Annotated in this window: 47 protein-coding genes and 1 pseudogene (1 of these 48 running past the window's edge); 29 read left to right on the forward strand and 19 right to left on the reverse strand. The window is 52.7% G+C overall.

The window, feature by feature from the left end:
- The 6 genes and pseudogenes from LKH74_RS06960 to LKH74_RS06985 all read left to right on the forward strand — a co-directional run.
- Window positions 1–928, forward strand: a pseudogene (locus LKH74_RS06960) (hypothetical protein); the annotation flags it as partial.
- A gap of 11 nt (window positions 929–939) precedes the next feature.
- Window positions 940–2,154, forward strand: a complete 1,215-nt coding sequence (locus LKH74_RS06965) for a hypothetical protein (RefSeq protein ID WP_287708066.1) — start codon at window positions 940–942, stop codon at window positions 2,152–2,154.
- A gap of 105 nt (window positions 2,155–2,259) precedes the next feature.
- Window positions 2,260–3,474, forward strand: a complete 1,215-nt coding sequence (locus LKH74_RS06970; protein ID WP_287788850.1) for a hypothetical protein — start codon at window positions 2,260–2,262, stop codon at window positions 3,472–3,474.
- A gap of 56 nt (window positions 3,475–3,530) precedes the next feature.
- Complete coding sequence (locus LKH74_RS06975; protein ID WP_287708068.1) at window positions 3,531–4,763, forward strand: hypothetical protein; 1,233 nt, start codon at window positions 3,531–3,533, stop codon at window positions 4,761–4,763.
- A gap of 388 nt (window positions 4,764–5,151) precedes the next feature.
- Window positions 5,152–5,610, forward strand: coding sequence for a universal stress protein (locus tag LKH74_RS06980; RefSeq protein WP_135366875.1), 459 nt, complete (start codon window positions 5,152–5,154; stop codon window positions 5,608–5,610).
- A gap of 321 nt (window positions 5,611–5,931) precedes the next feature.
- Entirely contained in the window at window positions 5,932–6,609 is a 678-nt protein-coding gene (locus LKH74_RS06985) for an HAD-IA family hydrolase (RefSeq protein WP_287708069.1), read from the forward strand.
- Here the strand turns inward: LKH74_RS06985 and LKH74_RS06990 are convergent.
- Complete coding sequence (locus LKH74_RS06990) at window positions 6,563–6,955, reverse strand: DUF488 domain-containing protein (RefSeq protein ID WP_287708070.1); 393 nt, start codon at window positions 6,953–6,955, stop codon at window positions 6,563–6,565. The genes LKH74_RS06985 and LKH74_RS06990 overlap by 47 nt on opposite strands.
- A gap of 57 nt (window positions 6,956–7,012) precedes the next feature.
- Between LKH74_RS06990 and LKH74_RS06995 the strand changes: the two genes are divergently transcribed.
- Together LKH74_RS06995 and LKH74_RS07000 are read left to right on the forward strand one after the other, a co-directional pair.
- Complete coding sequence (locus LKH74_RS06995) at window positions 7,013–7,642, forward strand: DNA-3-methyladenine glycosylase (protein ID WP_287708071.1); 630 nt, start codon at window positions 7,013–7,015, stop codon at window positions 7,640–7,642.
- Between the two features lie 167 nt (window positions 7,643–7,809).
- Window positions 7,810–8,661: a helix-turn-helix domain-containing protein gene (locus LKH74_RS07000; protein WP_287708072.1), complete on the forward strand. Its 852-nt coding sequence runs from the start codon at window positions 7,810–7,812 to the stop codon at window positions 8,659–8,661.
- A gap of 888 nt (window positions 8,662–9,549) precedes the next feature.
- Here LKH74_RS07000 and LKH74_RS07005 read toward each other — a convergent pair.
- The 3 genes from LKH74_RS07005 to LKH74_RS07015 all read right to left on the reverse strand — a co-directional run bounded on the left by LKH74_RS07005 (window position 9,550) and on the right by LKH74_RS07015 (window position 11,614).
- Window positions 9,550–10,266, reverse strand: a complete 717-nt coding sequence (locus tag LKH74_RS07005) for a demethylmenaquinone methyltransferase (RefSeq protein WP_287708073.1) — start codon at window positions 10,264–10,266, stop codon at window positions 9,550–9,552.
- Window positions 10,267–10,504: 238 nt separating this feature from the next.
- Complete coding sequence (map, locus tag LKH74_RS07010; RefSeq protein ID WP_135366869.1) at window positions 10,505–11,299, reverse strand: type I methionyl aminopeptidase; 795 nt, start codon at window positions 11,297–11,299, stop codon at window positions 10,505–10,507.
- A 141-nt stretch (window positions 11,300–11,440) separates the two neighbouring features.
- Window positions 11,441–11,614 (reverse strand): hypothetical protein, encoded by a 174-nt coding sequence (locus tag LKH74_RS07015; RefSeq protein WP_164505563.1) that lies wholly within the window; start codon window positions 11,612–11,614, stop codon window positions 11,441–11,443.
- A 189-nt stretch (window positions 11,615–11,803) separates the two neighbouring features.
- Here LKH74_RS07015 and LKH74_RS07020 point away from each other — a divergent pair, with 189 nt between their 5' ends.
- Window positions 11,804–13,216, forward strand: coding sequence for an MFS transporter (locus tag LKH74_RS07020; RefSeq protein WP_135366868.1), 1,413 nt, complete (start codon window positions 11,804–11,806; stop codon window positions 13,214–13,216).
- 61 nt (window positions 13,217–13,277) lie between these two features.
- On the opposite strand, the gene LKH74_RS07025 is transcribed toward LKH74_RS07020, so the two are convergent.
- The 4 genes from LKH74_RS07025 to LKH74_RS07040 form a co-directional block, all read right to left on the reverse strand.
- Entirely contained in the window at window positions 13,278–13,712 is a 435-nt protein-coding gene (locus LKH74_RS07025) for an ASCH domain-containing protein (protein ID WP_287708074.1), read from the reverse strand.
- A gap of 348 nt (window positions 13,713–14,060) precedes the next feature.
- Window positions 14,061–14,879, reverse strand: a complete 819-nt coding sequence (locus tag LKH74_RS07030) for an SDR family NAD(P)-dependent oxidoreductase (RefSeq protein ID WP_287708075.1) — start codon at window positions 14,877–14,879, stop codon at window positions 14,061–14,063.
- A gap of 14 nt (window positions 14,880–14,893) precedes the next feature.
- Window positions 14,894–15,745, reverse strand: coding sequence for a quinate/shikimate dehydrogenase (locus LKH74_RS07035; protein WP_287708076.1), 852 nt, complete (start codon window positions 15,743–15,745; stop codon window positions 14,894–14,896).
- Between the two features lie 51 nt (window positions 15,746–15,796).
- The gene (locus LKH74_RS07040; RefSeq protein ID WP_287708077.1) at window positions 15,797–17,029 is read right to left on the reverse strand and encodes an MFS transporter; all 1,233 of its coding nucleotides are present in this window, start codon (window positions 17,027–17,029) and stop codon (window positions 15,797–15,799) included.
- A 166-nt stretch (window positions 17,030–17,195) separates the two neighbouring features.
- On the opposite strand from LKH74_RS07040, the gene LKH74_RS07045 reads away from it, so the two are divergent.
- The 3 genes from LKH74_RS07045 to LKH74_RS07055 all read left to right on the forward strand — a co-directional run bounded on the left by LKH74_RS07045 (window position 17,196) and on the right by LKH74_RS07055 (window position 21,192).
- Window positions 17,196–18,083: a LysR family transcriptional regulator gene (locus tag LKH74_RS07045; protein WP_287708078.1), complete on the forward strand. Its 888-nt coding sequence runs from the start codon at window positions 17,196–17,198 to the stop codon at window positions 18,081–18,083.
- 315 nt (window positions 18,084–18,398) lie between these two features.
- Complete coding sequence (locus tag LKH74_RS07050) at window positions 18,399–20,117, forward strand: phosphoenolpyruvate carboxykinase (ATP) (protein ID WP_135366862.1); 1,719 nt, start codon at window positions 18,399–18,401, stop codon at window positions 20,115–20,117.
- A gap of 745 nt (window positions 20,118–20,862) precedes the next feature.
- Window positions 20,863–21,192 (forward strand): hypothetical protein, encoded by a 330-nt coding sequence (locus tag LKH74_RS07055; protein WP_287708079.1) that lies wholly within the window; start codon window positions 20,863–20,865, stop codon window positions 21,190–21,192.
- 384 nt (window positions 21,193–21,576) lie between these two features.
- Here the strand turns inward: LKH74_RS07055 and LKH74_RS07060 are convergent, their stop codons facing one another.
- Genes LKH74_RS07060 through LKH74_RS07070 form a run of 3 tightly spaced genes read right to left on the reverse strand, consistent with a single transcriptional unit; the run spans window position 21,577 to window position 24,479 of the window.
- Window positions 21,577–22,542, reverse strand: coding sequence for an electron transfer flavoprotein subunit alpha/FixB family protein (locus LKH74_RS07060; RefSeq protein WP_287708080.1), 966 nt, complete (start codon window positions 22,540–22,542; stop codon window positions 21,577–21,579).
- 13 nt (window positions 22,543–22,555) lie between these two features.
- The gene (locus LKH74_RS07065; RefSeq protein ID WP_135366859.1) at window positions 22,556–23,347 is read right to left on the reverse strand and encodes an electron transfer flavoprotein subunit beta/FixA family protein; all 792 of its coding nucleotides are present in this window, start codon (window positions 23,345–23,347) and stop codon (window positions 22,556–22,558) included.
- A 10-nt stretch (window positions 23,348–23,357) separates the two neighbouring features.
- On the reverse strand, window positions 23,358–24,479 hold the full coding sequence (locus LKH74_RS07070; protein WP_287708081.1) for an acyl-CoA dehydrogenase family protein: 1,122 nt from the start codon (window positions 24,477–24,479) through the stop codon (window positions 23,358–23,360).
- Window positions 24,480–24,731: 252 nt separating this feature from the next.
- Here LKH74_RS07070 and LKH74_RS07075 point away from each other — a divergent pair, with 252 nt between their 5' ends.
- From LKH74_RS07075 to LKH74_RS07120, 10 genes are all read left to right on the forward strand, one after another.
- The gene (locus LKH74_RS07075) at window positions 24,732–25,754 is read left to right on the forward strand and encodes an aldose epimerase family protein (protein WP_287708082.1); all 1,023 of its coding nucleotides are present in this window, start codon (window positions 24,732–24,734) and stop codon (window positions 25,752–25,754) included.
- Between the two features lie 786 nt (window positions 25,755–26,540).
- Window positions 26,541–28,274, forward strand: coding sequence for a phospho-sugar mutase (locus LKH74_RS07080; RefSeq protein ID WP_287708083.1), 1,734 nt, complete (start codon window positions 26,541–26,543; stop codon window positions 28,272–28,274).
- 349 nt (window positions 28,275–28,623) lie between these two features.
- The gene (locus LKH74_RS07085; RefSeq protein ID WP_125574986.1) at window positions 28,624–28,866 is read left to right on the forward strand and encodes a hypothetical protein; all 243 of its coding nucleotides are present in this window, start codon (window positions 28,624–28,626) and stop codon (window positions 28,864–28,866) included.
- 60 nt (window positions 28,867–28,926) lie between these two features.
- The gene (locus tag LKH74_RS07090; protein ID WP_135366855.1) at window positions 28,927–30,366 is read left to right on the forward strand and encodes a glycoside-pentoside-hexuronide (GPH):cation symporter; all 1,440 of its coding nucleotides are present in this window, start codon (window positions 28,927–28,929) and stop codon (window positions 30,364–30,366) included.
- Between the two features lie 172 nt (window positions 30,367–30,538).
- Window positions 30,539–31,708 (forward strand): galactokinase, encoded by a 1,170-nt coding sequence (locus tag LKH74_RS07095; RefSeq protein ID WP_135366854.1) that lies wholly within the window; start codon window positions 30,539–30,541, stop codon window positions 31,706–31,708.
- Between the two features lie 391 nt (window positions 31,709–32,099).
- Window positions 32,100–33,101 (forward strand): UDP-glucose 4-epimerase GalE, encoded by a 1,002-nt coding sequence (gene galE / locus LKH74_RS07100; protein WP_135366853.1) that lies wholly within the window; start codon window positions 32,100–32,102, stop codon window positions 33,099–33,101.
- Between the two features lie 2 nt (window positions 33,102–33,103).
- Window positions 33,104–34,567, forward strand: a complete 1,464-nt coding sequence (locus LKH74_RS07105) for a UDP-glucose--hexose-1-phosphate uridylyltransferase (protein WP_287708085.1) — start codon at window positions 33,104–33,106, stop codon at window positions 34,565–34,567.
- A 113-nt stretch (window positions 34,568–34,680) separates the two neighbouring features.
- Window positions 34,681–35,694 carry a LacI family DNA-binding transcriptional regulator gene (locus LKH74_RS07110; RefSeq protein ID WP_287708086.1) on the forward strand — a complete coding sequence of 338 codons (1,014 nt, stop codon included), beginning with the start codon at window positions 34,681–34,683 and terminating at the stop codon, window positions 35,692–35,694.
- An 810-nt stretch (window positions 35,695–36,504) separates the two neighbouring features.
- Entirely contained in the window at window positions 36,505–38,754 is a 2,250-nt protein-coding gene (nrdJ, locus tag LKH74_RS07115; protein ID WP_135367055.1) for a ribonucleoside-triphosphate reductase, adenosylcobalamin-dependent, read from the forward strand.
- A gap of 102 nt (window positions 38,755–38,856) precedes the next feature.
- Window positions 38,857–39,453 (forward strand): cob(I)yrinic acid a,c-diamide adenosyltransferase, encoded by a 597-nt coding sequence (locus LKH74_RS07120; RefSeq protein WP_287708087.1) that lies wholly within the window; start codon window positions 38,857–38,859, stop codon window positions 39,451–39,453.
- A gap of 757 nt (window positions 39,454–40,210) precedes the next feature.
- Here LKH74_RS07120 and LKH74_RS07125 read toward each other — a convergent pair.
- From LKH74_RS07125 to LKH74_RS07135, 3 genes are all read right to left on the reverse strand, one after another.
- Window positions 40,211–42,127, reverse strand: a complete 1,917-nt coding sequence (locus LKH74_RS07125) for a M13 family metallopeptidase (protein ID WP_287708289.1) — start codon at window positions 42,125–42,127, stop codon at window positions 40,211–40,213.
- A 484-nt stretch (window positions 42,128–42,611) separates the two neighbouring features.
- Complete coding sequence (locus tag LKH74_RS07130) at window positions 42,612–43,115, reverse strand: MarR family transcriptional regulator (RefSeq protein ID WP_135366848.1); 504 nt, start codon at window positions 43,113–43,115, stop codon at window positions 42,612–42,614.
- A 445-nt stretch (window positions 43,116–43,560) separates the two neighbouring features.
- Entirely contained in the window at window positions 43,561–44,445 is an 885-nt protein-coding gene (locus LKH74_RS07135) for a hypothetical protein (protein ID WP_287708088.1), read from the reverse strand.
- A gap of 253 nt (window positions 44,446–44,698) precedes the next feature.
- On the opposite strand from LKH74_RS07135, the gene LKH74_RS07140 reads away from it, so the two are divergent.
- The 3 genes from LKH74_RS07140 (at window position 44,699) to LKH74_RS07150 (ending at window position 47,602) form a co-directional block, all read left to right on the forward strand.
- A complete protein-coding gene (locus tag LKH74_RS07140) occupies window positions 44,699–45,124 on the forward strand; it encodes a universal stress protein (protein ID WP_135366846.1) in 426 nt (141 codons plus the stop codon).
- 580 nt (window positions 45,125–45,704) lie between these two features.
- The gene (locus tag LKH74_RS07145; protein WP_287708089.1) at window positions 45,705–46,820 is read left to right on the forward strand and encodes a YibE/F family protein; all 1,116 of its coding nucleotides are present in this window, start codon (window positions 45,705–45,707) and stop codon (window positions 46,818–46,820) included.
- Window positions 46,817–47,602: a YibE/F family protein gene (locus tag LKH74_RS07150; protein ID WP_287708090.1), complete on the forward strand. Its 786-nt coding sequence runs from the start codon at window positions 46,817–46,819 to the stop codon at window positions 47,600–47,602. The genes LKH74_RS07145 and LKH74_RS07150 overlap by 4 nt, the downstream gene beginning before the upstream one ends.
- Window positions 47,603–48,069: 467 nt before the next feature.
- Here LKH74_RS07150 and LKH74_RS07155 read toward each other — a convergent pair whose 3' ends face one another.
- Window positions 48,070–49,152: a peptidoglycan recognition protein family protein gene (locus tag LKH74_RS07155; RefSeq protein ID WP_287708091.1), complete on the reverse strand. Its 1,083-nt coding sequence runs from the start codon at window positions 49,150–49,152 to the stop codon at window positions 48,070–48,072.
- Between the two features lie 598 nt (window positions 49,153–49,750).
- Entirely contained in the window at window positions 49,751–50,251 is a 501-nt protein-coding gene (locus LKH74_RS07160) for a Fur family transcriptional regulator (protein ID WP_135366842.1), read from the reverse strand.
- Between the two features lie 415 nt (window positions 50,252–50,666).
- On the opposite strand from LKH74_RS07160, the gene LKH74_RS07165 reads away from it, so the two are divergent.
- From LKH74_RS07165 to LKH74_RS07175, 3 genes are all read left to right on the forward strand, one after another.
- On the forward strand, window positions 50,667–51,353 hold the full coding sequence (locus LKH74_RS07165; RefSeq protein ID WP_434737632.1) for a VIT1/CCC1 transporter family protein: 687 nt from the start codon (window positions 50,667–50,669) through the stop codon (window positions 51,351–51,353).
- Between the two features lie 14 nt (window positions 51,354–51,367).
- The gene (locus LKH74_RS07170; RefSeq protein ID WP_135366840.1) at window positions 51,368–52,078 is read left to right on the forward strand and encodes a VIT1/CCC1 transporter family protein; all 711 of its coding nucleotides are present in this window, start codon (window positions 51,368–51,370) and stop codon (window positions 52,076–52,078) included.
- A gap of 267 nt (window positions 52,079–52,345) precedes the next feature.
- Window positions 52,346–53,935, forward strand: a complete 1,590-nt coding sequence (locus LKH74_RS07175; RefSeq protein WP_135366839.1) for an APC family permease — start codon at window positions 52,346–52,348, stop codon at window positions 53,933–53,935.
- A 415-nt stretch (window positions 53,936–54,350) separates the two neighbouring features.
- Here the strand turns inward: LKH74_RS07175 and LKH74_RS07180 are convergent, their stop codons facing one another.
- Entirely contained in the window at window positions 54,351–54,794 is a 444-nt protein-coding gene (locus LKH74_RS07180; RefSeq protein WP_287708093.1) for an N-acetyltransferase, read from the reverse strand.
- A gap of 139 nt (window positions 54,795–54,933) precedes the next feature.
- On the opposite strand from LKH74_RS07180, the gene LKH74_RS07185 reads away from it, so the two are divergent.
- A complete protein-coding gene (locus LKH74_RS07185) occupies window positions 54,934–55,974 on the forward strand; it encodes a lactonase family protein (protein WP_287708094.1) in 1,041 nt (346 codons plus the stop codon).
- A 584-nt stretch (window positions 55,975–56,558) separates the two neighbouring features.
- On the opposite strand, the gene LKH74_RS07190 is transcribed toward LKH74_RS07185, so the two are convergent.
- Complete coding sequence (locus tag LKH74_RS07190; RefSeq protein WP_287708095.1) at window positions 56,559–57,476, reverse strand: sce7725 family protein; 918 nt, start codon at window positions 57,474–57,476, stop codon at window positions 56,559–56,561.
- Window positions 57,473–57,671: the 3' end of a hypothetical protein gene (locus LKH74_RS07195; protein WP_287708096.1), read on the reverse strand. The gene runs 494 nt beyond the window's last position; 199 of the gene's 693 nt are visible here — the last part of the coding sequence; the start codon falls outside the window, past its right edge; the stop codon is at window positions 57,473–57,475. Before LKH74_RS07195 ends, LKH74_RS07190 begins: the two co-directional genes overlap by 4 nt.

Here is a 57,671-nt window from a genome sequence, read left to right on the forward strand (position 1 = left end):
ACGGATTGTGCGGTACGACCTTGGAGTATTAAATAAGTATGTCAATAAGAAAGGTAAGCACAATAAGGTTGTTAAGGCGTTACAGAAATCCAAGAAATATCTGGCACCTTTGTCGAGTAAGAAAAAAGGAAAGAAAAGATGGGCATCCAAGAGAAGAAAAGCTAAGAAGCATTTGAGTAAGACCAATTACAAAATATTTTCTGCAGTTGTAATTGGGAAAAAATTCAGGATGGGTCATGGGCAGAGCTTCTCATATAACCCCAAAGATGGCCGGTTATACAATGCGGCGCTCACAACCAAGCATGATAGTGGAAATTATCGTGAGTTTAATTTTCAAAAGATCAGTATGCACACCTTAGCACCGTCCAAGACGTGGCGCATGTTGGTCCGAGTGACCCATACTGTGAAATCTGTAGGACTTAAGTCTCGTCGAGTGAAAACGTATTTGCAGTTACACGATTTAACCTTTGATAAGGGAGGGCATTTCTACTTCACGGAGACGACAAAACGAATGCAGACCATGAAGAACAGAATATCGAAGTATAAGAAAGGTGGTTTTGAGCCGGGGAAGAGACATTATGGAAAGTACCGTAAGTCTCTGGGGGGACTAGTGACGATTTATCGTGGGACTATGGGTTCTTCGCCCAAGAAAGTTAAAATGGTAGTAAGAATATCTAATAGTATTGGTACCATGGGGCAAGGATTGGCATACAGTAAGGGACGTCTATTTTTGATTTATGATAATGCTTTTATGACCATGCCAGTAAAACATTTGAGTAAATTGACATTGAAGAAGATTAATTTTACGGTACTTAAAGCTGTTCATTATCGTGAATCCGAAGGAATGGGGATTACTAGTTCGGGTAAAGGGTATCTGATTATGAACAGACTGGCCGAAGCGGCGCGTTCAGAAAAGACAGTCAAGTAAGGAGCAGAAGGATGAGAAGTAAACGTGACTTTATTTTTATATTGATAGCGACTTTATTCGTTGCCGGCTGTTCGAGCGAAAGCAAGCCAGCCGTAGCGAACAGCTCCAGTGAAAAGTCAGTTCAGTCAGCTAAGACTAGTAGCGTGAAGAAAGCATTGCCAGTTGGAGAAATTATTTCTACCAAAACCAGTAATCCTAACATTGCTTATAAGATGGCAAGCAAACAGGTTAAGTTTTATCGCAGTCTAAGGGAGTTTGGGACTAAAGGTGGGGTGTACTCTGATTATACTAATGAAAAAGGTGACATCATTGGTGTTAATCGTGTTGTTACGACTACTAAGGGTGTGTATTATCATGTCATCAGGTATTCTGTCAGCGAAACTGGTGGTTTTGAGGGGAAAGGTAAACCGGATTCGTTAGGATATGTTGGTGGCCAATCTCTTCGGCCGTTCAAGACGATTAAGTCCGAATGGACATACGCTCATAAGCAGCCATACTACGTCGCCGATCCAAATAGTCATCGAATTTGGAACCGGCCGGCGTATACGGAAGCGTATACTTACATCACTCACGTCTTCGATCGGTTGACCACTCAACAGTTGTATGCGACCAAGGAACTGATTACGCATAAAGATTTGCATTATGTGTACTTAGAAACTGCGAAGGGACGAAAGTTAGGCTGGGTCTATAAGGCTCGGCATACACTTATTGCGGGAAAGTACCGTGATCCAGGGGAACAACTATTAGAGTTGAAGAAACACGAACATCTTGTCACCAAGGTTCAAAGCAAGAGGTCAACTGGAAATCGGGTTGGTGCGAATGATAGTTTGTCGTTACGACAACGCGTCTATTTAGTTAAAAATAAACGGCACCATATCGTTAGAGCTCTGGTTATCAGTATGGATAATCGGCCTACCAAGATTTACTTCCACAACGGACGAGCAGTTAAGATAAAGACATACAAATATCGGCGCACACTCTGGAAGTCGACAACCAATAAGAAAAAGTTACGGAGTAAGTATTTGGCCCAGCATGTGGGTTCTTACTTAAGTGTTGCCGCAATTAGTACTCACTTTTATGCTAGCAAGAGCAAGAAACTGGCCAAAGTCTTGACGTTAGGAGCAGATGGCTATGCTTATGTTTTGATTTACCGTAACGGTCAAGTGAAATTTGTGACTGGTGGTCAGAAAGATAATATTACGTATCCATATCATGAGTACGATTAGTTAACGAAATCAGACGGGACTGGTTATCGGCTCGAATTAGTTTTCCGAGTTCGTTGTAGTCTCGTTTACATAAGGTTATAGGATTCTAAGTTGAGGGGAAGAAAAATGAAGTATAAGGGTAATTATATTTTGGCATTGACAATGGCTTTATTCGTTGCCGGCTGTTCGAGCGAAAGCAAGCCAACCGTAGCGAGTAGCTCCAGTGATAAGCCGGTTCAGTCAGTTAAGACTAGTAGCGTGAAGAAAGCATTGCCAGTAGGAGAGATTATTTCCAGTAAGCCGAATGATCCCAATATTGCTTATAAGATGGCAAACAAACGGGTTAAGGTGTATCGCAGCTTAAGGGAGTTTGGAACCAAGGGGGGTGTATATGCTGATTACTTCAGTGTAGAGGGAGGAACTTTGGGAGTTGATCGGGTTGTTACAACTACTAAAGGGGTCTACTATCACGTTGTTCAATATACTGTAAGTGAAGCTCACGGCTTTGAAGGTAAGAAAAAGCCGGATTCTTTGGGGTACGTCGGCGGCCAGGCTCTTCGGCCGTTTAAAACAATTAAATCTGAATGGACGTACGCGCATAAGCAGCCATACTACGTCGCCGACCCAAATAGTCATCGAATTTGGAACCGGCCGGCGTATACGGAAGCGTATACTTACATCACTCACGTTTTCGATCGGTTGACCACCCAGCAGTTGTATGCGACCAAGGAACTGATTACGCATAAAAATTTGCATTATGTGTACTTAGAAACCGCAAAGGGACGAAAGCTAGGCTGGGTCTATAAGGCTCGGCATACACTTATTGCGGGAAAATACCGTGATCCGGGGAAACAACTATTGAAGTTGAGAAAACACGAACATCTTGTCACCAAGGTTCAAAGTAAGAAGTCAACGAAAAATCGGGTTGGTGTTAATGATAGCTTATCGTTACAGCAACGCGCTTATCTGGTTAAGAATCGGAAGAATCAGATTGTTAGAGTGCTGATTATCAGTATGGACAATCGCCCCACCAAGATTTACTTCCGTAACAGACGATCGGTTAAGGTAAAAACATACAAGTATCGGCGAACGCCCTGGAAATCGACAACCAACAAGAAAAAGTTGCGAACAAAGTATCTTGTGCAGCATGAATATGATTACGCAAGCGTTGATGGGACTCAAAACCGCTTTTACTCAATTAAGAATAAGAGATTAGTTAGATTGGAGACACTAGGCTTTGATGGCGGTGGGTACGTTGATGTTTATCGGAATGGTCATGTGAAGTTCTTTACGGATGTTGACGAGGAAAGTATTACTTACTCGATTAATGATTATAAGTAGATGAATTTATTGTCGATTGACAGTTGATTTTTTAACTGGGACGAGGGAATGGTAGGATGCAGAAGAAGACAATCGTGGCTTTGGTAGCGTTAGGCATCATTGTTGGTGGCTGTGCCAATAGTGCGTCACAGGGGCAAGGGGTGTCTGCTAGTAGCTCAAAAAGTACGCCAAGTAAGCAGCGCTCAGTAACTAAGACTTCGGCTAAGGCATCGCCAGTTGGTAAGGTCATTTCGACAGAGAAAATGAATCCCGACATTGGGTATAAGGTTGCCAATAAAAAGACAGTGTTTTACTACAATTTGAAGGATTACGGATCCAAAGATGGAATTATTTCTGATAATATTACTGCTCGAGGAAATATTTTTGGAGCAACAAAGAAGTATGTCACAACAACGGGAACGTACTATCGTGTATTCAGCTATGCAGCCAATGGATTTGAGAATGCTAGTAGTCCAGAAGGTTCTGCAGATTATGTCAGTGAGAATAACTTTGGTGTCGTTAAAGCTGATGGACTTAAAGAATTTACCACAATCACTTCGGAGTGGAACTACCAGGAAAAACAACCATACTACGTGGGCAATCCCTATGAGCACCGTATCTGGTCGGCGCCGGCCAATACTAAACATTACACCTACGTGTCGCACGTATTCGACCGTTTGGCAAGAACGCAGCTGTATGCAACCAAAGAATTGGTTAAATACAATGGCAGTCACTACGTTTACTTAAGTACGGCTAAGCGGCCATTAGGCTGGGTATACAAGTCACCCAAGACGCTGATTGCCGGCTATTATCGTGATCCTGGTCAGCAGCTCCTTAAACCCAAGGCTCATGAAAAAATGGTGGTGAAAAAGCAAAGCCGTGAGTCGGCGGGGACACGGGTGGACGTGAGCGATAGTACGGCGCTGCCACAACGGGTTTATCAGATCCGGAATAAGCGAAAGCATACTTTGCGAGTACTGACGATGGGAATGGACAATCGGCCAATCCGTATCGATTTCAAGCGTGGTAAGGCGGTCAAGGTACGGACCTTTGAGTATTGGCGCAAGCCTTGGAAGACCATCACCAATAAGAAAAAATTACGGACCCATTTTACCGTTTCCCATGACTTTGTCGAATCCTCATGGTCAACCGTGCACTTTTACAAGCATCAGAGCAAGAAGCTGGTTCGTGTGCGGACTTATGGAACTGACAGTCACGCAACCATTTGGATTTATCGGAATGGTAAGGTTGGGTTTAAGACCGTTATGCCAAAAGATATAGAGAGTTATCCACTGGCAAACTTTAAGTAGTCAGCTTATGACGTATCGTTGATGGGGCAAACTCAAAAATAAAGAATTTTGTTAACGAAAAGTACGCGCCACTCCGGTAGCGTACTTTTTCATTACCATCGAGATGCCAGTGGTCAGCAAGTCGATAGTACAGCCAGCACAGCTTTAAGCTGATCAAGAAGGCAACGGTCAAGATCGGCCATCATCAGTGGATTTTAAGAGTAACGTTTACGGTGGGCCAAAGGAAACGTACACGTATCCGCTGGCGGACTTTAAGTAAGCCCTGTCCAACCAGCCAATTCCTAATGCCGGTAATCCTCGGTAAAACCCAAAAGATTCTTCCCCAGTTTTTCCCGCAAATATGATACAATGAGGGCCGAATCATCCATTGGAGGGAATTAAATTAATTATGGCAGATGAAAGTAATGATCCGCTGTTTTTCCGACGTATTTTGATTACGATCGATGAGGATGACCGTCCATCGACCACCCGGGCCTTTCGGTTTGCGATGACCCTGGCGAAGGACTACGGCGCTCACCTGGGAATCGCTTCCGTCTTGGAAAGCAATGACATCAGCATTTATGAGTCACTGATGCCGGATAAGCTCAATGAAAAACGAGACCACTTGCGTCAGGTCGTTCGAGACTACGCCAAGCGTGCCGAGGCCTTTGGCGTTGAACAAGTGCGGCCCATCGTCGCGGAGGGCGGAGATGTGGACGACGTGATCTTGCAAAAGATCGTGCCCGACTTCCAACCCGACCTGATCGTATGTGGGGCCGATGTCGACTTTGCCAGCCACGGTAAGCCCGGAGCCATTGGCTTGCGGTTAGGCAAGAAGGCGGACGTGTCGGTCATCGTGATTCGCTAGGCGCAGCCGTAAATTTGTCGAAGCGAGAGACCATACAATTGTCGTTAGGCCGCGCGCTTCGGCTAGCTGAATTTGTGATACAAGAAGCGGGGCCAGGCGGTCAGCTGGTTTAAACGGAACCAGGTGCCTGGGGGCCCACGTTTCAGCCATTTAAAGGTGGCACACAGAGAGTTTGGGCGGCTTTGTCTGTCCCAAACTTTTTTGTTACCGTCGATTTGCGCAACCAAAAAGCGCCCAGGCAGGTTACGCCCAGGCGCCAGTCACCACGGTACGCGTGGTATAATTAAGACATTCATTTAACCATTAGAGGGGGAAACGCGCATGCCCACGTCTAAGATTCAAGGATTCTTGTTCGACCTACATGGGGTCATTGCCGACTCCTGGCAGTATCATTTAGCCTCCTGGCGAGCCATCGCTGCGGAATTGCACATTCCGTGGACCACGGCTTTGGCGGAGGTGTTGCCGGGGATGAGCCGGTTGGGGTCGCTACAAACGATTCTGGCCTCGGCCAATCGCCAAGGGGCGTTCGATGCGGCGCAGATGAAAGCCATCACCGATCACGAAAACGACCTGTACCGCCAATACGTCGCGGCCATGACGCCGGCCAATCGCTTGCCGGGTGTCACTGCCTTTTTGGACGAATTGGTGGCCGCGGGCTACCCCATGGCCTTGGCGTCGGCTTCGACCAATGCGCCAGCCGAGATTGCGCGTCTCCAGTTGACCGACTACTTTCCCCATATCGTGGCGGCCGGTAGCTTAAAGGCCAGCAAGCCGGCTCCCGACGTGTATTTGGCGGCCGCACGGTTGTTGCGGTTGGCCCCGACGCATTGCGTGGCCTTGGAAGACACCGTGACCGGCGTGCAAGCCGCTAAGACGGCCGGGTGCCTGACCGTGGCCATCAACGTTGACCCGCTACCGGGGGCCGACGCACAGTTGGCCAGTACGCGGGACCTCAGTCTGCCAGCCGTGCTGCGGGCACTCGGTCAGCCAGACGCTTGAGGACCAGGTCCTTTAAGACGACGGCCTGATTGTGGGTCTCATCTTTGGCGCCATAGAGGAAAATGACGTCTTGCTTAGCCAGCTGTGTCGCCACCAGGTTTAAGAAATCCGGTAAGGCTGGGTTGGCTGCGAGTTCCGCCAGGTATTTTTCTTGAAAGGCGGGGAACTTTTCGGGGTCGTGATTGAACCATTTCCGCAGCTCCGTCGACGGGCCCATTTCCTTTTCCCAGGACGCCAGTTGCGCGTTGACCTTAGAAATACCGCGGGGCCACAAGCGGTCGACCAACACGCGATAACCGGCTAGATCCGCGGGCTTTGTGTAAATACGTTCGAGTTTAATTGCCATAGTTGACCATCTCCATGAGTCAATTCTACCATAGTGAAAGGGAAGCGAGAAAAAACAATGACTACCACCTTAGCTGACTTCTTTACCGGCCGCCCGACGGCCCAGATTGCCCAGGACTTGTTGGGCCACGAATTGATCTACCAAACGTCCGCGGGGACCATGAGTGGTTGGATCGTTGAGGCCGAGGCTTATTTGGGTGAACAGGATACGGCAGCCCACGCCTTCAACGGCCGCTATACCGCAGCCAATGCGGCCTTGTACGATGCGCCGGGGACCATTTACATTTATATTCTCCGCGGGTACTACATGCTAGATGTGGCGACCCAGGCGGCCGGGACCCCTCAAGGAATCCTGATTCGGGGCATCGAACCCCATCAGGGACTGGCCCTCATGCAGCAGCATCGCGCCAAGCCCGTCCCGGATATCACCAATGGGCCGGGCAAATTAACGGCGGCGTTGGGTCTGCAATCGAAGGACTTGAACCGCACCATGCTGGGCGCCAACAATCTGACGATCACGGAACAGGCCACGCGTCACCCTAGAGTAGTGGCGGCCACGTCGCGCGTCGGCGTCAGCGCTGGTAGTTGGCAAGAGCGGCCCCTGCGCTACATCGTGGCCGGCAATCCGTTCGTTTCCGGCAGCCGCAAACGCGATTGGGACCGAGAACACCATGGGTGGCGGGCATAGCGCGGGTGATCGTGGGCCTGGACTAGTTGTTTTTTAGAGCAAACGGTCATCGGGCGGGTTACGCGTCTGTTTTTGGTAGAAGACTTCAGTTCGGCAGAAATCAGCTAGGCTTGCGCATCATTAATTGCTATAATTGACCTAGAATATTTTAAGGGATGGCACAATTCATGAACATTGATATCTTTATTGAAACGCGAAAACGACTTCATCTGTCCCAAGACCAATTGGCGCAAGGAATCTGTACCCAAGCGACATTGAGTAAATTTGAACGAAACGGGAAGGTCCCGTCACTCAAGATTCTCTTACAACTGTGTGACCGGCTTGAATTGACACTAAATGACCTCTTCCCCCTGAACCATGATGAGGACTCGGTGCGCTCCCAAGCCCTGGAACAGGCGGAATTCCAGCTGCTGGTGGGCGAGTATGACGCTGCTCAGGCCAGCCTCGACAAGCTGGGCGATCCCGCCAACGGTACGCTTAACTTTCAGATGCGCTACTACTTCATCCGCGGCTACGTCACGGCGTTGAATGGCGGCGCGATTGCCGATGCGCTCTACGACTTCTCGCAAATCTTGAACCGCTTCGATGAAGGTCATCACTCCATGTACTCCCTGTTGGCCTACACGGGGATGGGCGTGGCGTACAACCAGGACGGCGACCACATTCGGGCGGAATTTTACTTCAACAAGGTGGCTGGTGAGATCCACAACCTGACCTTCAAAAACAACCACAGCATTTGGCGGTCCCTGAACATCATTTACTACACTGGTCAGTTTTACGGGCAAACGGGCGACTTGCAGGCCAGCGATAAGCTGTTGAACTACGGCGTGGACGTGTGTGCCCGCTACCACGTGACCTATTATCTGGCGAAGATTCTGTACCAGCGGGCCCGCAACGCCCAGCAACAGGCGGGCGACCCGGCCAAAATCAAGCAAGACTTGCAGGATGCCGCGGCCTTTGCGCGGTTGAACAGCAACGAAAAATTGTTAAAACAGATTGCGGCGTTTCCGCAAGACTAAACGCGTGTGCGCCAAGGGGCGGTTACCCCTTGGCGCACGTTGCGGTCGTTTTCTGAAGGTTGAAAAACGAAAATCAGCGGGAACTATTGTTGTCATGCAATTCATGGCGTCAAAAATAGTCGTTTCCAGCTTCATAATGTGAACTGGCCGCCTACCGTTCGCCAAATATGGGTTGGAACGCTGGGGCGGACGGGCCGAGCCAAAGAGCGGTCTCGACGCCTCGCTTTGAGCCGAAGGTCGCGTCTCAAAGACGCCAGTTGCCTAAGCGGCATGAACCGCGCCGCTAAGGCAACTCCCACGGCTGAACCCATATTTGGCGAACTCTCGGCTAAGGTGGTACTTGCCAGTAGCAATCGTCTTAAACTAGATAGTAGTAGCTGCATTGACGACTGTCTTTCGTTAACACAGTGTTACTGATGACTGTCAACCTTGCCGGAGGCAGCCAGGGTGGAACCAGCTGTGTCGGCGGTGTTGGCTGAGGTTTTGTCTCAGCCTACAGCGCGGGACGACTTGAGAGACTGGCGAGTTTTGCCAGACTTTCAAGCGAACCGGAAGACCGCCCCTCAGGCTGGAGGTGTTCCCCAGAGCAGGTGGAACCCTGGCTGACGCAGGCGCCTGGTTTCACCAATTTTAGATGTCAGAACACCGTCATTACGGCAATTAGAGTTTCAGCCTTCAGTCATTTTAAAGTTGACGCATAAGGGCCTGGGAAATTTTCCCAGACCCTTTTTTCACGCTGATTTTTTTAAAGAAAGGGTTAAGAACCGAATAATGGGGGTCACAAAAAGCGATTTCATTTCGTTAGTAACTGTATGGGGACCTAACGAACGGTGCCGTCTACCGCGTGTCTATGTCGCGAACGCCAGGCAATCAGCCCAGTGGACGTGGTTAGTACGGTTTAACGCCGAAGTGTACGGCCGCAGCGCCCAGGTTGAATTGTTGGTAGTGGACTTGGGACAACCCTGCCGCTGCGAACATGTCCGCCAGTTCACGCACGGACACGAAACGGTGCGTGGACTGTTGGAGGTAGTTGTAGGCCTGATAGTGATGGGCCAAGCGTCCCATCAGAGGGACCACGTGGCCGAAGTACACTTGCCAGCCGACGTGAATCACGGGATTGGTCGGCTGTGACGTTTCCAAGCACACAACCTGACCGCCAGGCTTGACCACCCGGGCCATTTCACGTAAAACCTGGTTGGCGTCCGGCACGTTGCGCAGGCCAAAGCCAATCGTGACGACGTTGAAGTGATTATCCGGGTAGGGCAGGTGCATGGCGTCACCTTGACGGAGGGTGATGCGGTTGGCCAGGTCAGCGGCGCGGACTTTGCGGTCGGCCTCGCGCAACATGACGTGACTAAAGTCCAACCCCACCACATGACCGCGGGGACCGACTGCCTTCGCCAAGGCCAGGGTCCAATCGCCAGTGCCACAGCACAGGTCCAAGGCAAAGTCGCCGGCGTGAAGCGTCATGGCGCGCATAACCTGTTGGCGCCAGAGCCGGTGGGTCCCCAGGCTGATGACGCTATTCATTTGGTCGTATTGTGGTGCGATGTGGTTAAAAATATCTTGCACCGTGTCTTCCGGTGTGTGATTGGTTAAAGTCATGGTGATGCCCCCTAGGTAAGTTAGGTTTAGTGTGCAGCTAAAGGTTGAGAATCAAAAAAAGCGGCTAGAATTAGTGGTTGTCAGCTGGCTTTCGACCAATACAGTGTTACTGATAAACGTCAACTTGCCGGAGGCAGCCAAGGTGACCCTGCTTTCTAGCTGATTTTTGTCTACTAACCTTCAGTGTAAAACAAAAGCGCCAGGAAATGAACCAAATCCTGACGCCAATGGTTAAGTTTTACAGCAGGTACTTCTTGTCGATCTCGTCGCCTTGGGAGGTCAAGATCTTGGGACCGTCATCCGTGATGACCAGCGTGTGTTCGTATTGTGCGGACAGTGAGCCATCAGCCGTGACGTAGTATTCCCAGGATTTGTCGGCCGTTTCCCGAGAAGCGATTTCCCAGGTTCCCAGGTTGATCATGGGTTCGATGGTGATGGTCATACCGGCGCGTAACCGCAGCCCCTTACCAGCTTCCCCGTAGTTCGGGACGTTAGGTTGTTCGTGCATGGTCGGTTGAATGCCGTGACCAATCAATTCGCGAACGTCACCCATGTGTTCTTGGCCTTCGGTGTAGGCTTGGATGGCGTGGCCAATGTCACCGATACGGTTGCCGACAACGGCTTGGTCGATGCCCAGGTACAAGGACTTCTTGGTGACGTCCATCAGGTGTTGGGCTTCCGGACTGATCTTGCCTACCGCGTAGGTCCAGCAAGAGTCGCTTTCAAAGCCATCCAGGTTGACCGTCATATCCACGGCCACGATGTCGCCTTCCTTTAACAACAGTTCCTTGCGGGGGATGGCGTGGGCGACTTCATCGTTCACGCTGACGCAAGTGGCGTATTTGTAGCCTTCGAAGCCCTTTTCGGAAGGCGTAGCGCCATGTTCTGCAATATATTTATTGGCGAAACGTTCGATTTCCCAGCTGGAGATACCAGGTTTGATGATGTCCCGTAAGCCCTTGTGGACACCAGCTAAAACGGCACCGGACTCCGCCATTTTTTTAATTTCACGGTCTGATTTAATTGTAATCAATGTGTGACCTCCTAAAATTTTTAACTACTTCTAATGTACACCTATTTTCCCCGTTCGGCGAATGACTGGGTCAAAACTTTTCGTCGCGAGGCAATCTCCCAGCAAAAAAGCCCAGCACACCCTGGCGCTCGGCTTAAAAAACTAGGCCTTCAGGCTGGTAATCTTACCGGCGTTGACCTGGTCTAAGATGCGTTTGGCTTCCGTGATCCGGGCATCGCACAAAAAATTCATGGCGTTGTCTTTTTCCTGCTTGGCCCGGTCCATTTGTTCCGTGAGAAACTCGATTTCATCGGTTAAATATGCTACTAAGTCCATGGTTTTGCCCTCAATTCTTTCCGGAGTTCGCAACGAGTGCTGCGGTGATTAACCCTATTGTAACAAAGATTGCCCAATAAGTAACTTCGTTCAACAGGTGGCGTGCGTTTGGTTTACAGCGACGCGGAAAAGGACTAGGATAGAAGTCAGTTAATAATGTTTCTAAAGTGGGAATGAGGAGTGAGTTACATGGCAGAACAGCCAATCGATTTACAGGGGCGGCCTTACAGCCACCTGGCCTTTATCTGGACGTTGCTAGCGGGGACGTTCACCATGTCCATCAGTCAATCATCGCTATCGACCGCGTACCCGACGTTAATGAAGTACTTTAACGTGCCGGCGTCGACGGTCCAGTGGCTGACTACCGGCTTCATGCTGGTGATGGTGGTCATGATGCCAGTCAGTCCCTGGTTGTTAAATAACATCCGCTTTCCAGTCTTGTTTGTGAGCGTCCTGGCGTTGTTTGACGTCGGCACGTTCATCATTTACCTGGCGACCAGCTTTCCGCTGATGATGCTGGGACGGGTGATGGAGGCCATGGCGGTCGGCATCATGTTTCCGTCCTACCAAACGGTCATGTTGCGAATCACGCCGGAAGCACAGCGGGGCAGTGTCATGGGCTTCGCTGGCCTGGTCATGGGCTCGGCGTTAGCGGTCGGTCCCATCATCTCGGGAATCGTCTTGCGTTACACGACTTGGCAAGGGCTGTTCGTGGTCTTCATGGTCATCATCACCGTGGTCTTCGTGATTGCGTTAAAGACGGTCAAAGACGTGATGCCGCAGCACAAGGCGCACTTGGATTACTGGTCCGTCCTCAGTAGTGTCGGCTTCATCGGGATTCTCTACGTGGTCAACCAAATCGGCAAGACGGCCGTGAACTGGGGGGCCATGGGGGCGTTACTGGCCGTTAGTCTCTTGGCCGTGGCCTACTTCGTTTACCGGCAATTTCACGTGGCGACGCCGTTACTGGATCTACGGGTCTTGAAGACGTTTAACTTCGATCTGGCCGTCCTGTTGACGGGGGCATCTTACATTGCCCTGATCGTCGTTACCATCATCTTCCCGTTGTACTATCAGGGAGTCTTAGGCATTTCGCCATTTGCTTCCGGGATGGCACTGGTTCCCGGGGCGGTCGTCTTGAGTCTGTTGAATCCGTTGACTGGGAAATTGGCCGACAAGATTGGCTTTAAGGCTACCATGTTGACGGGGATGACCATGATCGTCTTGGGCTGGCTGTGGCTGACCCTGGTCACCAGTCAACAGTCCTTAGTGGCGATGATTCTTACGGCCGCTTTGATTGAGGGTGGCAATGCCTTCGTCATGATGCCAGCGGTCACGTTGGGCGCCAATTCCTTGCCCGACCAACTGATCTCCCACGGGACGGCGGTCATTACGACCGTTCGGCAGATCTTAGGGTCGACCGGGGTCGCCGTCGCCACGTTGATTCTTGCGATGGTCACGGCTGATCACCTCAAGGTCGCGGGTCACGCCGCCGCTAATTTGGCCGGCTACCACGCCGTCTTCGTCACCTTCTTGGCCGTCGCCGTGGTCGGCTGGATCTTCGCGGCCATGTTGCGCGATGGGCGGAAACAACAAGCCTAAAATGGTAACCATTAAAAAGGAACGAACCTCCACACAAGAGATCCGCTCCTTTTTGCTTCCGCTAATCCACGCGTTCAAAGACCTCGCAAAAACAGGGGATTTGTTCGTTAAACGTCCGGCCCACGGCTTGATATTCCGCGGTGAAAAAGTCACGGTGGCCTTGCCGCCAGCTGGTCAAAGTCCGGTCGTTCTCACCTTCGTGATAGGCATGTTCTTGGGTGACCTGATCAAACGCAACGACCTCGGTCACCTTGGTTTGGGTGATACACACCGGCTGGTCGTGGCCGTCTAAGATAACGTTATATTCCCCCACGTAGGGCAACGGCTCGTCGGCTTCGTACAGCTCGAGGGCCGAAGTGGTGGCTGTCTTGCGACCGATTTTGACCAGGTGAGCCAAAGCGTCAGCGTCACTGCCAAACGCATAGGTGTCGTGATGATTAGTCGTGACTTCTGGGTGAGCGTTTTTAAACTGTTGCCAAAAAATTTCTACGTCCATGAGAAGGCCTCCTCGTATGTATTGAGAATACTATACGCCACTGGGATGGGGAGGTCCAATATTAAATTTGTTGTGGCATGATTATAACTACATTAATAATATACATGCTGGACTAAGTCTGCTGTTAGCAGTATGATAGTGCTGTTGTTAGTCGTTGATGGCAATCGAAGAGGGGAAGAGACACATGCGACCACTGATTAAGCGTCTGTTATTGAGCAGTACCTTCATGGGGTTGGGACTGGGCGGTTTTCCGCCAGTTTACCGCTACCATTCTGCCGTGTAACACCAAAAAATCCCGCCAATGCTGGCATCGCTACCAACATCAACGGGATTTTAATGGCTATTCGATTAATGTGTTTCCGCAAAGCCGCGGCGGCCGCCGGGCTTAGGGATTTGGTTTTGCATCATCACGCTGAAGCCACCGTCAATGGCGAGGCCGGTAGCGTTGATGTAGCTGGACCGGTCGCTGGCCAAAAATAAGATAGCGTTCGCAATGTCGTCGGTGGTCCCAATACGCTTGCTGGCAGTCAGGGACTTGCGGCCATTTTCCACCTCTGGATCCGCGTAGAAGGCTGCCGACATGGGCGTCTTGACCAGGCACGGTTCGAGGACATTACTGCGGATGCCGAACATTCCCCATTCAGCCGCCACCTGCTTGGAGAGCATGTTAACGCCAGCCTTACTGGTGCTGTAGGCGCCACTGTAGGTTTCGGGGATGTCACTGGCCACTGTGGAGATGTGGACGAAGGTGCCGTGCTTTTGGGCAATCATGAGCTTACCGAATTCATGGGTAATCAGGTAGTAGCCGTTTAAGTTGACGTCTAAGACTTGTTTCCAAGTGGCGTAGTCCAGGTCTTCCAAGGGATCGAACTTGAGAATACCCGCGGTGTTGATGACCACGTCAACGTGACCAAAGGTATCCTTAACTTGATCGACGGCGCGCTGGACGCTGGCTTCCTTGGTCACGTCACAGGTGACTGCCAGTCCAGCAATGTGATCCTCATTAATCAGGGTGGTCACCAGTTCCGCCGTTTTGTCTTGATCCATATCCAGGGCGACGACGGTGGCGTGCTGTTCCGCCAGAGCCTCACAAATTTTAGTGCCCATACCACCGACCGCGCCGGTGACGACACAGACTTTTTCTGCTAATCCTAACCAATCTGCCATGTGTTTTTCCTCCTCTAAAGTGCCATATCTTTTAAGGGCATCGTTTGTCCCGTCCACAACTTGAAGGCCGCAGCGCCTTGGTTCAGCAGCATGCCTTGCCCGTTGATGACGTGTGCCACGTGGGCTTGGTTAGCCACGCTCATCAGCTTGGTCACACTCGGCGCATAGACGGTGTCAAAGACCGTCATGTCGGCATGGAACCAACTGGGATCGTCCACCAAGGTCTGGTCGACCAATTTGCCCATGCCCAGGCCGGTCGCGTCGGTGTAGACGTCACTTTCGCTGAGTTTTTGTTTAAATTGGTCCCGGTCTTCCAGTGGATAGAAAGTCGCGTGGCAATCGGTCTGGTCATTGATGATTTGGACGATCTTTTTAGCGTTGGCCACGGACGGGTCGTTGATGTTGAAGACGTTGAGCGTCGTTAAGCCGGAGAGGGCCGCCTGAATCGCAATGGGTGTCCCGGCACCCCCGACGCCAGCCAGCGTCATGGTCTGGCCGGTCAAGTGTACGCCGTCGTCTTTTAGTGCCTCCACGAAGCCGATACCATCGGTGGTGTAACCGGTCAGTTCGCCGTCGTGGTTGACCACGGTGTTGACGGCACCGACCAGTTCTGCGGTTTTGTCGAGGTGGTCCAGGAGCGGAATGATCGCTTGCTTGAACGGCATGGAGACGCTGGCTCCCAGCATTTTAAAGGCGCGCAGGGCGTTGACGGCAGCGGGGAGTTGGTCTGGGTCAACGTCAAATGCCAGAAAGCGCGCGTTGATATCGTCCAGGTCAAAGGCCGCATTGTGCATGGCAGGAGACTTTGAGTGTCCTGCCGGGTGGGCAATCAGGCCCACTAATTTAGTATGTCCATCAATTTCCATGAGATTACTTCCTTTGATTATGGGTTAAAGTTCGTTTCTCAGCCAGAAAGATTAGTCGGTAGGGGCTGGTGTGTGCTTACCGATGCCTTGGTGAATCAGGTACAGGTCAATCAGAATCCCAATGACGGCCACGCCAATGGCAACTAAGTAAGAGCCGTAGTAGGCGTGGGTCCCGGCGCCGGCATTCATGGAGAGCGTCGCGATTTGTGGGCCAATCAGCGCCCCAATCGCGTAGCCGAAGAACATGATGCCGTAGTTGGTACCGGAGAATTTCTGGCCAAACGTCTTACCGGTCAAGGTGGGGAAGACGACCAGCACGCCGCCAAAGGATGCCCCCAAGACAATCAAGAAGATGGTGAAGATGGAAATGTTGGTGGCCAAGCGCAGACCGGCCAGGCCGATGATGGTCAGGCATAAGATGACCAGTAACGTGCGAGTCTCGCCTAATTTATCGACGGCCCGCCCCGTGATCATCCGACCGAAGAAGTTTGCCAGGGTGTTGACGACCACGAAATTCGCTGCCACGATGGGGGTCAATTGCAGCTGAATCTGCGCGATGGAAGACAGCGACCCAATCAACATGATACCGGCCGTGCAGGCAATCGCAAACAGTAAGAGTAATAGCCAGAAGTTTAATGACCCCATCATTTGCTTAGGGGATTGACCGGTCGTGGCCGGTGCGGGTTGATTGGTGTCTTGCGCCGGTGTTTCTGGAGAAGCCATTAGCCAACCGACCAGCCAGATCAACGCCAGATAGGCAATCCCAATCGGCATCAAGCCGTTGGCGCCCATGGTATCACAGAGCCAAGCACCGGCCTTGGCCAAGACCAGCGGCCCGAGCGAAGCGGCGCCTAACAACAGGCCAGAAATCGTCCCGCGCTTTTCGGGGAACCATTTCAGCGTCGTCAATAGCGAAGGGTTGTACAACAGACCGTTGCCGCTCCCGGCGAGGATGCCGATGGAGAAGTACAGGAACCAAATGTTGTGAGCGAAGGCCCCGAGAAACCAGCCGAGGCCAAAGATAAAGCCACCGACGTACATCAGTTTCTTGGGAGAAGAGTGGTCAATGATGCGCCCGGACAGGATCCCGAAGGCCGCCATAAAGAATTGATAGATCGTCAGGGTCAGGGCCACCTGTGAGGCCGTGGCACTGGTGGCTTTCACCAAAGTGTCGGCGAAGACAGAAAACGCTGCGGATGCGGAACAGCAGAAGATGATGATAAAGGCCGCGGTAAAGATGAGCCGTCGGTGGCCGGATACTGGAGTTGTGTGAGTTGCTTCCATGATTGAACACCGCCTTGAATAGAATAGGAATTGAATAAGTTCAAATTAGAAAACGTTTTCTACGCCCTTTATGTTAAGGTGGAGGAGGGAAAAATACCACTACCGATTGGTCAACGATTCATAGTCTATGCCTATAGATTGTGAAAGATAGAACAGAGGGACGAACATGAACCTAAATCAATTACGCTACTTTGAATGTGTCGGGCGGTTGGAGAACTACACCCAGGCGGCCCAAGAGTTGCGAGTCAGTCAACCGAGTCTGACGACCGCAATTCATAAATTAGAAGACGAGTTAGATTTGCCGTTATTTGTCAAACAAGGGCGCCACATTGTGCTAACATCCACAGGTGGGCAGCTCCTGCAAGTGGTCCAACAAAGCCTACAGACGCTAGATGACGGGATAACTCGGCTTCAGGCGGCCCATGCCACGCAGCCGGTGACGTTGCGGGTCGGCTGTATCCCCACGGTGATTGGGACCTATTTGCCGCGCGTCTTGCATCAATTTGAACAAGCCCACACCCAGCAGGTCCGCTTCGAGCTCCACAGTGTGACCACCGAAAAGATTCAGACTGGGTTGGCCGCCAAGCAATATGACCTGGGCATCGCCGCCACGGACAGTCGCGCGGCCGGCGTGCTGTATCAGCCGTTACTCAAGCAGGCCTTCATCGTCATCGTGGCGCCCGACCATCCCCTTGCCGCTAAGCCGCGGTTGGATTTGACGGACCTGGCAGCGTATCCGGTGTTGACCTATACGCCCGACCTATTGATTGGCCAAAAAGTCCAGCGCACCTTGCGCCGGCAGGGCGTGGCCGACCAGCTACAGGTCGACGCGGCCTATCCCGATGAGATCTCGATCGCCGGGATGGTTCAAGCCGGTTCGGCCGTCGGGTTGGTCGCAGACACCTTGTACCTGGAGGCTTTTGACGTGGTCAAGATTCCGGTCAACGTACCCGAAGACTTGCGGGTCATCTACGCCATGTACCGCGCGGATAATCCGCAACACGACACCTTGCGTCAGCTGTTCCAGGTTTTTCGGTCAGCGGGGCAAAAATAGGAGGCAGTGGTGCTGGACCGGCTTATTGGTTGGTTGCAGTGGTGGCGTTACCGACCGTTGCCCCACGTCGCTAACGATTGTTGCGGCCGGAAGCACAGGGGGTGTGAGCGAATTGGCGTGACTGATGGGCTGGTTTTTAGGTGCCGGTCGATTTTGACGAAGTTGCTTCCCACCGGGACGGATTTAGGCTAGAATGATGTATTAAGGTCAACGCCGATTGATTTTGGCGGTACTGGCTGATCGACTGTCGTCAGTGTCCGCTGGCCAGTCGACCAGCAGCGATAGGGGCTACATAATTTGAAAGGGGTTTTTAGCATGCAAACACCGAAACCGATTGATTTAGCCGCGTTTTACGCGAACCCAGACCGGAGTGTGGCGGTGCTCAACTATAACGCCCGCTTCATCACCAGCATTTTTGATTTGGTCAACAGTCAGGAGCTCGCCAGCTTCGTGCGGCTGTTCTTGGATGAACAACGCGATAAGGTGCCCGCCGACGCGGATCCGGCCGGCACGTTTAATCTGGTTTCACCGGAGACGTATTTGGACACGGTCAAGGCCATTTTGACCGATCAGCCGAACGCTACCCGTCAGTTCCCGGCAAGTGAAGTCTTGGCCAGCATCGAAGACCTGTACTCGTATTACCGGACGTATCTGCGGGTCGCTACGATGACAGTCCGACAAAATGATGTGGTCAGCAGTGAATTTATGACGATCGACCAACATTTTAATGACTTAGTCATTCGGCTGTACCGGACGATCGAAGAAAAGCTACAGGGACACGCCAACCACGTTTATCGGCAAATCAGCGCCGGGTCTAGTGCGTGTGTCCTGCTGGAACAGGTCAAGTGGCCAGAACCGGCCGGCTACGAAAAGCTGAAAAATATTCGCTTCATCAGTCGCTTGATGTTGCGGCCACCAATGATGCTGCACACCAAGAGCAACAAGCGTAAGGGGCTGTTCACGGCGACCAAGGTCAACCCGCTGGACAACTTCCAGGGGACCGAAGACGATTGGTTCTGTTACCCCGCCAAGATTGGCGAGAGCCTGGCGTACATTTACTTTCACCGGGATTACTTGGCTTCCGGGATTGCGCTGGCTAACTTGTTCCAGTTGGCCGATAGCCAGGAAATCGCTGGGCAAAAGCCCGACTTGGTCCTGTTATTTGGGACACCCGGCGTTGCCAGTGATGACCAACCGGAAAACGGCCACTATTTCTACGACGCCGCCAATGGCATCTACGTCGGCCAAGTGCCGTACAATGACCAGACGACTTACTTCGGATACATGAAGAAGATGTGCTTGACGCTGCACAATCTCCACATGATTGCGGAAAAGAAGCTGCCAATCCACGGTTCAATGGTCAAGATTACCTTTGCCAACGGGAAAACCAAGACGGTGGTCTTCTTCGGCGATTCCGGGGCCGGCAAGTCCGAGTCCATCGAGGCTCTGCAAAATGTGGCCGACGAAGAAATCGTCAACATCGAAACCATCTTCGATGACATGGGGAGCTTCACGCTGGCTGACGGCAAACTCTACGCCCAAGGCACGGAGACCGGGGCCTTTGTCCGCTTGGATGACCTGAGTAGCGAAGTGGCCTTCAACAACATGGACCGGGGGGTATACATGAACCCCGAGCAAAAGAACGCGCGGGTCATCATCCCGGCCAATACCTGGTCACGCATCGTGGCGCACCACGAAATCGACATGTGGGTCTACGCCAACAACTATGATGACGCCATCGGCATTCACCGGTTTACCGACCAGGAATCTGCCAAGGCAACCTTCGTGGCCGGCAAGCGAAAGGCGCTGGGCACCACGGATGAGGTGGGGATGAGCACGACGTTCTTCGCCAACCCATTCGGCCCTGTCCAAGAACAGGCGGCCACTAAGCCGGTGATCGACGCCGTCTTCGACCAACTGTTCCACGACGACGTCTACGTGGGCGAAATCTATACCCACCTAGGCAACGACAAGTCCCAAGACAAGCTGAACGAATCGGCGCGGGAATTGTTGCAAGTCTTGTTGAAAATGTAGCTGAAGGGTGAAAGCAGTATTAATGCATTGATTGTTGGAGTAGCGGTTTTCTAACAACTCAGATTGGGGAAACCAGGCGCCTGCGTCAGCCAGGGTTCCACCTGCTATGGGGAACGCCTGCAGCCTGAGGAGCGGTCTTCCGGCTCGCTTGAGAGCCTGGCAAAACCGGCCAGTCTCTCAAGTCGTCCCGCGCTGTAGGCTGAGACAAAACCTCAGCCAACACCGCCGACACAGCTGGCTCCACCCTGGCTGCCTCCGGCAAGGTGATGCCTATCAATAACATTGTGTTAAGGATAGAACTGTTGTCAATGCAGCTATTACTTGTTGGCGCACATTTCGGCAACGAGGCCACTTTGAGACGTGGGCTTCGGCTCAATGCGAGGTGTCGCGACCGCTCCTTGGCTCGATCTGTCCCAGCGTTCCAACTTATACTTGGTGAACGGTAGGCGGATGATTCTTGTCATGAAGCAGATAACAACTAAACTTAACGTGATGAGCCGCATGGTACCAATGATTTTAGCCGGTTTTGTTTTAAACTTCAGAAATATAATTACACAGAGTCCGGGCCGAGTGCCTGGGCTTTTTTGGTGACTTAAGGTTGGGGAAAATGGGGTGTTTGAACACACCCCTAAACGGCTAAGCCACTATTGGCATTTTCACTAAACGAACCGTCACGGGCTATTTCACAACGCTGGCAATTCAGGTAAGCGGGACTATGCTGAGGGTATCAAAGAAGGTGATGGCGGTGCGCAATACAAAACAATTAGGCCAATCGCTGCGCCACGACCTGGTGGGGTACGCCGAGGCCTTGCCGTTATTGGTGGGACTGTTGTGGCTGACGGGGCGCTTAACACTGAGTCCGGCGCTGTTTGCTTGGAACGAGGTGTCCTGGTACTGGGTCTGCAGCTACCTGACCTTTCCGGGGGCCGTTAGCCAGGTTAAGCGGTGGCAACGCGAGGTTCAGTCGTCACAAGGAACCCCCCGAATAGGCAGTGATGTTGCGGCAGGGGCACTCGTTTTCTTGACTGCGCCCCTGATTGTGATCGGCAATCTGCTGGTACCACTGGTAGGCTGATGTATGAGGCGGTATGGGCAATCAGGAGTTTCCTGGAAACGCAAAAAACGGTAGACGACAAGCACGGCGCTTGTTCGTCTATCGTTTTTTAATTGTTATTTAAATCTAAAGAGGCGCCTTGATGGATTGGCTGGCTACCAGACCAATACTAAGTTCATGATATGCACCCAATCTCGCCGGAGTCAGCTAGGGGTGGAGCCAGCTGTGTCGGCCCAGTTAGCTGGCGTTTTTGGCCAGGTTACTGGGCGGGACGACTTCAGAGACTCGCGTTCTTTGCGAGGCTTTGAAGCGAACCGGAAGCCCGCTTCTGGGCTGCAGGTGGTCCCCATAGCAGGCGGAACCCCTAGCTGACGCAGGCACCTGGTTTCGCCAATGTATCTAAATTTAGTTGAATTGCGCCAGCAGAGCCGTCATAAAGGCTTGGGCATCGCCGACGTAGCCGTAATCCGCCACGTCAAAGATCGGCGCATTTTCATCGGCGTTGACCGCAACGATGGTCTGGGAATCTTGCATGCCGACCAGGTACTGAACGGCGCCGCTGATCCCGAAGTTGACGATCAGTTCGGGGTGAATGGTGTTACCACTCTGGCCGATTTGGTCGTCGTGGGTGAAGCGCGGTTGGTCCGTCAGTGGCCGGGAGACCCCGATGCGACCGCCGAGCTTTTCCGCGAGCTTCGTGGCGCTGTCGATGGTGGCCGCACTAGCCGCACCACGACCTAACGCCACAACGCGACTGGCATCGCCGACCGTGGTGGCCGTGTTGACCACCGGTGTGGCTGCCGTGACGTGGAGGCGGTCAACGGGGTGGAAGGTCACGGGACTGTCCATCACCGTGGCCGCACCGGCTGCCGGCGCCGCCACGAAGGTGTTGGGCCGGACCGTGGCCATTTGGGGCCGGTGGTCGGGACAAATGATTTCACACATGATGTTGTCCCCATAGGAAGGCTTGGTGGCGACCAGGGTCTCGTCGTCGAAACGCAGGTCCAGGCAGTCGGCCGTCAAGCCGGTCTGGAGCTTAGCTTGCAGCCGGGGAGCAATCGAACGGCCGGTGATGGTGGCGCCGAAGAGAATCGAGTTGGGTTGGTATTGATCGACCAACTGCTTGATGGCGTCGGCGAGTTCGGCGTCCGTGGCGGTCGGGAAGCGGTCGTCGCGGGCGATGCGAATCTCATCTGGGCCGTAAACGCTGAGTTCATCTTCCAAATGATCGGTGGTGGCTTCTAGTAGGATGGCTACGACGCTGAAATGGTCGCCGGCTAATCCTTTGGCCTTAGTAATCAATTGTTGGGTCGTGGGTTCCACGTGATCTAAGCGGCGTTCCGCAATGACCCATAATTCTGGTTTTGACATAGCAGCTTCCTCCTTAGATTAATTGCCGGTTCTTCAGAGCCGTGATCAGTTGACTGGCGGCGTCACTTGGCGTCCCGGTCAGTGGGGTCAATTCGCGCTTAACGGGTTCTGGCGCGTAGACCTTGGTGACGATGGTCGGCGAGCCGGCTTGCCCCAACCGCGAATCGTCGAGGTCCAAATCATCATGGTGCCAAACGGTCAGCGGCTTGGCGAAACTCAGTTGAATGTTACGCGGCGTGGGGTAACGGGGCGTATTGAGTTCGCTACGGACACTGACAACGGCGGGCAGTTGGGCGACTAGCGTTTGCTTGGTGTCTTCTAACAGGCGTTCGGCCGTGACCTCGTTGGCGCCACTGAGTCGCAGACTGGCGGCGTAGGTGATTTGCGGTTGGTGGAGAAATTCGGCTACGATGGGACCCACCTGACCGGTATCGGCATCGACGGCTTGGCGACCAAATAAAATCAGGTCGGCGTCGCCAATTTTCTTCAAGGCCTGGGCAATCACGTAGCCCGTGGCCAGGGTGTCGGCCCCAGCAAAAGCGCGGTCAGACAACAGGTAGCCTTCATCGGCCCCCATGGCCATGCCTTCACGCAGGGATTCGGCGTAGTCGTCGGGTCCCATGGTCAGCAGAGCGACTTGCACGTCGTCACGGCTATCTTTTAAGGTCAAGGCCAGTTCGATGGCGTTCTTGTCAAAGGGATTCATCACGCCCGCCAGACCGCGCCGGTCCAGGTTGTGCGTGACCGGGTCGATTTTGACGTCGTTGGTTTCGGGAACTTGTTTGATACAAACCACAATTTTCATGGGGAACCTCCTATTTGTTAAATTCAGCGGTGGCGATGGCGGAGCGCATCTTTTCGACGGTACCTTCCGCAATCTCCATGGCCCGGGCGTCGCGAATCAGGTGTTCAACCGGATATTCACGGCTGTAGCCATAGCCGGCCAGGATCTGGAGCGTGTCGTCACCGGCACTAACGGCGGCCCGGGAACCGTGGGCTTTGGCCATCGCGGCTTCTTCGCTGTACGGTTGCCCAGCGGCCTTGAGTTGTGCGGCGCGTTGGTACAACAATTTGGTCGTTTTCTTGCGCAAGGCGATGTCCGCCACTTTGCGGTGGGTGACTTGCAGGTCGGTCAACGGCGTGTTGCCGGCCTTACGTTCCTTGGCGTAGTCGGTCGCAATTTTTAATTCGTGTTCCATGATGCCGGTCAAAACCGCTCCCATTAAGATGCGGGCGTCGTCGTGGGCGGAGTCACCAATGAGACCACCGTCGCCGACTTTTCCCAGCAGATGGTCATCGTCGACAATGATGTGGTCCATCACGATTTCGCCGACCGGGGTGCCGCGCAGGCCGATGAAGTCTTCGCGTTTCCCAAAGGAGAACCCGGGCATGTCTTGATCGACCACGAAGACAGATAATTCGTGAGGCGCGGTCTTGACTAAGACGCAGTAGACCTCGGCCAACCCGCCGTTGGTGATCATGATCTTATCGCCGTTCAAGACCCAGTGATTTCCTTCACGAGTAGCGGTGGAACTGATGCCCATCGGATTGGATCCCCCGGATGCTTCGGTCATGGAAAAGGCAAAGATCCGTTCGGTCGCGCTCGGCAGTAATTGTTGCTGCAGCGCGGGGGTCCCGAACTTTAAGATTTGATCGATCGTCTTGAAATGGCCTTCCAGGGTGACTGCTGTGCTGGCGTTGCCCCGGGCGATATGGTTCAAGACCGTCGCCGTGACCTCGGGCCCAAAGCCGGCGCCACCGAATTCTTGGGGTAGCATGATGCCGAGAAATCCAGTCTCGGTCAGCTTGGCGAGAAACCCTTCAGGGAAGTCACCCGCGGCATCCATGGCCATATCTTGGGGACTGATTTCCCGTTGCGTATAGTCGTCGACCATTTGAAGCAAAAGCTTCTCGGCGGCAGCAGTTGTAGATGGCATAAATATTTCCTCCTTATTGAACACGAATTGTGTAGTTCTGCACGATTGGGGCCAGTATAGCGGATAATCAATTGATAAGTCCAGTGAAAGTTTATGATTGTTGAATATTCATCATGCCTAATAGGAATAAAATGGATTCTCGCCAGGCATGACGATTGGTAAAAGTTCTAGAAAAATTTAGTAAAAATGTTGGTGCTCACGCCGCAGTTAGGTTACAATGAAAGCGGATTCTATTATGGAGGTGCAACATTTATGGAAATTACGAAGAGTGTCGCTGGGACGTTGAACCAGCAAGAAGTCACGAAATACTTACTGACCAACCAGCAGGGGACCCGCGTGGCCGTCCTGACTTGGGGCGCGACCTTACAAGAATTTAGCGTCGTTGAAGATGGTCAGACCCACCAATTGATCGTTAACCTGCCGGACTTAAAGGGCTACGATCACAACCCGTACTACTTATGCCAAGCCCTGGGCCGGGTCGCTGGCCGGATTGCCGGTGCGCAATTTGACCTCGACGGCAAGACCGTCCACCTTGACCAAAACGAAAAGCCTAACGCCAGTCACGGGGGTCCTCACGGCTTTACCTTTGCCAACTGGGACGCTACGACGACGCAGACGGCCGACACGGCTAGCGTGGTCTTGACCCACACGTCTACGGAGGCCGACGACAAGTACCCCGGCACCATGGCGACGACCATTACCTACACGTTGACGGAAGAAAACCGGTTGGACATCACCTTTGACGCCAAGAGTGACGCCGCCACGCTGTTCAACCCGACGATCCACACCTACTTCAACGTCACCGACGGCCAACGCGATTTGGACCATCAGTGGTTGAGATTGTCCGGTGACAAGCGGTTGGTCCTGAACGGTGAAAAGATTCCTACGGGCGAAATGGCCAAGACGGCCGGCACCGGCTACGATTTCAGCAAGCCACGGACCATCAAGGATGGCTTGGACCAGTTGCATCAAACAGGGCAGGTCGAATACGATGATGCCTTCGTCGTGGAACCTAGCAAGGATACGCCAATCGCCACGGTCGGGGATGAAGCTGGCCACCGCGAAGTGCAGGTCTTCTCTGACCGCAATGGGTTAGTGGTCTTCACGGCCAACCCAACGGACGCCAAGCGCGCCGATGCTCGGGACTACAACGCGCTGGCCATGGAGGCCCAGACCTTGCCGGATGCGATTCACCATGAAGACTTCGGCGACGTCATCTTACCCGCTAACCAACCCGTCACGCACTTTATCAGCTACCAGTACGTACGGAAATAAACACCGTCCACGACTGATTGCTGTAATGGCGGTATTCTGACACCTGAAATTGGTGAAACCAGGCGCCTGCGTCAGCCAGGGTTCCGCCTGCTATGGGGAACGCCTGCAGCCTGAGGGGCGGTCTTCCGGCTCGCTTGCAAGCCTGGCACAACTCGCCAGTCTTCCAAGTCGTCCCGCGCTGTAGGCTGAGACGAAACCTCAGCCAACACCGCCGACACAGCTGGCTCCACCCTGGCTGCCTCCGGCAAGGTTGACGGTTATCAGTAACGTTGTGTTAATCAAAGACTAGTCGTCAATGTGCTACTATCTGGGGTTAAGACGACTGTTACCGGCATGCATTACCGTAGCCGGGAGTTCGCCAAATATGGGTTCAGTCGAGGTGTCGAGACCGCCCTATGGCTCGACCCGTCCCAGCGTTTCAGCCCATATTTGGCGAACAGTAAGGCGGCTAGTCCGGATTGTGAAGTTGAAAACGACTATTCTTGACGTCATGAGTCGCATGATCACAGTAGTTCCGGCTGATTTCCGTCTTTCAATCTTCAGCTTTTAAGACGTCTCTGTTTCTAAGACCGGGGAAAAACGCTCGACCTAAGTAACACGCCCCCGGTGGCTAAGTGGGTTAACGATTTGACCGGTGACGGGTGCCCCTGATTTAGTATTGACGGAGAGCATGCTATGATGGGGTGTGGCTGTAGGTCTATTGGTAGCCCGCTTTTTCGGCGAGCAGCGCCCCTCAGAGCAGGCGGTTATCAACAATAAACATAAAAAACAAGGAGAGATTGTACAATGAGTTGGCAAGATAATTATCAAGTTTGGCAACAACAACCAACGATGATTCCTTACATTAAACATGACTTGGATGCCATCGCCAATGACGATAGCGCCAAGCAGGCGGCCTTTAGCGCGCCAATGAGCTTTGGGACGGCCGGGATGCGCGGCGTTATGGGTCCCGGAATTGGACAAATGAACGTCTACACCGTGCGCCAAGCGACCGAAGGGGTGGCCCGGTATTTGGACACCTTGGACGATGCCACCAAGCAACAAGGGGTGGCCATCAGTTTTGACTCTCGCTACCACTCTCGCGAATTTGCGCACGAAGCGGCACACGTCTTGGGTGCGCACCACATCCCCAGCTTTGTCTTCGACGACATGCGGCCGACCCCTGAACTGTCCTTTGCCGTGCGGCACCTGCACACGGCCATGGGCATCATGATCACGGCCAGCCACAACCCGAAGCAATACAATGGCTTTAAGATCTACGGTCCCGATGGCGGGCAAATGCCACCGAAGGCCTCAGACATGATCACGGATTTCGTCCGGTCAGCCAAGGACGTCTTCGCCATTGCCGTCGCCGATGAACAGGCTTTGCGCGCGGACAAGACGTTACAGATCATTGGTGAAAACGTCGACCAACCTTATTTGCAAAATGTTGAGAGCGTCACCATCAACCACGACCTGGTCCAATCCGTGGGGAAGACCATGAAGTTGATCTACACGCCATTGCACGGGACTGGGAAAGTCATCGGTGAACGCGCCTTACGGGGAGCGGGCTTCCAGAACTTTACCATGGTGCCGGAACAAGCCATTGCTGATCCTGAATTTCCAACGGTTCCTTTCCCGAACCCTGAGTTCGCCCAGGCCTTTGACATGGCGATTGCTCTTGGGAAAAAGGAGGGCGCCGACCTGCTAGTCGCCACCGATCCCGATGCTGACCGGTTGGGCGCCGCCGTGCGTCAACCCGATGGCGACTACCAACTGTTGACGGGGAACCAGATTGCCTCGATCTTGTTGGCTTACATCTTAAAGGCCCGCAAGCAAGCTGGCCAACTGCCGGCTAACGGCCGCGTGGTCAAGTCCATCGTATCGACTGAACTGGCCACCAAGATTGCGGCGGCCTATGGCGTGGAAATGAAGAACGTCCTGACCGGCTTCAAGTTTATCGCCGAACAGATTCACGAGTACGAAACGACCGGCGACCACACCTTCCTGTTTGGTTTTGAGGAAAGCTACGGTTACCTGATCAAGCCATTCGTCCGCGACAAGGATGCCATTCAATCCACGGTGCTGTTGGCCGAAGTCGCTGCCGATTACAAGCAACGCGGCATGACGCTTTACGACGGCATTGAAGAACTCTACGCGACCTACGGCTACTTTGCCGAAAAGACCACGTTTGAGGAATTCCCAGGCGTCGATGGAGCCGACCAGATGGCTCATTTGATGAGCGAATTCCGGGAAAATGCGCCACAGTCCTTTGCCGATAGTAAGATTGAAACGGTCGAAGACTTCTCGACTAGCACCAAGACCACGGCCGATGGCACGACCAGCACCATTGATCTGCCACAGTCCAACGTCTTGAAGTACTGGTTGAGCGATGGCACCTGGATCTGCATTCGCCCATCCGGGACCGAACCCAAGGTCAAGTTCTACATTGGGACTAGTGACCAAACGGACGCCGCAGCTCAAAAGCGCTTAGCCGGATACGAAACGGCTTTGAAGCAGTACGTGGATTCCGTTAAGTAATTTAAGAGTGTATTGATTGCAGCCAGTGGGGACATCCTCGCTGACTGCTTTTTGTTTACAAAATTTTTCCAAGGGTCAGTGGCTACACGATAACCGCAAACTCCGGGAACATTCGGGATTTACCAGGACCTTTACTAAATTTTTATCAAGAAAAGACAACCGGTTGCAATCGCTTACAGTTGCGTGATTAAGCGATATTTAGAACTTTATTCACAATGAAAAAGGTTGCATTTATCCGGACAGGTCCTTAGAATAATGACTGTAAAGCGCTTACATTTTAGTTAAAGGCAAGCGTGATTTTACCGAAATTTGTTATTATTCTATTTTTAGAAATCAGAGGTGTTTCCAAATGGCTAAGAATGACAAGATTACGTTGGACCCCGCGAAGTTCGCTGCGGCAGTTTTGGGTGGTAACGCACAGTATCCTGATGAAGAAAATAAGTTGTACATCAAACGGCAACTGACTCTTTATCTGGAAGCCACATTATTGGCACAAGACTTCAACAAGCTGGAAGAATCCCAGTTTGATATGGCTAAGGCACAACAACGGGAAGACGTGTTATCGAAGATCATTGAACGCCGGTATCACTAGACATAACTGGTGGCCGTTAATTGTTAGACAAGTTCCCGTTGAAAGGTGTGGAAGAACACAATGATTAAGCAATATCTCTCATATGCTTTAGGGGCATTCGGACACGATGCCTTCTACGCAACACTTAATACTTATTTTGCTATTTTTGTTACCAGTGCCTTGTTCGTGGGTAAAGGTTCAGCGGCTGAAGCCGGGATCGTTACCACGATGGTTGTGGTTATTCGGTTGATTGAAATCGCCTTTGACCCCATGATTGGGGGGATGGTCGATAATACCGATACCAAGATGGGGAAGTTCAAACCTTGGTTGCTGGCCGGGGCCATTGTCAGTTCCGTCGGCTTGATTCTGATGTTCTCTAGCCTGTTTGGCTTAGCGGACTCCAACACCTCGATTTACTTCCTGGCCTTCGGAATCGTCTTCGTCATCATGGATATCTTCTATTCATTCAAAGATATTTCGTTCTGGTCCATGTTGCCAGCCTTGAGTGTTGATACCAAGGTTCGTAACAAGTTCGGGACGGTCGGTCGTTTCGGTTCTACCTTAGGTTCACAAGGGGTCATCATTGTCGTTACCCCATTGGTTGTTTACTTCTCACAACAATTCTCTGGTACTCACGGCAGTACGCAGACCCGTGCCGGTTGGTTAGGGTTTGCGACAGTTATCGGGCTGGTTTCTCTGTTAGGGGCTTTGGCCACCTTCTTTGGAACCAAGGAACAAAAGAGTCTGATTCGGGAAAACACCGAACGGACCCGGTTCCGCGATGTCTTCAAGGTCATTGGTGAAAATGACCAATTGATGTGGTTAGGGTTGTCTTACCTTCTGTTTGCCTTGAGCTACGTGGTCACGAACTCACTGTTGATTTACTACTTCCGTTACGTCATTGGTAACGCCGGTGCTTACAGTGTCATTGGGGTGGTTACCGCCATTCTGGGGATTCTGTCCGTGCCATTGTTCCCAATCATCGTTTCGAAAATTACGCGGCGTGGAGTTTACGTCGGTGGGATTTGCATGATGTTAGTCGGTTACATTCTGTTCAACTTCGCTGGTGACAGCGCCCTCGTGATGTACATTGCCGATGCCATCTTCTTCTTCCCATACCCTATGATCTTCTTGGCCGCCTTGATGACCATCACCGATAGTGTGGAATACGGGCAATGGAAGAACGGGACACGGAACGAATCCGTCACGTTGTCCGTTCGGCCATTGATCGATAAGTTAGCCGGGGCCTTCTCCACTGGGATCGTGGTTATTGCCGCCGTTCACGCGGGGATGACTGGTAACGCTAAGCCTAGTGACATTACCGCCCACGGAATGTTTATCTTCCACTCTTTCATCTTCTACATGCCAATGATCCTGTTGGTTGTGTCCGCTTTGATCTACCAGTTCAAGGTTACCTTGTCTGAAAAGCGTCACGCACAAATCGTTAAGGAATTGGAAAGCAAGTTGGAAACAGAAAAAGTTGAAGAAGAAGCTGAAGAAAAGGCTGAATCTAACAACTAGTTAAAATTGAGCCTCAGGATAAATGCCTGGGGCTTTTGTGTAGGGTGGGGTGCTTAGATGCCAGGCCAGACTAGTAAGAAAGCGCTTCACAAAATCATTGACAATGCCGCGAAAAGCGACTATGATAACTACAGTAAAGTTTTACTAAAAATTTATTAAGGAGTTAATCGCCATGGATTTCGCCAGCTTAGCAACTGAATACCAAGAAAAATTTGATGTCGCACCACAACGGGTGTTCTTCTCTCCCGGTCGGATCAACTTGATCGGTGAATATACCGACTTCAATGGTGGCCACGTCTTCCCAGCTGCCATCAGCATGGGTACCTACGCCGCTTACTCAGCGCGTGATGACAAGCAGTTCCGGGTTTACTCAGCCAACGTGCCGGATGCCGGGATGTTGACGTTCTCACTGGACCATTTGGAATTTGACAAGGCTGACAACTGGGCCAACTACCTCAAAGGGATGTTGTTCGAGCTGGCTAAGCAAAACTTAACCATCGACCATGGCTTTGACCTCTTCGTCCACGGTAACTTACCAGATGCTTCTGGCTTATCCTCATCCGCTTCCATGGAAATGTTGATGGGCGAGATTCTTCATGCGGCTTACGGCATGAAGTTGGATGAAGTCGAAATGGTTAAGGTGGGCCAACAAGTTGAAAATGATTACTTCGGTTTAAACACCGGGATCATGGACCAATTCGCCATTGGCATGGGTAAGAAAGACCAAGCCATCTTGTTAGACACCAACACCATGGATTACGAATACGCGCCGCTAGAATTGGGCGACAACGTGGTCGTTATCATGAACACCAAGAAGCGGCGGGAACTGACCGACTCCAAGTACAACGAACGGCGGGCCCAATGTGAAGAAGCCTTACGGCGCCTGCAAACGAAATTGGACATCAAGACCTTGGGTGACCTGGACGAAGACCAATTCGACCAAAACGCTTACCTGATCAACGACGAAACCTTGATCAAGCGTGCTCGTCACGCCGTCTTCGAAAACCAACGGACATTGAAGGCCTTCAAGGCACTGCAAAACAATGACCTGGAAAGCTTCGGCCGCTTGGTCAACGCTTCTCACATTTCCTTGAACTACGACTTCGCCGTTACGGGTAAGGAACTGGATACTCTGGTAGAAACCGCATGGCAACAACCAGGTGTCTTGGGTGCCCGGATGACGGGTGCCGGCTTCGGTGGCTGTGCCATTGCCATCGTGAAGAAGGAAAACGTCAAGGACTTTGAAGAAAAGGTCGGCAAGGTCTACGAAGAAACTATCGGCCACAAGGCAGAATTCTACGTCGCTGAAATCGCGGACGGTCCTAAGGAATTAACAAAATAGAGTGGTACGCAGGGCGACTAGTCGGCGAGCATTAACGTCGTCAAGCCAGGAAGCCTGGTTTTGGATTCTTGGTTTGACGGGGTTAAGCGGAACCGGCTGCCCGGTAGTGGCACGTTTCAGTAAGAGTGGTACGCAGGGCGGTTAGGTAGCGAGCATTAACGTCACTAAGCCGGAAATCCCGGTTTTGGATTTCTGGTTTAGTGGGGTTAAGCGGAACTGCCTGCCCGGTAGTGGCACGTTTCAATAGAGTGGTACGCAGGGCGGTTAGGTAGCGAGCATTAACGTCACCAGTCGCCCGGCCTTAACAACAAGAATCAACCAGTTTAAACTGATATTGCGGCGCCGTGCGTAAGCGGTCCGCGATGTTACATAATTGAGGAGGAATTGATCAATGACAGTTTTAGTCTTAGGTGGTGCCGGTTACATCGGTTCTCACGCCGTCGATCGTTTGGTACAAAAGGGTTATGACGTTGCCGTTGTCGACAACTTGGTCACGGGACACCGGGCCGCAGTGAACCCCAAGGCGCGTTTCTACGAAGGCGATGTTCGGGATCAAAAGTTCTTGAACGACGTCTTTGATAAGGAAGATATCGAAGGGGTCATTCACTTCGCTGCCTTCTCCGTGGTTCCAGAATCCATGGAAAAGCCATTGAAGTACTTCGACAACAACACGGCCGGCATGGTTTCCTTGCTGGAAGTCATGAACAAGCACAATGTTAAGCGCATCGTCTTCTCATCGACGGCCGCAACTTATGGCGAACCTAAACAGATTCCAATCAAGGAAACGGATCCGCAAATTCCAACCAACCCTTATGGTGAAAGTAAGTTAATGATGGAAAAGATCATGCACTGGTCCGACCAAGCTTACGGCATCAAGTTTGTGGCCTTGCGCTACTTCAACGTTGCCGGTGCGAAGGAAGACGGGAGCATTGGTGAAGACCACCATCCCGAAACCCACTTGGTCCCAATTATCTTGCAAGTCGCTGCTGGCGAACGCAAGGAATTGTCGATCTTCGGTGACGATTACCCCACCAAGGACGGTACCAACGTGCGGGACTACGTACACGTCGTTGATTTAGCCGACGCCCACATTTTGGCCTTAGAATACCTGAAGGCTGGTCATGACAGTAACGCCTTCAACCTCGGGTCTTCAACCGGGTTCTCCAACAAGGAAATGCTGGAAGCCGCTCGCAAGGTCACAGGCAAGGAAATCCCTGCCAAGATGGCCCCACGGCGGGCTGGTGACCCAAGCACGTTGATTGCCGCAAGTGACAAGGCTCGCGAAGTCTTGAACTGGCAACCACAATTTGACAACGTGGAAGACATTATTCGCACAGCCTGGAACTGGAAGCAAACGCATCCACAAGGCTACAATGATCGGGAGACGAAGTAAACATGGCTAAAGACACAATTCAAACTTTCATTGATCACGTCGTTGCCTCCCCAGCCCCTTACACGGAGCTGGACCGGCAGTACGTCACGAACCGCATCTTTGCCTTGATTGGCGATGGGGTAGCTCGGGCGGCTGCCTCCGATGAACCGATCGATCTGGTCAATGCCATGATCGAAACGGCGGTCGCTAACGGCAAGATTGAAGACTCACCAAGTCCCAAGGAAATCTTGGAAGCCGACTTGATGAATTTCATGACGCCACTGCCATCCGCAGTGAACCGCGGCTTTTGGGATCGGTATCAAGCCAGTCCCAGCAAGGCGACGGATTGGTTCTATCAATTAAGCCAAGCCAACAACTACATTAAGACGCGTAACATTGCCAAGAATGTGGTCTTTCCGGCGCAGACACCAGCTGGTGAATTAGAAATTACCATCAACCTGTCGAAGCCTGAAAAGGACCCCAAGGCGATTGCCGCTGCGTTGAAGAGCAAGAGTACCAGTTACCCGTTGGATCAGTTATGCATGACCAACGAGGGGTACGAAGGCCGCTTGGGGTATCCCGCCCGCAGCAATCACCGGATCATTCGGATGACGCTGGGCGGCGAGACCTGGGGCTTCCAATATTCCCCGTACGCTTACTTCTCCGAACACGCCATCTTCTTGGCCAAGGAACACCGACCAATGATCATCAACCAGCATACGTTTACCAACCTGTTGGAAATCGTTCGGACGCTGCCAACGTACTTCGTCGGCAGTAACGCTGATTTGCCAATCGTGGGTGGGTCCATGTTGACACATGACCACTACCAAGGTGGCAAGCACACCTTCCCAATGATGAAGGCACCCATCGACCGCGAGATTGACTTGGGCGTTGCCGGCGTCACGGCGGGGGTCGTGGCTTGGCCAATGACCGATATTCGGCTGACCGGGAGTCAACCGGAACCACTGATCAATGCTGCTACCAAGGTGTTGAACAGCTGGATCGGCTATTCCGATGAATCCGTTGACGTGCGCGCCTACACCGGGGACACCCGGCACCACACGATTACGCCAATCGCGTACCGTGACGGTGAGGACTACGTCTTGGATCTGGTCTTGCGAGACAACCAGACGTCGAAGCAGTACCCCGATGGCATTTTCCATCCGCATCAGGATGTCCAACACATCAAGAAGGAAAACATTGGGTTGATTGAAGTCATGGGCCGTGCGATTTTACCAGCCCGACTGAAGGCAGAAATGGCCGAAGTCACCAAGTACTTGTTGGATCAGCCCAATGAGATTGCGGACATGCACAAGGCCTGGGCCGATGAGATCAAGCAAAACCACCAGTTGACGCCAGAGAACGTCACTGAGGTCTTGCACCAAGAAATCGGTAACGTCTTCGCTAGAGTTCTGGCCGACGCCGGGGTCTTCAAGCGAGACGCAACGGGCCAAGCGGCCTTGGACAAGTTTATTGCCCAAATTTAACCTGAATGAAAGCTTCTGGTCCATGGGGTTGTCGTGGCTGGGGATGGCAATCGCCGTGCCCAGCGGCAGCAACCCCATGTGACGTATTATGCTAAAATAAGATGAAGGGGGTGATGGCAATCGCAGCCACGCTAAAGGATATTGCCAATTCTGTGGGGGTTTCGCTAGCGACGGTGTCACGGGTCTTGAACTATGACCGGACGCTATCCGTGAGTGAAGCGACCCGCAAACAGATTTTTGAGGTTGCTGAAGAGCTGAATTACACGAAGATGAAACGGCGCACGGCGACACCGAGCAAGCAGTTGAAGATTGCCATCGTCCAGTGGTATTCGAAAACCAAAGAACTGGATGATCTGTACTACATGTCGATTCGGTTGGGCTTAGAAAAGCGCTGTGAGGAACGACGCATCTTAGCGACCCGGACCTTTCAAAATGACCTGTCCGCCATTGACCCAGACGTCGACGCCATTGTGGCCATCGGTAAATTCAGTGATCAACAGGTCAGCGCGCTGGCCCAGTTGACGCCGAACCTGGTCTTTGTGGACCAAGATCAGCTGTGTCACGGCTACGACAGTGTGGTCACGGACTTCCGGTTCGCCGTGGAACAAGTGATTGATTTCTACGCCAAGCAGGGTCATGACCAGATTGGCCTGTTGTACGGTTCCGAATGGACCACGGACGGTAAATTAGAAGTCACGGATCCCCGCTACAAGGCTTTCAAACGGGAAATGACGGCGCGGCAAGCCTTCAATCCCGACTTGACCTTTGCCGGTGATTACACGAATCACTCCGGGTATCAGGAAATGCAAACGGCGATTGCCCAGTTGGGGAATCAGCTACCGAGCGCATTTTTCGTCACCAATGATCCCATGGCCGCGGGGGCTCTCAAGGCACTGCACGAAAACGACATTGACGTGCCACAACGGGTGAGTCTCTTTAGCTTCAATGACACCACGATTGCCAAGTACGTGTTCCCAGAGTTGAGCAGTGTGCACGTGAACACGGAACTGCTGGGCGCAACGGCGGTGGACTTGGTCGAAAACCGTTTGCAGACTGGTCGGACTACACCACAGTTGGTTACTGTGGGGACTGAGCTGATGTTGCGCGAGAGCACGCGCGAGTCATAACGATGAAGTGAATGAGCGACAGTGTCAGGTTGAGGCCGGCCGCCTACCGTTCGCCCAATCCGGGCTGAGACGGTCGAAAAGCGGTCTCGATAATGCGTGAATTGCACGCTTAGTGACGGCGTTATGGACGAATTAAATTTGAGTTGACAGAGAGTCTGGACTGCAGGTCCGGGCTTTTTTGTATTGGGGGTACAGCTACTTTCTCATATCCGGCCAATAAAGTCAATGGTGTTAATTATATAAATAAAATTATATCAACCAACCACTTCACGGCATGCCACAATCCCCCTCAGCGGCGCCCCTGGCCCTGATCTCTCTAGTCCAGGCAAGCACCCGCATTAGGAACGACTAAGCGACTCACGGCTTGTCAGAGCCAGTGGCGGGCTGTTTGACGGCAGGGAAGCCCAGTCTTAACCACTAGAAGTAGTGACTGTTAGAAGCGACCCCCTAGATATGGGGGTGACCATGCAAAATTGGAGCGGTTGGGTCACTGACCGACCAGACTTAAAATTTTTTAATTTCACCCGCGGCTGGTTCACCAACTTGATTGGCCAGGACTGCGGGTAGTTTACTACCGCCGGGTGTCGGTGGTTTGTCTCGGCTGGTTGACGCGTTCTGGCGGGAAACGGCTGAATTGTCCAATTACAATTAATTGGGCGGACGAAAAAAGTTGCATTTTGGCTCAGATTTGCTATTAACGGCTGGCCGGAAAATGTCTAGGGACAATTCAATTTAACCATATATTGTATTTGCCTGGCGAATGCGCTACTATATCTGGTATAGACTTTATGGACAGGAGAGATTGCTATGATGAACGTAGAAACCGCTGCGCCAGTACGGCTGACGCCAGAATTTATCGCCAAAACAGAAAATGAGGTAACACCACATTGGGGTGAACTCGGCTGGGTGACCTATAAGCGGACCTACGCTCGCTGGCTCCCGGATCAACAACGCAATGAAGAATGGCCGGAAACGGTCCAACGGGTGGTCGAAGGCAATATCAATTTGGACCCTCGGCTACAGGCCAAGGATGTGGATCCGCAAGTTATCGCCGATCTGACCCAAGAAGCGCAAAAATTATTCCGCTTGATCTACGGCCTGGCCGCAACGCCTTCTGGCCGGAACCTGTGGATCTCCGGGACCGACTATCAACATCGTAATGGGGATGCCTTGAACAACTGCTGGTTCATCGCCGTGCGGCCGCAACCATACGGAGATAGCCATATCGTTCCCAGCTATCTCAAGCCCCAACAGGTCGCTGCTTCCATGCCATTTTCCTTCATGTTCGACCAATTAATGAAGGGTGGCGGTGTCGGCTTCTCCGTGACGCCAGACAACGTGAGCCAAATGCCAGAAGTTGACAACGCCGTGGACCTGACGGTGGTCATCGATGCCGAAAGCGAGTCCTACGACGCGTCCGTCAAATTGGGTGCCGTGGATCGCTCGGAATGGATGCACAGCCACTCCCTGGCCGATGCGCGCTACTACCGCTTGCCGGATACGCGTGAGGGCTGGGTCTTGGCCAACGCCAACATGATCGATGCGCACTTTGACAGCACCAACCCCGACGGCAAGACCAAGGTCGTCTTGGATATCAGCGACATTCGGCCCAAGGATGCACCCATCCACGGCTTCGGGGGGACGGCTTCTGGTCCTATGCCATTGGTTGAAATGCTCTTTGACATCAACACCATCTTGAACGACGCGGTCGGCCGCAAGTTGACCGCCGTGGACTGCACGGATATGGGCAACATGATCGGTAAGACTGTCGTGGCCGGCAACGTGCGCCGTTCCGCTGAATTAGCGCTGGGTGGTGCCGAAGACGATGACTTTATTACCATGAAGCAAGACAAGGACAAGCTTTACCATCATCGGTGGGCGTCCAACAACAGTGTGGCCGTGGATAGTGCGTTTACTGACTACCAGCCCATCGCCGACTCTATCCAACACAACGGGGAACCCGGCATTGTCAATTTGGGTCTGTCCCGCGACTACGGCCGCTTGATCGATGGCCGTCAAGAAGGCATTGATGAGGCCGTTGAAGGGACCAATCCGTGTGGGGAAATTTCCTTGAGCAACGGGGAACCTTGCAACCTATTTGAAATCTTCCCGAGCGTGGCCGAAGAACAGGGCTGGCAACTCGAGGACGCCTTTGGCTTGGGCGCCCGGTACACCAAGCGAGTCACGTTTAGCCACTACGACTGGGAAGTCTCTCGTAACGCCATTCAAAAGAATCGGCGGATCGGCGTTTCTATGTCCGGGATTCAAGACTGGATCTTAAAGACCTTCAAACAACGCGTGGTCACGGGCTTTGAAGCCAAGCACGATGCGGAAACGGGCAAGACGTTCATGGCACCAATCTACAATCAGGCGGCCGTTCAGCGGTTCAGTGCGCTGTACGATGCCGTGGTGCAGGCCGATAAGGAGTACTCTGACACGCTGGGGTGCCAACCGTCCATCAAGCACACGACGGTCAAGCCTTCCGGGACAGTGGCCAAGTTGGCCGGCGTTTCCGAGGGGATGCACTTCCACTACGCCCGTTACCTGATTCAACGGATTCGTTTCCAGGACAGCGATCCCTTGTTGCCAGCTCTGGAGGCTAGTGGCTACAAGGTCGAACCCGACGTCTACAGCCAAAACACGATGTGCGTGGAATTCCCAGTGAAGGCCGCTCACGCCGACAACGCTGCTTTTGCGTCCGCCGGGGAAGTGTCGATCGCTGAACAATTTGCGACCCAAGCCTTCCTGCAAACGTACTGGTCCGACAACGCGGTCAGCTGCACCATCACCTTCCAACCAGAAGAGGGCGACCAAATCAGCGACCTGTTGCTCCAATACCGCAACACCATCAAGTCCACGTCCCTGTTGCCATACAGTGGCGCCGACTTCAAGCAAGCACCGAAGGAACCCATCACGGCCGATACCTACGCCGCCAAGCGCGCAGAAATCACCGCTGACGTCGCCGAAACGTTTGCGGCCATGACCGGTAACCATGACCAAAAGGACATCGAGCTGGTCGACCAATCCGACTGTGCCGGTGGCGCCTGCCCAATCCGGTAAAAATTAAATCACTATTTTTTGAAGCATTGATTGTACCTGGTCAATGCTTCTTGTATTATCAAAGTGTAAGCGAAATCATTTAACGAAGGTGGCAACGAAATTATGAAAATTTATACACGGGTCGGCGATCAAGGCATGACCAAGCAAGTCAGCGGCAAGATGGTCTCCAAGACCGATGCTCAGATCGTGACCTTGGGCGATATTGACGAGTTCCAATCCTACCTGGGCGTCGTGGTCGCTAGCCTGAGTGCCCATCCGGACCTGGTCGACGAACTGAGCGAGGTTCAGCGCAAGCTCTACATGCTGGAGGCCGACATCAGCGTGAAGCGCCATCAAGAGATCACATTGGCCGACACCACCCACTTAGAGGAACGGGTGGACTATTTCATGGCCAATACGCCAGAGCTGACTGAATTCATCTTGCCCGGCGGCTCCACGGCGGGCGCCCAGCTCCAATACGCGCGAACGGTGGCCCGGCGTGCGGAACGTTCGGCGGTGGCGTTGAACTTGGAACAACCGCTGGAACCGGCCATCCTGAAGTACCTGAACCGCTTATCAGATTATTTATTTGCGATGGCCCGCTACGTCAACCATTTGGACGGCTATCAAGAGGTGCCTAGCAACAAGGCCAAGGCCGAACAGAAGGCGGCCTTGGCTGCCCGACGCGCGGCGAGAGCGGAGAAGCAAGCGAAGGATTAAGCAGGACCGGGCGCGGCTCTTTTTGGCGCACGTCTCAGCTATGTAACTGAAGGTTGCAAGTAAAATTAACGCGCTGATTGCTGTAACGACGGTGTTCCGATATCTAAAATTGGCGAAAGCAGGCGCCTGCGTCAGTCAGGGTTCCGCCTGCTCTGGGGAACACCTCCAGCCTGAGAAGCGGTCTTCCGGTTCGCTTGAAAGCCTGGCAAAACCGGCCAGTCTCTCAAGTCGTCCCGCGCTGTAGGCTGAGAAAAAACCTCAGCCAACACCGCCGACACAGCTGGCTCCACCCTGACTGCCTCCGGCAAGGTTGACGGCTATCAGTAACACTGTGTTCATTAAAAACTAGTTGTCAATACGGCTACTATCTAGGGTTAAGACGACCGTTACTGGTAAGCACTACCGTAGCCGAGAGTTCGCCAAATATGGGTTCAGCCGTGGGAGTTGCCTTAGCGGCGCGGTTCATGGCGCTTAGACAACTGGCGTCTTTGAGACGTGAACTTCGGCTCAAAGCGAGGCGTCGAGACCGTCCTTTGGCTCGACCCGTCCGCCCCAGCGTTCCAACCCATATTTGGCGAACGGTAGGCGACCAGTTCGCATCATGTAGCTGTAAACGACTATTTTTAACGCCATGAATCGCATGCTAACAGTAGTTTCAGCTGATTTTCGTCTTTCACCTTTAGATATGTGAAGGTAAAGCGAAAGGAGCCTGGGAGGTTTTATCCCAGGCTCCTTATTTTTTAGCAATCGCAGTGGATTACCAGATCTTGACCCGTTTGTCAGGCGCCAGGTACATCTTGTCCGTTGGCTTGACGTCAAAGGTCGTGTAGAAGTCGTCGAGGTTCTTGACTTGCACGTTGGCCCGCAGTTTGGCCGGTGCGTGAACGTCGATCGACAGTAACAGTTGCATGTATTCCGTGGTGGCCTTCATCCGCCAAACGTTGGCCCAGTTGATGAAGAAGGCTTTCAGGTCGATTTCACTAGCGGACTTAGCGGCCTCTAAGGCGCAGCTCAATCCACCGGCATCGGCGATATTTTCGGAAACGGTCAGCTTCCCATTGACCTTTTGGCCGGCAAAGTCGATGCCATCAAACTCGTCGATCATGGCCTGAGCCAGATCCTTGAAGTGGGCCAGATCGGTGTCGGTCCACCAGTTGTTGATGTTCCCGAACTCATCGAATTGCGACCCGTTGTTGTCAAAGGCGTGAGAGATTTCGTGGGCAATAACGGCTCCGATTCCCCCGTAGTTGGCACTGCTGGACTGGTCCAAACTGTAAAATGGCTTTTGCAGGATGGCCGCCGGGAAGACGATTTCGTTGTTGTCAGGGGAGTAGTAGGCGTTGACCGTGTTGGCGCTCATGTCCCAACGCTTGCGGTCGACGGGTTGGCCCCAACGACTGAAGTGGTGCTTGATGGCAATTTCAGAAATGTGTTGCAGGTTTTCAAATAATGAGGCGTGGTCATCGATCTTGAATTGCTGGTAGAGTGGGTCGATTTCGTCGGGGTAGCCCACCTTGATGGTCAGTTTTTGCAGCTTGACGATGGCCTTTTCCCGTGTAGCGGCGCTCAACCAGGTGTTGGTCTTCAAGCGGCGTTGGTAAACGGCCGTCATCTTCAGGACCATGTCGCGCACGTCAGCCTTGGCCTTTTCACCAAAGTACTTGCGGCCGTAGTAGTCACCGACCACTTGCCCAAAGGTGCCGGTTGCCAGGTAGTAGGCCGCCTTCTTTTGGGAACGGGCTTCCTTTTGGCCGGACAGGGCACGACGATAGGTGCCACCGACTTGACGGAATTCTTCGGTCAATGCGCCGGTGCCATCGAAGACGGTGTTGACCAGCATCCAACTCTTGAGATTTTCAAAGTTGTCTGGAGTCAACAGGCTGTCTAAGGCGTCAAAGTAGGTTGGCTGTGGCAGGATGACTTGCGCAGGGGCGTCGTGGATCAGGCCCTTGATGGCACCAGTCAGATCTAGTTGCGTCGTCTTGGCATCGACGTCGGCCAGTGGGAATGGGTTGTACATCTTAACGTAGTCGGCGGATTCTTCAGCGGACTTGACGTGAGGCGCAATTTGGGCATCGAAGGCCTTGGCTTGGGCCACGATGGTCTGGGCACGGTCGGCACTGTAGCCACAGAGTTGTAAGAGCTTTTCGGCAGTCGTGGTGAAGATCGGCAGGAGTTGCTTAGCCGCCGGATTATCCTTGGCGTAGTAGGTCTTGTCAGGCAAGATCAGGCTAGGCGCGTCCAGGTACAGGGCGTAGTGGTCGGTGTCCTTCATGTCCGGGTCCACACTGATGGTGACCGGCGTGGATAAGCCCGTCAGGAACCATTCCGTCAGGTGGGCGTTCAGGTCAGCAAAGTCACGGAGGCCTTCAATCTTCTCCAGGTAAGGCTTCAGTGGAGCCACGCCGTTTTCTTCGCGTTGGTCAAAGTTCAAGGCCAACGTGTAGAGCTTTTTGAACTCGCCCATTTCGGCGTTACCCGGGGTGGGTTTGCCCGCCAACAGGTCGTCAAAGTCGGCCATCAAGGTGTGTTCGATGTTGTCAACCAGGTCCATGAAGCCCCCAGTCGAGGAGTGATCACCTGGAATGGTGGCTTGCTCGGCCCACTTGCCGTTGACGGCTTCGTAGAGGTCATCGGTCAGTCGGTCGGTGTCCACCGGAAAGCCGCTCGCCATGGTTGGGAGTGTTTGGTTAGACGAATAATTATCAAGTCGCATACAAGAATCCTCCTTAAAAACTATTTGTTATCAACAGGTTAACCCTTTCAACGCGAAAAGAAAACTGTTTTATCACGAAATTCTCATAAAGTGGTCAATTGGGCGGTAAATCACGGGTTGAAGGGGAGTAACCTTGAGCCGTCCTGCCCCAGCGTGCCAACCTGAATGTCGCGTAACGGCAAGGCGGCCAGTTCACCCCACGTCGCGGACAAGTCACCACAGGTCACCCGGGGTAAAACAAACGAGCCTGGACAAAACCTCCCAGACTCGTTCGTGTCACCCTTTACATAGCTGAAACGTGCGCCAAAAGGCAGCCGGTTCCGCTTAAAACTGCTAACCAAACAATCCAACACCGGGATTAGTCGGTTAGCAGCCTTAATGCTCGCCGACTAATCGCCTTTTGGCGCACGCTCTTGGGTATTCGTGTGCGGCCACTGAATCTTCAATGGTTGCCAGCAGTCTTTTTCTTGGCCCGGAGTACTGGCCGACGGAACTTCGGCCGTGTCCGGTCCCAAATCGCAATATTTTGTTGATATTGCGTGAAGAATTCATTGATGTCCTTGCCACTCAAGTTGGACGGAATTTCCTCCCAGGTAGTGGCGCTTTGCAGAAAGGCTTGCCGGATATCGTGTTCCACGTTGGCCCCCTTGGTGGTCAGCCGCAGGTACTTGACCCGCCGGTCGTCCATCTTTGCCTCTTGTTCCACGAATCCGTCCAGTAACAGTGCCCGCAACTTACGAGCCGCAGCGGAACGGGTCGTCCGGGTTGAATCAGCCAGTTCACTTAACGTAATATTACGTTGTTCATGAATTTGTTTTAACAACAAATATTGTTCGAAGCTCACCGAATACTGACTGGTAATTTGTTCAGCCGCGTTGATCAGCACCCGAAAAATTTCGCGATACTGCCGAAGAAACGTCTCAAATACTCTTTCTTCGTTTTGCATAAAAAACTCCCCCTAGAAAAACGAATGTTGCCGCCTTAGCAAAGTTGGCTTGGGAAATCACGGCTCATCTTCACTAACTCAGCATACCGTTATTATGCGGCCTGACGAGTGGGGATGAAAATAATTGCGCTTGAAGACAGTGGATAAGATAAGTCAGCTTGTATTCAGACGCAAAAAAGTAAGTGAATTTACGACAACTAAAGGTGTTAGTTGGGCATCTGAATCGTCAAAAAAACGAGACCGGCGAAATGCCGTGTCTCGTTTGGATTAGTGAATAGTGATTTGATTTACAAGTTGTCAATAGAGTTGGCGTCTTTGAGACGTGAACTTCGGCTCAAAGCGAGGTGCCGAGACCGTCTTGCAGGCTCGGCCCGTCCCACCGCGTTCCAACCCATATTTGGCGAGCTGTAGGCGGCCAGTTCCTACTACTTCGCAGCAACAAGGGTTACTTAGTCATGTAGATGTACAAATGGTCCGTGGAGAAGCCCGTGTTGAAGCGAATCCCGTTAGACCGAATTGTCTTGGTATTGGTAGAGGTGCTGTTCTTCTTGGCGTCCTTCAAGACCTTTTCAAACTTGTTGATGACGACTTTCGGCTTGGCCTTTAACGTGGTGCCCAGCAAGGCGAAGGTGGTCCCAAAGGCCTTTTGACCGGCCTTGGTCTTCATTTGCTTGGTGGGAACGATGAGGGACAAGCCCATCAGCTTGCCGTCCTGAACGTTGCCACGAACGGTCACGTCCTGGGTGTCGACCAGGTTCTTCAAACCGTCTTTTGTCGTAGTGGGGAAGAGGTCGTCTTTGGCCTGCTTTTTAGCTGTGGCCATTTGCGCTTGCAGTTTTTTAGCAGCCGCCTGTTGTTGCTGCGCCGCCGCTGCGGCAGCCGTCGGGTCCGTCTTGGCCAGTGCGGCTAGCTTCTTTTTCGTAGCCGCTTGGGTCTTTTGGGCCTGTTGCAGTTGTTTTTGGACCTTGGTTGGCAAATGACTAGCAATCACCATCTGGTTGTATTTGGCCGCAAAGGTCTTATAAGTCGCCAAGGCCGTGACTGGTTTGACCGTGACCGTCTTGGTGGCCTTGCCGGCGGTTAATTTGACCGTCTGAGTTTTCGTTGCGGCCGGGACCTGGAAGAAGTAGGTTCCGCCATCGGTCTTGACGTGGTGGGTGGTGCCACCGTTGATGCGGTAGGCCACCGTCTTCGTTTTGGCACTGCCTTTAATCACCGCGGTCATAGCCGTTGGGTGGTAGCTGGTCTTGTTCGTCGTGAGTGCGTTGTTCGAGCAGCCGGCAAGGGTCAAGGCAAGCAGACCCAGGGCGCCCAACAGAATTTTCTTCATATTGATATCCATCCCTCAGTGATTAATTTTACTTGACCCATCTTACCACAATCTGGGGTATTTTGTAGGAACAAAATCTGAGTCCCCAATTCGTTGAGGGGGACTATGAGAATTGGCTAACATTTCGCCAGGAAGCCTAAAAATCTCGTGATAAATCAAGCAAAAGACTTCCCGGGACTGGCCAGAATTGTTATGATGAAGTTGTGGAAAACGATACCACATGGATGGTTTACTATAGGAAGGACGGGATATTATGTATGAACGGATCTTAGTACCAATGGATGGTAGTAAAAACGCGCACGCAGCACTGCTTGAGGCCACTAAGTTAGCCAAGGAGCTGGGGTCTAAATTGTTCATCGTTTCCGTCGCCAGTGATCAGACCTATGCCCACTACGGCGCGGAATTCGGTAGCGAAATCGTGACGCATTTCAAGGATGCCGCTAGCAAATTCTTGGATAGTGCGGTCAAAGAGGTTGAGGCGCAAGGCGTTCCCGTGGAAACCAGATTCCAAGTGGGGTTACCTAAGCCGACGATTGCCAAGACGTTGCCAGCTGACTTGCACACGTCGCTGACGGTGATTGGCCGCTCCGGGGTACACGGACTCGGCCGCGCCATCATGGGCTCTACCACCAGTTACGTCGTCCACAACTCCGAAACCAGCGTCTTGGTCGTGGATTAAGCATCTGCCTGACCGTTCGTTAACGACCCATCCGTTAGTTCGGGTGGTGCTGAGCGACCCATCGACTACCGGCGCTACATTGCAGGTACATCAGCAGTTAACAGCTGGGCCTAAATTAAATAGCTATTATCCGGGACTGCAGGAACTCAAGGCAGTCCTTTTTTGATACACTGATTTTAAGGCAAAACAAAACGCACCGACAAGTGTCAGTGCGTTTCATGGTATTGGCGTTTCAGCTTACTTCTTGTTCTTTAACCAACGTTGTAAGTCTGAAATTTCGTCGCGGCGCTTCCGGTCCTTTTTACGGTTAACCTTCCGGCGGCCTTGTACGCCATTTGGATGTGCTTTTCTCATTGTAAAAACCCTCGCTTAATTAAAATAACAATCGACTGTAAGTGTACTGGTTTTTAGGCCAAAATGCAAGGCTTTCCCGGGACTTTCACAATTATTTAGGGTCAGAAGGGTTGACAGTCCGCGGGTTCCTGTGATTTTGTTAAAATTTTTGGTGATAGGGAATCGACCTGTCAGAAAGTGGTATATTGGATGCGTGTTTGCAAAATGGGAAGAAAGGGACGGGGACATGCAATTTTTAAAGACAAACCGGGGTCGGGTGCTCGCCTGGTTGGTGACACTGTTGATTGGGGGCCTGCTGGTCTGGGGGACCCAACATGACGCGGCGTTGTACCGTGACCCCATCATGCGCGTAACCCAAGTCACCACGGGGACCAGCAGCAAGGAGACCGATGATTTTCACAACACCGATGTCCAGACCAAGCAGACGCTGCACGGGCAGATTTTAAACGGCCAATATCGCGGCCGCCATTTGACAATCACCAACACGTATTCGCGGTCGGGCGCCATGGATCAGCGCTACCGGGTGGGCAGCCAACTCTTCGTGGTGGTCCATGATCATCAGGACGATCACCTGACGGCTTCGGCCAAGGATTTGAAACGCGACACGCCGCTGGTCTTCATGATCTGGCTGGTCGTGGGGTTGCTCTTATTGATCATGCAATTCAGCGGCTTCATGGCCTTTTTGAGCGTGGCGGCCAACGGCGTCCTCTTCTTAATAGCCATCCTGCTCAACGGTTCCACGCAAGGCGCCCAGGTCTTGTGGATCTTCGGGAGCCTGGCCGTGGTCTTTGCGGCGCTGACACTGTGGTTAGTGTTGGGCGCCAATCGGCAAATGCTGATCACCTTGGCCACGACGCTGGGTGGCACGGCCGTCGCAATCGTCGTGGGGCTCATCGTCTTTCATTTCACCCATGAACGGGGGATGTACTACGAATCCATGCAGTACGTCACCCAATTGCCGCGGCCGTTGTTCTTGGCGGAGACCTTGTTGGGGTCGCTGGGGGCGGTCATGGACGAGTCGACCGACATCATCTCGTCGCTGTTTGCGTTGAAACGTGAGCGGCCCGAACTCTCAGCCGCGCAGGTGTTCAAGTCCGGCCGCCAAATCGGCAGTACGATCATGGGCCCGCTGATCAACGTGCTGTTCTTCATCTTCGTGGCGGACACCTTTCCCATGGCAATGCTGTATCTGAAAAACGGCAATAGTTGGGGCTACACCTTCTCGATGAACATGTCGATGGGGGTCGTCCAAAGTCTCATCAGTGGCATTGGCATCGTGCTGGCGGTCCCATTGGCCAGTTTCTTGGCCAGTCGCTTTATGGAAAAGAAGGTGCGCGCATGAGTACGATTACTGTGTTAGGACTCGTCTTATTGGTCTTGATGGTGCTGGTGGGGGGCAAAGCCGGGGCCCAGTCGTTTCTGGCATTGCTGCTCAACTTTGGGCTCTTGTTCTTAGCCATCGTCTTGGTGGCCTTTCAATTTCCACCGCTGATCGTGACGTTAGTGGTCGGGCTGCTAGTCTTGGCGTTGACCATCTTCATGAGCAGTGGCGACGACCTCTCCAGTACGGTGGCCTTCATCGCCTCGGCGGTAGTGTTGGTGGTCTTGGTCCTGTTGATCGTCCCGGTCGAGCACTGGGCGCTGGTTCAGGGCTTCGGTCCCGAGGACAGCGAGGACCTGGAGGGCTTGTCGGTGCTAGTCGGTGTCAAGTTCGTTCAGGTGACCACCGCTACGGCCATTTTAAGCACGCTGGGGGCGATTGCTGAGGCCGCCATGGCGATTGCCGCGGGTCTCAGTGAAATCCTTGAGCAGCACCCGCAGGTCCCGTTAAGGAGCTTGTTGGGGGATGGTATCACCGTGGGCAAGCAAATCATCGGGACGACCTTTAATACCTTGTTCTTTGGTTTCTTCGGGGGCTTCCTGGCGCTGTTCATTTGGTTTACCGGTGTGCATTACTCAGTGGGTGAAATCTTAAACGATAAAATATTTGTATCGGAGATTCTCATGATTCTCTTCGCCATGGTCAGCGTGATTCTGACCGTGCCCATCACGACCTGGGTCATGACGCGGGCCGTCGCCGGCCAACGCAAGCGCGCGGCTAAGCGGATCTCTGCGGACAAATAGCGGTGCTTATCTGCCAGTCGTTCGTTAGAACGGAGTTTGTGCTGGCCGCCTACCGTCCGCCAAATATGGGTTGGAACGCGGTGGACTCTCGGTTACTGGAGTGCTTGCCAACCACAATTGGTTTAGCCCTTTGTCACATTTGACTTGTTAACTGATTCCCCGATTAGCAGGGTGTCGCTGATAAGCGTTAACTTGTGGGAATCCTGACTGACGTAGATGCCTAGTTTCACCAATTTAAAAGATTCAGGCGTAGACCAAGTTTGTTCGTAGGTCTACGCCTTTTTATCTGTAAAGTTGTACGAAATTTTTAGGCTACGGTAGGGTGCTCGGCGAGAGGCACTGGCATGACGACCGTCTGTCCCAGCGTTCTCTCAGATTTGGCGGCCATCTGCACGCTGTCACTGAGTAGCAGGCAAAAAAACGACCACCCCGGGGGAACCGGAATGGTCGTTTCACATAGTTATAAGTTAGTTACTGCTAGCACTGCTGGTTTCAGTGGTGCTGCCGCTGGCACTGGATGCCGCTGCGGTGGCGACGCTGCTAGAACTGGCAGAACTAGAACTGGCGCTAGTCGTTGGCACGTTCTTCACGCCAGACAGGTTCTTGGAGTAGACCCAGTAACGCGTCTTGCTCTTGGTGTTCTTAGAAGGCTTGATACGGTACCAAGTCTGGCCCGTGCTCTTCTTACCAACCATGTCGATGTAGTAAGTCTTGCCAACCTTAGGCGAAATCTTGGACCAACTTTGCCGCTTGGCGTTCTTGTTGGCACCCTTCAGGTGGTTGTACAGGTAGTACTTCTTGTAATTTTTGCTCAACGTTGCTTGTTTGTTCACGGACGTGTACTTAGCTGAGACCAGCTTGGTGTGCTTGACGTTCATGGCCTTGTAGTACTTCTTGACCATCGTGTAGAACATGGACATCGTGTACTTTTGACCAAAGTACTTGCTCCCAGCACTGGCGTAGTAACCAACAGGGTCGGTATGCGTGGAGCCACCTAAATGTTTGGAGACTGAACCATGAGACCAAACCGTCCCCTTACCGTCGTAAGCGGCGTCGTTAGGCTTCAAGTTGTATTCGTTTAACAGGTAAGCCGTGTACCAGGCAGCGTTAGCGATTTCGTGGGCAAATGCGGACTTACTGTGGACTTCGACTTGTTCGAATTGAACGAAGCGCGCGTTGCCGGGGAAACCAACGCCCCAAGCCAGGTAATCGGTGTTGGCAATGTTGATGATCCGGGAACCATCGACGAAGCTGTGCACGAAGGCGTTGTTGTAGTTGCGCTTCATGTAAGCAATTTCGTTATAAATAGTCGAGGAGGGGTTGGCCGTTTCGTGAACGACGACACCTTCAGGCTTGCCTTTGCCGTGCCGGTACTTGTTCTTTGGAAAACCACTCCAAATGGACTTGGTTATCTTAGCTGGTTTGATGTTTTGACTGTCAATGTAACTGTTGACCTTGGACGCGGCCGAAGCGTTAGTCGTGGTCAGTCCTAAGATTCCAGCAGCGCTCAACGTCGCCAATGCCGTTAATAATACTTTGTGCAATTTCACCCTGATCATCCCTCATATCTTTCTAGTCATTTTTACGACAACCGGGAAAACCCGATTGCTCAGTCGTCTTCGATTAATATCCGTTATCAACTATATACATTATCAGTGGCCACGACAAGCGCCAGACGGGGCTTCATGGCCAATATTACGATGCTAATAACGATAGCCGCGGCCTTTGTTCGGTGTGTTTGCAAATAGATTAAAAGTTAGCGACACCTGTAATGTGGCTGTAACATTGCCATGGCGGGGCTGAGCGGCTTTTTTATGAAAACAATTGTGAAAGGAACCAGCCGCTGGTTTGGTAACGGTTCAGTAAAATTTCTCCAACCACGGCCGCACGAAAAAAGGGGTCAAGACCACGGCCCTGACCACCCGGTTGGCACTTATTTAGAATAGCTGGCTGAAAAAAGAGTGTGACGACAGGCAGTTAACTGCCTAGCAGTGTTAAGCAGAACCAGTTGCCTGTTGGCGCACGTTTCGGCCATGAGGCCATTTGAGACGCGAACTTCGGCTCAAAGCGAGGTGCCGAGACCGTCCTTTGGCTCGGCCCGTCCGCCCCAGCGTTCCAACCCATATTGGGCGAACGGTAGGCGGAAGGTTATAGACGGTCGTTGGCTTCTTGCGCCCATTTTTGCCGGTCTGGGTCGATGTGGAGCTTTTGTTGGCACTCCGGACACAGGCCGTAGACCTCAACGTGATTGCTGGTGACCAGGTAGCCGGTCTGTGCACTGGCCTGTTCATTCAGTTCATTTTCAATCTTAGAAAATTCCGGCGTAAAGACGTCCGTGATTTTACCGCAATTTTCACAGATAACGTGATAGTGCGGTCGTCCGTAGAAGTCGTAGCGAATCCCGCCGTTGTCGTTGGGCAGTTCAATCACGATGCCCAGGTCGACGAAGAGATTCAAGGTGTTGTAAATCGTGGCCATGCTGAGGTTGGGCGCCTCAACGGCGAGCGCGTTAAAAATCGTATCGACCGAAGGGTGGTTGTGGTGCGTCACCAAATAGGTCAGAATCGTCTGCCGTTGGGGTGTCACCCGGACGTGGTGGTCTTTTAACGTTTGTAAGGCGTGAGTAAGAAGTTGCTGCTGACCAGCCAAGATAAATCCCTCCTCTAATTAAAGGTGTTATTGTCAATAAGAATAGTGAAGCAAAATTTTGGTTTAGGTGGTAATGGAGTCGCTGGTATCACTTATCGAATAGAAGCGACTTGACCATTATACGCATATTCTAGTGGTTAGGGAAAATGTTTTTTAAGAATGACTCTAGTCTGACTCTATTAAACCACATCTAGCCAAGAGTTCCAGTAAAACGACTTATTTAGAATCAATCGCAATTAATTGCCAAAAAGTCGAAATAAGAGTTTACTTTTCAAGGCAAGATGCTTACAATGGGTCTAGTGACAGATAAGAATGATTCTAAATTAGCTAAAATTATTAGTTAACCCAAACTTTTATTTCGAACAGTGTTAGAATAAAAAAGGATGTCACAAAACTTATCTGGGGGCGGATATTGATGAAGAGAATTAAGAAGCCAGCAACCTTGGCGCAACGGATCAACGTATTACGGGCGAGTGTCATGGGCGCCAACGACGGTATCTTGTCGGTGGCCGGCATCGTTGTTGGGGTGGCAGGGGCCGCGACCAGCAGCTATGCCATCTTTATTTCCGGGATCGCCGGCATGATTGCCGGGACGGTCTCGATGGCCATGGGGGAATACGTGTCGGTCAATACGCAAAAGGACGCCCAACGCAAGGCGATTCAGACACAGACCAATGCGTTGGATAGCGACTACGAAACGGAATACGGATTTGTGCGCGACAAGTACGTAGCCAGTGGCATCAAGCCAGAATTGGCGGAACAAGCCACCCATGAAATGATGACCAAAGATCCGCTGAAGACCACGGTGCGTGAGCGCTTCGGCTTCAACGTGGGGGAGTATACCAATCCATTTTCAGCGGCGATTGCGTCGATGATCTCGTTTCCAACTGGGTCCATCTTACCGCTGGTTTCCATCAGTCTGATGCCGAAGAACTGGCGGATTGCCGGGACGTTCGTCGCTGTGGTGATTGCCTTATCGATCACCGGTTACGTGGCGGCCATCTTGGGCAATGCCAATCGGCGGAACGGCACGGTTCGCAATGTGATTGCGGGAATTTTAACGATGCTAGTCACTTACGGCATCGGGCGGTTATTCGCCTAGGGGAGGCAGTATAAATGGTAGCAAATCAAGAATTACGTACGCATAAAAAAACTAAGCAACACCAAACAATGGATGAGAAGCTCAATACGTTGCGAGCCGGCGTGCTCGGGTCCAACGATGGGATTTTGACCGTTGTTGGGGTGCTGTTCAGTGTCGCCGCGGCGACGACCAATCAATTTACGATCTTCATCGCCGGCTTGTCCGACCTGTTGGCCTGCGCGTTTTCCATGGCGTCCGGTGAATACGCCTCCGTCAGCACGCAAAAGGATACCGAAAGAGCTGCTGTCGAAAAAGAAGCGCGGCTGTTGAAGAGCAACTACGCCGACCAGCAGGCGGCCGTCCAACGATTCTACGAGGACCGCGGGGTGTCCGCCGAAACGTCTCTGGCTATCGCCAAGGATTTGATGGCCAAGGATGCCTTGGGCACGGTCGTTAACGTCAAGGAAGATATTCAACTCGGCCACTACATGAATCCCTGGGACGCCGCCTTTTCTTCACTGTTCGCGGCTTCTTTAGGGGGCATCTTCCCGCTGGCAGCCATGACGCTGTTTCCAGCCGCGACGCAGTGGCCCGCAACCATCGTGGCGGTCCTGTTGTCCGTGACCTTGACCGGGTTTCTGAGTGCAAAATTAGGCCACGGCCTGGTCAAGACGGCCATTGTCCGCAACCTGATTGTCGGCATTATTACCATGTTTATTCACTATTACGTTGGGCAATTCTTCTAAGCAGATTATTTCCACTTTCTTATGCCATTGCCAGATAGCAAGTGTACAATGTATCGAACACGTTGACTAAGAGTGGACTCAGGTAGCCGGCGAGTATTAAGGATGATGACCGAATGATCCTGGTGAGGATGGTTGGGCTGTCAGCTTTAAGCACAGCCGGCTGCCTTTTTGGTCCCCGTTTCGGCCTAAGGTTGAGGCGTAGATGTTGGAAAGGATTTTCCAAGTGTCTGAGTTGACGGACTATTTTTTGAAAGTGAGGAATTTGGCTTGAAGCGCAAGATGAGTTTATTCTCTCTGGTCATGCTAACGCTGAGTGCCATCATTGGCTCGGGGTGGTTATTTGGGGCCGGAATGGCAGCCCAAATCGCTGGTCCAGCCGCAGTTTTATCATGGATTTTAGGGGCCGTCGTCATTGGCCTGATTGCTTTGAATTATATCGAGTTGGGGACGATGTTTCCCACGAGCGGCGGGATGAGTCAGTACGCCGCCTTCTCCCATGGCCCGCTACTGGGATTCGTGGCGGGATGGTCCAATTGGTTGTCACTCTTAACCATTATCCCCATTGAAGCCGTGGCCGCCGTGCAGTACATGGCGTCGTGGCCCTGGGCCTGGGCAAACTGGACACGCGGATTTATCAGTCATGGCAACATTACCAATCAGGGGTTGCTCGTGGTGTTCCTGTTCATTCTCGCCTTTACTTTATTGAACTTTTGGTCGGTTAAATTGCTGACGCGGTTTACCAGTTTTATTTCGATTTTTAAATTGTTGATTCCAACGTTGACCATCATCGTGTTGATCTGGACCGGCTTTGATGTTCACAACTTTAGCCAAACGGCCGGCTTCATGCCCGGTGGTAGCGCGTCAATCTTTTCGGCAACGACCGCGGCGGGAATTATCTTCTCGTACAACGCCTTTCAGACGACCATCAACATGGGCAACGAAATCGACCACCCGGAGCGCAACATTCTCTGGGGCATTGTGATTGCCTTTGGCATTAGCACGGTCATCTACACGCTCTTGCAGGTGGCCTTCATTGGCGCGGTGCCGGCATCGCAGCTGGTTCACGGCTGGCAAGGCATCAACTTCCAGTCACCGTTCGCCGATCTAGCCATCCTGTTGAATCTGGGCTGGCTGTCGACGCTGCTGTACTTGGACGCCTTCGTGTCGCCGTTTGGGACTGGAGTCTCCTTTGTCGCCACGACCAGTCGGGCCTTAGCTGCCATGACCGGGACCAAGCACATGCCGACGCGGTTAGGTGAGGTCAACCGCAAGTACCAAACGCCGCGGCGGGCCATGGTCGTCAACATGTTGTTGGGCGTGGTCTTAGTGGCGGGCTTTCGGAATTGGAGTGCCTTGTCCAACGTGATCTCAACGTCGACGCTGATTGCGTACTTGACGGGACCGGTCACCGTGGCCGCCTTGCGCCACCAAGCCCCTCAGTTTGCGCGGCCGTTTCGGTTACACGGCCTGCGTGGCTGGGCGCCGTTGGCCTACGTCTTGGCCAGCCTGGCGATCTATTGGGCAAAATGGCCCACGACCATTGAAGTCTTTGGCGTGATTGCCCTGGGTCTGGTGTTTTACGTGTACTACGAAGTCCGTCGACCCGCGGGCTGGCGTGCCTTACGTGCCAGTTTGCGCGGCAGTCGGTGGTTGTTGTTAGAAATGGTCTGGCTCACGCTGATGTCTTTGGCGGGTAGCCACGATTTCGGCGGGGCCGGCTGGGTGGCTTATCCCCTAGACTTTGTCTTGGTAGCGGCCGGTAGCCTGGCTTGTTACTACCTGGGCGTGCGCGATGCCTACTACAGCGAGTCTTTCGGGATTGCAGAAGAATTAAATCAACGGGTGAGCGAGGACTAGCGCCGTCGCTCACCGAGGGTCGTCCAGATGGGCGGCCCTTTTTTGTTGAGAGTGGGGCAGAAGGCGGTTAGCTGGCGAGCATTAAGGCGGTAACTGAATAATCCCGATCCTGGATTGTTTGGTTACCAGTTTTAAGCGGAACCGGCTGCCTGCTGGCGCACGTTTCGGCCATTTGAGGTTGGGGCACACGGAATCCAGTGCCGCTGACGTCTGCGAAAGTTGGTCATTCAGGCTAAGGAGAATTGACCTGCCATCTGAAAATAAGGTGTTGTTTTATGAGGATAGATTAGTTTGGGTGCCGAACAGTTAGGTAGACGAAAAAGGATGCTCGCGATTGGACGGGCATCCTGAGGTAGGTATTAATTAAAGGAAAACGTCGATAATAGCGGTATCGTTTTGACCACTAACCACCAGTCTAAGCGCGCCACCGCCAAGTGTCGGCGTGTGGCTGGAAACCGGCTGCGGCCAAGACGGCGGGGTCCAATTTACCCGCGTCGGTGAGCGTCAGTTCCGTGAGCTGAAGTTCCTCGTGGCCGAAGTGTACCAGGCGGTCGACGATTTCTTGTTGCTCGCTGGCAGGAAGGCGTTTGCCTGCAAAGCCGATCTGGCCGGTGTGTTTGGTCAGGTTCAGTTCGGAAAAACCGCCCCAGGCGACCAGCTTGTGGACGCGGCGGCGTTCGATGCCCCAGGTCAGCGCAGTCCGGTTCATGGTATCGTGCATGGTGGTGTTGACCCAATCGGCGGTGACACCGAGGTCGTTGCCAGTCAGGTCGGCGACATTTTTCAGGTTGAATTGCGTCAACCAATCGAAGCGAAAGAGGGGGGTCAGTAGGGGATGATACCCTTCAAAACTAGACATGGGTAGTGGGTCCTTTCAAAAGTGATTTTACTCCATTGTACCGGTCTTTACGGATTTCTACCAGTGACTTCCTCGGTGTTTGCCCACGAGCTGTGCTATACTTAGAAGTGATAGTAACTAGTTGAAAGGGGCAGCACACATGACGGAAGATTTTTACATTGGAACTTATACCAAGCGCATTAGTCGCGGGATCTACCGGATCAGCGTGGACACCGCAGCACCTAAGCTCATGGATTGTGAATGGTTAGCTTCAGCTGGAAGCCCAACCTACATTGCCAAGGCCGCAGCCAAACGCTTATACGTCATCAACAAGAAGGAAACGGATGGCGAGACCCACGGCGGGTTGATCATCTATGACGTTTCTGAAGACAAGCCACGGGCCATCCAACAGGTCTTGGATCCCGGTTCGTCACCAGCCTACGTTTCAGTTGATGAGGCTCGGCAACTGGTCTACACGGCCAATTACCACACGGCCGCAGTCACGGTTTACGCAATCGCTGAAGATGGGACGTTGACGGAAACGGACAAGGTCGTGGATTCAGATCCAGTCGGGCCCGCACCCGAACAAGCAGATGGTCCGCATCCTCACTTTGCTGACCTGACACCGGACAACCGGTTAGTCGTCTGCGACTTGGGCTCCGACAGAGTGTATGTCTACGACGTGTCCGCTGCAGGCAAGCTGTCCCCAGTTAGTCAATTAGAAATGCCCGCCGGTTACGGCCCGCGGCACATTGTCTTTGATGATCAGAAGGGCGTTGCCTACCTGGTTGGCGAACTGAGCAGTAACGTGGCCACCTTGAGTTACGACCCAGCCACCGGTCAATTTGCTGTGAAGGAAATCACATCGACGATTCCCGCCGACTGGACGACCCACAACGGTGCCGCAGCCATTCGGTTGAGTAGCGACGGTCGGTTCGTGTACGTTTCCAACCGGGGCAATAACTCCCTGGCCGTCTTTGCCAGTGACGACGCTGGCAAATTGACGCTGGTACAACGAATCTCCACGGAAGGTGACTTCCCACGGGACTTCAATTGGACCGCTGATCAAAGCCTGGTCGTCGTGGTCAACCAAAACTCGGATAACGCCACGCTGTACAAGCGCGACGCAGACAGTGGTAAGTTGACGATGGTTCAAAAGGACTTCATGGTCCCAGAAGGCGTCAGCGTCTTACCCGCTTAATTTGTATGAGATTAAAATACCGCAGTCAGTAAACTTGCTGACTGCGGTATTTTTCTGTACGGGTCGGTAAAAGTTTAAAAATAGCAGTGATGTGTCTAATTCCTGGAACAACAGTGGGGTGTCTACTAAAATTAGTGAATTCAGAAGCTGGCGTCCGTCTGGAGTAGGCCGGTTATGGGTGAACACCCTTAGCCTGAGGTAGAACCTCCGCCGAATCCAAAGGGACTATCCCTGGCTGCTCCTACCAAGTTAGTGTTTATTAGTGATACTGTACTGGCTAAAAATTAGTTGATGAGTCAATTGCTACCAAGGGTTAAGCCGTTAATATTGATTGGCGCTTTTGTAGCCGAGAGTCCGCCAAATATGGGTTCAGCCGTGGGAGTTGCCTTAGCGGCGCGGTTTATGCCGCTTAGACAACTGGCGTCTTTGAGACGTGGGCTTCGGCTCAAAGCGAGGCGCCGAGACCGTACTTTGGCTCGGCCCGTCCGCCCCAGCGTTCCAACCCATATTTGGCGGACGGTAGGCGGCCAGCCCCGACTACGAAGCGTCCAACAGCTAATCCTAATGCCAGAAATTCCAGCAGATTAAACCGGGTAATGCGCCTTAAAATAAGCGGCCATGATCTGCAAATGGTGTTCCAGGCTCAGCCGTTTGACTACGCCCAGACCGGGAAAATGGTGTTGCTCATGATAGGCGGCTAACGTTTGCGCGGCGGGGGTTTGGACGGCGACTGTTTGTTTGGGCAACCACTGCGCCAATTTGGCCACGGCCTGGAAGAACTTTTCCTTGGGGTGGCGAAAGTCGGTGCGGTCGTCGGATACGAAGCGGTGAATCCGTAGCTGGTCACCGGCAAAGTAGGTCAAGTGCAGCGTGACGGCGCGGGCGGGGTAGCCGTGCTCGCTGTAATGCGCGCCGCCAATGGTGTAGTCACTGATGCCTTGATAGCCGTCGAGAGCCGCCATCGCCCAGTCGTCGCTGAAGAAACCGTCGACGATATCGGCGTAGCTGCGGTCGTGTTCGGGAACCCAGGCATGATCAAAGAGACTCACGCTGGGGCGGTCGAGCAGCTGGCGAATCCGGGCCTCGGGCGGTACCAGCAGGTAGGTCGGCGCCGTCAGCCAGCCGGCCTGATCAGCGGCGACCAGTTCGTCGTATTGACGGGCTACCAGTAGGGTGCGGTGGTTCGGTGCGGCCGTTAAGTGCTCCGGAATCGTGGTGGGTGTCAAAACGTGGCCCACGATGAGGTGCGGGTTAGTCGCGTAGGGCCGCCAATCATAAAGCTTTTGTTGGGTCAGAGCGTAATCGCTGACAGTCGGATTGGCGATGACCACGAGGGGTTGGTCGTGCTCAACAAAGGCCGCCACGGTTTGCGGCAGGGCCCGAATGTCGCGGACGGGTTCGATGATGGGGATGATATTGGGTGGGAGCACGTGTTGTTGCGCAATATTTTTCAGCGCCAACAAATCGTACTGGCGTCCCCGAAAATAGGGGAAATAAATCATGAGCGCAACTCCTTTACCTGTTGCTGAAGCTGATGGCGTTCGAGGTTCAGCGCGTCGACTTCACTTTGGAGAGCCGTAACCGCCGTCGAATGGGTGTCTTCGATGAACTGGTCGTAGAAGTTGGCGTCCGGATCATAAATATCATAATGTTGATGGCGCTTCTTCAATTCTTGGTACAACCGTTCAGTGCTGTAC

It is taken from the genome of Levilactobacillus sp. (assembly GCF_022646225.1).
GTDB lineage: Bacteria > Bacillota > Bacilli > Lactobacillales > Lactobacillaceae > Levilactobacillus > Levilactobacillus suantsaiihabitans.

Coding starts and splice junctions, on each gene's coding strand:
- LKH74_RS07085 (WP_125574986.1), top strand. CDS start 28,624: ATGGCTAAGAATGACAAGATTACGTTGGACCCCGCGAAGTTCGCTGCG.
- LKH74_RS06990 (WP_287708070.1), bottom strand. CDS start 6,955: ATGGCAATTAAACTCGAACGTATTTACACAAAGCCCGCGGATCTAGCC.
- LKH74_RS07170 (WP_135366840.1), top strand. CDS start 51,368: ATGGTAGCAAATCAAGAATTACGTACGCATAAAAAAACTAAGCAACAC.
- LKH74_RS07040 (WP_287708077.1), bottom strand. CDS start 17,029: ATGGAAGCAACTCACACAACTCCAGTATCCGGCCACCGACGGCTCATC.
- LKH74_RS06975 (WP_287708068.1), top strand. CDS start 3,531: ATGCAGAAGAAGACAATCGTGGCTTTGGTAGCGTTAGGCATCATTGTT.
- LKH74_RS07165 (WP_434737632.1), top strand. CDS start 50,667: ATGAAGAGAATTAAGAAGCCAGCAACCTTGGCGCAACGGATCAACGTA.
- LKH74_RS07060 (WP_287708080.1), bottom strand. CDS start 22,542: ATGTCAAAACCAGAATTATGGGTCATTGCGGAACGCCGCTTAGATCAC.
- LKH74_RS07005 (WP_287708073.1), bottom strand. CDS start 10,266: ATGACTTTAACCAATCACACACCGGAAGACACGGTGCAAGATATTTTT.
- LKH74_RS07070 (WP_287708081.1), bottom strand. CDS start 24,479: ATGCCATCTACAACTGCTGCCGCCGAGAAGCTTTTGCTTCAAATGGTC.
- galE (WP_135366853.1), top strand. CDS start 32,100: ATGACAGTTTTAGTCTTAGGTGGTGCCGGTTACATCGGTTCTCACGCC.
- LKH74_RS07015 (WP_164505563.1), bottom strand. CDS start 11,614: ATGGACTTAGTAGCATATTTAACCGATGAAATCGAGTTTCTCACGGAA.
- LKH74_RS07030 (WP_287708075.1), bottom strand. CDS start 14,879: ATGGCAGATTGGTTAGGATTAGCAGAAAAAGTCTGTGTCGTCACCGGC.
- LKH74_RS06965 (WP_287708066.1), top strand. CDS start 940: ATGAGAAGTAAACGTGACTTTATTTTTATATTGATAGCGACTTTATTC.
- LKH74_RS07095 (WP_135366854.1), top strand. CDS start 30,539: ATGGATTTCGCCAGCTTAGCAACTGAATACCAAGAAAAATTTGATGTC.
- LKH74_RS06970 (WP_287788850.1), top strand. CDS start 2,260: ATGAAGTATAAGGGTAATTATATTTTGGCATTGACAATGGCTTTATTC.
- LKH74_RS07110 (WP_287708086.1), top strand. CDS start 34,681: ATGGCAATCGCAGCCACGCTAAAGGATATTGCCAATTCTGTGGGGGTT.
- LKH74_RS07105 (WP_287708085.1), top strand. CDS start 33,104: ATGGCTAAAGACACAATTCAAACTTTCATTGATCACGTCGTTGCCTCC.
- LKH74_RS07035 (WP_287708076.1), bottom strand. CDS start 15,745: ATGGAAATTGATGGACATACTAAATTAGTGGGCCTGATTGCCCACCCG.
- LKH74_RS07135 (WP_287708088.1), bottom strand. CDS start 44,445: ATGAAGAAAATTCTGTTGGGCGCCCTGGGTCTGCTTGCCTTGACCCTT.
- LKH74_RS07000 (WP_287708072.1), top strand. CDS start 7,810: ATGAACATTGATATCTTTATTGAAACGCGAAAACGACTTCATCTGTCC.
- LKH74_RS07150 (WP_287708090.1), top strand. CDS start 46,817: ATGAGTACGATTACTGTGTTAGGACTCGTCTTATTGGTCTTGATGGTG.
- LKH74_RS07120 (WP_287708087.1), top strand. CDS start 38,857: ATGAAAATTTATACACGGGTCGGCGATCAAGGCATGACCAAGCAAGTC.
- LKH74_RS07140 (WP_135366846.1), top strand. CDS start 44,699: ATGTATGAACGGATCTTAGTACCAATGGATGGTAGTAAAAACGCGCAC.
- LKH74_RS07050 (WP_135366862.1), top strand. CDS start 18,399: ATGCAAACACCGAAACCGATTGATTTAGCCGCGTTTTACGCGAACCCA.
- LKH74_RS07020 (WP_135366868.1), top strand. CDS start 11,804: ATGGCAGAACAGCCAATCGATTTACAGGGGCGGCCTTACAGCCACCTG.
- LKH74_RS07185 (WP_287708094.1), top strand. CDS start 54,934: ATGACGGAAGATTTTTACATTGGAACTTATACCAAGCGCATTAGTCGC.
- nrdJ (WP_135367055.1), top strand. CDS start 36,505: ATGAACGTAGAAACCGCTGCGCCAGTACGGCTGACGCCAGAATTTATC.
- LKH74_RS06985 (WP_287708069.1), top strand. CDS start 5,932: ATGCCCACGTCTAAGATTCAAGGATTCTTGTTCGACCTACATGGGGTC.
- LKH74_RS06995 (WP_287708071.1), top strand. CDS start 7,013: ATGACTACCACCTTAGCTGACTTCTTTACCGGCCGCCCGACGGCCCAG.
- LKH74_RS07090 (WP_135366855.1), top strand. CDS start 28,927: ATGATTAAGCAATATCTCTCATATGCTTTAGGGGCATTCGGACACGAT.
- LKH74_RS07080 (WP_287708083.1), top strand. CDS start 26,541: ATGAGTTGGCAAGATAATTATCAAGTTTGGCAACAACAACCAACGATG.
- LKH74_RS06980 (WP_135366875.1), top strand. CDS start 5,152: ATGGCAGATGAAAGTAATGATCCGCTGTTTTTCCGACGTATTTTGATT.
- LKH74_RS07180 (WP_287708093.1), bottom strand. CDS start 54,794: ATGTCTAGTTTTGAAGGGTATCATCCCCTACTGACCCCCCTCTTTCGC.
- LKH74_RS07075 (WP_287708082.1), top strand. CDS start 24,732: ATGGAAATTACGAAGAGTGTCGCTGGGACGTTGAACCAGCAAGAAGTC.
- LKH74_RS07045 (WP_287708078.1), top strand. CDS start 17,196: ATGAACCTAAATCAATTACGCTACTTTGAATGTGTCGGGCGGTTGGAG.
- LKH74_RS07190 (WP_287708095.1), bottom strand. CDS start 57,476: ATGATTTATTTCCCCTATTTTCGGGGACGCCAGTACGATTTGTTGGCG.
- LKH74_RS07145 (WP_287708089.1), top strand. CDS start 45,705: ATGCAATTTTTAAAGACAAACCGGGGTCGGGTGCTCGCCTGGTTGGTG.
- LKH74_RS07130 (WP_135366848.1), bottom strand. CDS start 43,115: ATGCAAAACGAAGAAAGAGTATTTGAGACGTTTCTTCGGCAGTATCGC.
- LKH74_RS07125 (WP_287708289.1), bottom strand. CDS start 42,127: ATGGCGAGCGGCTTTCCGGTGGACACCGACCGACTGACCGATGACCTC.
- LKH74_RS07025 (WP_287708074.1), bottom strand. CDS start 13,712: ATGGACGTAGAAATTTTTTGGCAACAGTTTAAAAACGCTCACCCAGAA.
- LKH74_RS07065 (WP_135366859.1), bottom strand. CDS start 23,347: ATGAAAATTGTGGTTTGTATCAAACAAGTTCCCGAAACCAACGACGTC.